General features: G+C 36.4%; 50 protein-coding genes and 1 tRNA gene (1 of these 51 running past the window's edge). 39 read left to right on the top strand and 12 right to left on the bottom strand.

The window, feature by feature from the left end; translation table 11 throughout:
• The 12 genes from ACWPWS_RS24605 to ACWPWS_RS24550 form a co-directional block, all read left to right on the top strand.
• Positions 1-717, top strand: partial view of a 3-hydroxyacyl-CoA dehydrogenase NAD-binding domain-containing protein gene (locus ACWPWS_RS24605; protein ID WP_454048240.1) — the 3' portion only. The gene continues 417 nt to the left of window position 1, outside the view; only the last 717 of its 1,134 coding nucleotides appear in the window; its start codon lies beyond the left edge, outside the window; the stop codon is at positions 715-717.
• 84 nt (positions 718-801) lie between these two features.
• Positions 802-1,110: a hypothetical protein gene (locus ACWPWS_RS24600; RefSeq protein ID WP_454048239.1), complete on the top strand. Its 309-nt coding sequence runs from the start codon at positions 802-804 to the stop codon at positions 1,108-1,110.
• Positions 1,111-1,119: 9 nt separating this feature from the next.
• Positions 1,120-1,533 carry a PaaI family thioesterase gene (locus ACWPWS_RS24595; protein ID WP_209786066.1) on the top strand — a complete coding sequence of 138 codons (414 nt, stop codon included), beginning with the start codon at positions 1,120-1,122 and terminating at the stop codon, positions 1,531-1,533.
• 88 nt (positions 1,534-1,621) lie between these two features.
• Positions 1,622-2,827: a 3-oxoadipyl-CoA thiolase gene (pcaF, locus tag ACWPWS_RS24590; protein ID WP_454048238.1), complete on the top strand. Its 1,206-nt coding sequence runs from the start codon at positions 1,622-1,624 to the stop codon at positions 2,825-2,827.
• Between the two features lie 145 nt (positions 2,828-2,972).
• Positions 2,973-3,566, top strand: coding sequence for an acyltransferase (locus ACWPWS_RS24585; RefSeq protein WP_047429267.1), 594 nt, complete (start codon positions 2,973-2,975; stop codon positions 3,564-3,566).
• 18 nt (positions 3,567-3,584) lie between these two features.
• Positions 3,585-4,412 (top strand): alpha/beta hydrolase, encoded by an 828-nt coding sequence (locus ACWPWS_RS24580; RefSeq protein WP_454048237.1) that lies wholly within the window; start codon positions 3,585-3,587, stop codon positions 4,410-4,412.
• A 65-nt stretch (positions 4,413-4,477) separates the two neighbouring features.
• Positions 4,478-4,699: a hypothetical protein gene (locus tag ACWPWS_RS24575; protein ID WP_105684625.1), complete on the top strand. Its 222-nt coding sequence runs from the start codon at positions 4,478-4,480 to the stop codon at positions 4,697-4,699.
• Between the two features lie 8 nt (positions 4,700-4,707).
• Positions 4,708-7,203 (top strand): phenylacetic acid degradation bifunctional protein PaaZ, encoded by a 2,496-nt coding sequence (gene paaZ / locus ACWPWS_RS24570; protein ID WP_454048236.1) that lies wholly within the window; start codon positions 4,708-4,710, stop codon positions 7,201-7,203.
• 102 nt (positions 7,204-7,305) lie between these two features.
• Positions 7,306-8,019, top strand: coding sequence for an XAC2610-related protein (locus ACWPWS_RS24565; RefSeq protein WP_454048235.1), 714 nt, complete (start codon positions 7,306-7,308; stop codon positions 8,017-8,019).
• A gap of 155 nt (positions 8,020-8,174) precedes the next feature.
• Positions 8,175-8,936: a DUF4241 domain-containing protein gene (locus tag ACWPWS_RS24560; protein ID WP_454048234.1), complete on the top strand. Its 762-nt coding sequence runs from the start codon at positions 8,175-8,177 to the stop codon at positions 8,934-8,936.
• 2 nt (positions 8,937-8,938) lie between these two features.
• The gene (locus tag ACWPWS_RS24555) at positions 8,939-9,625 is read left to right on the top strand and encodes an SMUG2 DNA glycosylase family protein (protein WP_454048233.1); all 687 of its coding nucleotides are present in this window, start codon (positions 8,939-8,941) and stop codon (positions 9,623-9,625) included.
• A 45-nt stretch (positions 9,626-9,670) separates the two neighbouring features.
• Positions 9,671-12,355 carry a DEAD/DEAH box helicase family protein gene (locus tag ACWPWS_RS24550; protein ID WP_454048232.1) on the top strand — a complete coding sequence of 895 codons (2,685 nt, stop codon included), beginning with the start codon at positions 9,671-9,673 and terminating at the stop codon, positions 12,353-12,355.
• An 89-nt stretch (positions 12,356-12,444) separates the two neighbouring features.
• On the opposite strand, the gene ACWPWS_RS24545 is transcribed toward ACWPWS_RS24550, so the two are convergent.
• Together ACWPWS_RS24545 and ACWPWS_RS24540 are read right to left on the bottom strand one after the other, a co-directional pair.
• Entirely contained in the window at positions 12,445-13,266 is an 822-nt protein-coding gene (locus tag ACWPWS_RS24545) for a T9SS type A sorting domain-containing protein (protein ID WP_454048231.1), read from the bottom strand.
• Between the two features lie 36 nt (positions 13,267-13,302).
• A complete protein-coding gene (locus tag ACWPWS_RS24540; RefSeq protein WP_454048230.1) occupies positions 13,303-13,854 on the bottom strand; it encodes a phage tail protein in 552 nt (183 codons plus the stop codon).
• Positions 13,855-14,109: 255 nt separating this feature from the next.
• Between ACWPWS_RS24540 and ACWPWS_RS24535 the strand changes: the two genes are divergently transcribed.
• The 13 genes from ACWPWS_RS24535 to ACWPWS_RS24475 all read left to right on the top strand — a co-directional run bounded on the left by ACWPWS_RS24535 (position 14,110) and on the right by ACWPWS_RS24475 (position 25,716).
• Positions 14,110-14,874 (top strand): enoyl-CoA hydratase/isomerase family protein, encoded by a 765-nt coding sequence (locus ACWPWS_RS24535; protein ID WP_454048229.1) that lies wholly within the window; start codon positions 14,110-14,112, stop codon positions 14,872-14,874.
• Positions 14,875-15,253: 379 nt separating this feature from the next.
• On the top strand, positions 15,254-18,199 hold the full coding sequence (locus ACWPWS_RS24530; RefSeq protein ID WP_454048228.1) for a SusC/RagA family TonB-linked outer membrane protein: 2,946 nt from the start codon (positions 15,254-15,256) through the stop codon (positions 18,197-18,199).
• Positions 18,200-18,209: 10 nt separating this feature from the next.
• On the top strand, positions 18,210-19,730 hold the full coding sequence (locus ACWPWS_RS24525; protein WP_454048227.1) for a RagB/SusD family nutrient uptake outer membrane protein: 1,521 nt from the start codon (positions 18,210-18,212) through the stop codon (positions 19,728-19,730).
• 160 nt (positions 19,731-19,890) lie between these two features.
• Positions 19,891-20,508, top strand: a complete 618-nt coding sequence (locus tag ACWPWS_RS24520) for a hypothetical protein (RefSeq protein WP_309513595.1) — start codon at positions 19,891-19,893, stop codon at positions 20,506-20,508.
• Positions 20,509-20,597: 89 nt separating this feature from the next.
• Positions 20,598-20,888, top strand: a complete 291-nt coding sequence (locus ACWPWS_RS24515; protein ID WP_105684635.1) for a winged helix-turn-helix domain-containing protein — start codon at positions 20,598-20,600, stop codon at positions 20,886-20,888.
• 63 nt (positions 20,889-20,951) lie between these two features.
• Positions 20,952-21,242: a hypothetical protein gene (locus tag ACWPWS_RS24510; protein WP_454048226.1), complete on the top strand. Its 291-nt coding sequence runs from the start codon at positions 20,952-20,954 to the stop codon at positions 21,240-21,242.
• A 367-nt stretch (positions 21,243-21,609) separates the two neighbouring features.
• Positions 21,610-22,095, top strand: a complete 486-nt coding sequence (locus tag ACWPWS_RS24505) for a Coq4 family protein (protein ID WP_105684638.1) — start codon at positions 21,610-21,612, stop codon at positions 22,093-22,095.
• 10 nt (positions 22,096-22,105) lie between these two features.
• Positions 22,106-22,423 carry a hypothetical protein gene (locus ACWPWS_RS24500; protein ID WP_454048225.1) on the top strand — a complete coding sequence of 106 codons (318 nt, stop codon included), beginning with the start codon at positions 22,106-22,108 and terminating at the stop codon, positions 22,421-22,423.
• Between the two features lie 44 nt (positions 22,424-22,467).
• Positions 22,468-23,274 (top strand): hypothetical protein, encoded by an 807-nt coding sequence (locus ACWPWS_RS24495; protein WP_454048224.1) that lies wholly within the window; start codon positions 22,468-22,470, stop codon positions 23,272-23,274.
• On the top strand, positions 23,228-23,839 hold the full coding sequence (locus tag ACWPWS_RS24490) for a DUF4153 domain-containing protein (protein WP_454048223.1): 612 nt from the start codon (positions 23,228-23,230) through the stop codon (positions 23,837-23,839). The genes ACWPWS_RS24495 and ACWPWS_RS24490 overlap by 47 nt, the downstream gene beginning before the upstream one ends.
• 6 nt (positions 23,840-23,845) lie before the next feature.
• Positions 23,846-24,550, top strand: a complete 705-nt coding sequence (locus ACWPWS_RS24485) for a DUF1361 domain-containing protein (RefSeq protein ID WP_454048222.1) — start codon at positions 23,846-23,848, stop codon at positions 24,548-24,550.
• 53 nt (positions 24,551-24,603) lie between these two features.
• Positions 24,604-25,143 carry a hypothetical protein gene (locus ACWPWS_RS24480; RefSeq protein WP_209786048.1) on the top strand — a complete coding sequence of 180 codons (540 nt, stop codon included), beginning with the start codon at positions 24,604-24,606 and terminating at the stop codon, positions 25,141-25,143.
• A gap of 60 nt (positions 25,144-25,203) precedes the next feature.
• Entirely contained in the window at positions 25,204-25,716 is a 513-nt protein-coding gene (locus tag ACWPWS_RS24475; protein WP_047383035.1) for a hypothetical protein, read from the top strand.
• A gap of 85 nt (positions 25,717-25,801) precedes the next feature.
• Here the strand turns inward: ACWPWS_RS24475 and ACWPWS_RS24470 are convergent, their stop codons facing one another.
• From ACWPWS_RS24470 to ACWPWS_RS24460, 3 genes are all read right to left on the bottom strand, one after another.
• Positions 25,802-27,460 (bottom strand): S8/S53 family peptidase, encoded by a 1,659-nt coding sequence (locus ACWPWS_RS24470; protein WP_454048221.1) that lies wholly within the window; start codon positions 27,458-27,460, stop codon positions 25,802-25,804.
• 265 nt (positions 27,461-27,725) lie between these two features.
• Positions 27,726-28,175 carry a D-aminoacyl-tRNA deacylase gene (gene dtd / locus ACWPWS_RS24465; protein WP_454048220.1) on the bottom strand — a complete coding sequence of 150 codons (450 nt, stop codon included), beginning with the start codon at positions 28,173-28,175 and terminating at the stop codon, positions 27,726-27,728.
• Between the two features lie 5 nt (positions 28,176-28,180).
• Positions 28,181-28,636, bottom strand: coding sequence for a hypothetical protein (locus tag ACWPWS_RS24460; RefSeq protein WP_105684645.1), 456 nt, complete (start codon positions 28,634-28,636; stop codon positions 28,181-28,183).
• Positions 28,637-28,745: 109 nt separating this feature from the next.
• Here ACWPWS_RS24460 and greA point away from each other — a divergent pair, with 109 nt between their 5' ends.
• The 7 genes from greA (at position 28,746) to ACWPWS_RS24425 (ending at position 34,692) form a co-directional block, all read left to right on the top strand.
• Positions 28,746-29,216 (top strand): transcription elongation factor GreA, encoded by a 471-nt coding sequence (gene greA / locus ACWPWS_RS24455; protein ID WP_047373880.1) that lies wholly within the window; start codon positions 28,746-28,748, stop codon positions 29,214-29,216.
• Positions 29,217-29,271: 55 nt separating this feature from the next.
• Positions 29,272-29,661: an HIT family protein gene (locus ACWPWS_RS24450; protein ID WP_047098137.1), complete on the top strand. Its 390-nt coding sequence runs from the start codon at positions 29,272-29,274 to the stop codon at positions 29,659-29,661.
• Between the two features lie 69 nt (positions 29,662-29,730).
• Positions 29,731-30,918, top strand: a complete 1,188-nt coding sequence (gene clpX / locus ACWPWS_RS24445; RefSeq protein WP_454048219.1) for an ATP-dependent Clp protease ATP-binding subunit ClpX — start codon at positions 29,731-29,733, stop codon at positions 30,916-30,918.
• A 74-nt stretch (positions 30,919-30,992) separates the two neighbouring features.
• A complete protein-coding gene (locus tag ACWPWS_RS24440) occupies positions 30,993-32,996 on the top strand; it encodes a T9SS type A sorting domain-containing protein (protein WP_454048218.1) in 2,004 nt (667 codons plus the stop codon).
• A 5-nt stretch (positions 32,997-33,001) separates the two neighbouring features.
• Positions 33,002-33,220 (top strand): signal peptidase, encoded by a 219-nt coding sequence (locus ACWPWS_RS24435; RefSeq protein WP_209786042.1) that lies wholly within the window; start codon positions 33,002-33,004, stop codon positions 33,218-33,220.
• 61 nt (positions 33,221-33,281) lie between these two features.
• Positions 33,282-34,574, top strand: coding sequence for a TlpA family protein disulfide reductase (locus ACWPWS_RS24430; protein WP_454048217.1), 1,293 nt, complete (start codon positions 33,282-33,284; stop codon positions 34,572-34,574).
• A 44-nt stretch (positions 34,575-34,618) separates the two neighbouring features.
• Positions 34,619-34,692, top strand: a tRNA-Met gene (locus tag ACWPWS_RS24425).
• Between the two features lie 432 nt (positions 34,693-35,124).
• On the opposite strand, the gene ACWPWS_RS24420 is transcribed toward ACWPWS_RS24425, so the two are convergent.
• The 7 genes from ACWPWS_RS24420 to ACWPWS_RS24390 all read right to left on the bottom strand — a co-directional run bounded on the left by ACWPWS_RS24420 (position 35,125) and on the right by ACWPWS_RS24390 (position 44,973).
• Entirely contained in the window at positions 35,125-36,423 is a 1,299-nt protein-coding gene (locus ACWPWS_RS24420; RefSeq protein ID WP_454048216.1) for an HlyD family secretion protein, read from the bottom strand.
• A 143-nt stretch (positions 36,424-36,566) separates the two neighbouring features.
• Entirely contained in the window at positions 36,567-38,762 is a 2,196-nt protein-coding gene (locus ACWPWS_RS24415; protein WP_209786039.1) for a peptidase domain-containing ABC transporter, read from the bottom strand.
• Between the two features lie 189 nt (positions 38,763-38,951).
• Positions 38,952-40,466, bottom strand: a complete 1,515-nt coding sequence (locus ACWPWS_RS24410) for a thioredoxin domain-containing protein (protein WP_454048215.1) — start codon at positions 40,464-40,466, stop codon at positions 38,952-38,954.
• 777 nt (positions 40,467-41,243) lie between these two features.
• Positions 41,244-42,203, bottom strand: coding sequence for a DUF3810 domain-containing protein (locus ACWPWS_RS24405; protein WP_454048214.1), 960 nt, complete (start codon positions 42,201-42,203; stop codon positions 41,244-41,246).
• A gap of 94 nt (positions 42,204-42,297) precedes the next feature.
• The gene (locus ACWPWS_RS24400) at positions 42,298-43,743 is read right to left on the bottom strand and encodes an MFS transporter (protein ID WP_454048213.1); all 1,446 of its coding nucleotides are present in this window, start codon (positions 43,741-43,743) and stop codon (positions 42,298-42,300) included.
• A 30-nt stretch (positions 43,744-43,773) separates the two neighbouring features.
• Positions 43,774-44,511, bottom strand: coding sequence for a lysophospholipid acyltransferase family protein (locus tag ACWPWS_RS24395; protein WP_209786035.1), 738 nt, complete (start codon positions 44,509-44,511; stop codon positions 43,774-43,776).
• 3 nt (positions 44,512-44,514) lie between these two features.
• Positions 44,515-44,973, bottom strand: a complete 459-nt coding sequence (locus ACWPWS_RS24390) for a GtrA family protein (protein ID WP_105684656.1) — start codon at positions 44,971-44,973, stop codon at positions 44,515-44,517.
• Between the two features lie 364 nt (positions 44,974-45,337).
• On the opposite strand from ACWPWS_RS24390, the gene ACWPWS_RS24385 reads away from it, so the two are divergent.
• From ACWPWS_RS24385 to ACWPWS_RS24355, 7 genes are all read left to right on the top strand, one after another.
• The gene (locus ACWPWS_RS24385; RefSeq protein WP_105684657.1) at positions 45,338-45,601 is read left to right on the top strand and encodes a hypothetical protein; all 264 of its coding nucleotides are present in this window, start codon (positions 45,338-45,340) and stop codon (positions 45,599-45,601) included.
• Positions 45,602-45,686: 85 nt separating this feature from the next.
• Positions 45,687-46,538, top strand: a complete 852-nt coding sequence (locus tag ACWPWS_RS24380) for a BadF/BadG/BcrA/BcrD ATPase family protein (protein ID WP_209786034.1) — start codon at positions 45,687-45,689, stop codon at positions 46,536-46,538.
• A gap of 16 nt (positions 46,539-46,554) precedes the next feature.
• Positions 46,555-48,840: an NADP-dependent malic enzyme gene (locus ACWPWS_RS24375; protein ID WP_209786033.1), complete on the top strand. Its 2,286-nt coding sequence runs from the start codon at positions 46,555-46,557 to the stop codon at positions 48,838-48,840.
• A 227-nt stretch (positions 48,841-49,067) separates the two neighbouring features.
• Positions 49,068-49,652, top strand: coding sequence for a Holliday junction branch migration protein RuvA (gene ruvA, locus ACWPWS_RS24370; RefSeq protein ID WP_454048212.1), 585 nt, complete (start codon positions 49,068-49,070; stop codon positions 49,650-49,652).
• 57 nt (positions 49,653-49,709) lie between these two features.
• Entirely contained in the window at positions 49,710-56,744 is a 7,035-nt protein-coding gene (gene sov, locus ACWPWS_RS24365; RefSeq protein ID WP_454048272.1) for a T9SS outer membrane translocon Sov/SprA, read from the top strand.
• Between the two features lie 107 nt (positions 56,745-56,851).
• On the top strand, positions 56,852-57,229 hold the full coding sequence (gene gcvH / locus ACWPWS_RS24360; RefSeq protein ID WP_105684663.1) for a glycine cleavage system protein GcvH: 378 nt from the start codon (positions 56,852-56,854) through the stop codon (positions 57,227-57,229).
• A 25-nt stretch (positions 57,230-57,254) separates the two neighbouring features.
• On the top strand, positions 57,255-57,581 hold the full coding sequence (locus ACWPWS_RS24355; RefSeq protein WP_348635074.1) for a VanZ family protein: 327 nt from the start codon (positions 57,255-57,257) through the stop codon (positions 57,579-57,581).
• Positions 57,582-57,671 lie beyond the last annotated feature (90 nt).

The raw sequence follows: 57,671 nt of genomic DNA, 5'->3' as shown, positions 1-57,671 counted from the left end.
TTCAATCCGGCTCCGTTGATGCCTTTAGTGGAAGTTATTCCTTCCTTATTAACAGAAAAAACATTAGCAGAAAAACTCTATAACCTCATGAAAGAATGGGGGAAAATTCCTGTTATTGCCAAAGATATTCCTGGATTTATCGTCAACAGAATTGCCAGACCTTATTATGGAGAAGCCCTAAGAATTGTTGAAGAAAATATTGCTACCCCGGAACAGGTAGATGATGCTATGAAAACGTTAGGGAACTTCAAAATGGGTCCTTTCGAATTGATGGATCTTATCGGAGTGGATGTGAACTTTGCCGTAACAACAACGGTTTACAAAGATTATTTCTACGATCCGAAATATAAACCATCATTACTTCAGCAAAGAATGTCTGAAGCAAAACTTCATGGGAGAAAAACAGGAAAAGGTTTCTACGATTATAACGAAGGAGCAGAAAAACCTGTCGCTCAGAAAGATGATGCTTTGTATCAGCAGATCTTTTTAAGAATCATTTCAATGCTGATCAACGAAGCGGTTGAGGCCAAAAGATTAGGCGTTGCCAATGATGAAGATATTGAACTGGCAATGCAGAAAGGTGTAAACTATCCAAAAGGATTATTAGGCTGGGGTAAAGAAATCGGGTATGCAAAAATCTCCGAAACCTTACAGAGCCTTTACGGAGAATATCAGGAAGAAAGATACAGACAAAGTCCTTTGCTTCGTAAATTATAAAAATGTACCAATCTACCAGTTTACCAATGTTTACAAAATGATTGGTAAACTGGTAGATTGTTAAATTGTTACGTTAAATAAATAATGAATATAGAAGAATTCAGAGCAGAGCTGGAGACAAGGCTTTTAATTGAGAAACAATACTTAACTCATGAAGCTTCCTCTGTTGATGAGCAGGAAAGACTTGAGCTTTTAGGAAAGTTTAATGAAAAATATAAAGAGTTGATCAAAAGATTAGCCATTGAAAATGGAATTGATTTAGACGAATCCTATCCCTCTGAAAATTCATCAGACTCAGAAAATCTTTCATACGGACAAATCATTCTGGGAAAAACAATGAATGTTTACGACAGATTATCTGATGAACTGTATGAAGAAATAACAAACATATAATTAATAGAAATGAACCCAAGACAAGTAGCAGATTATATGTTCAATCAGGATTATTTTTCCCAGTGGATGAATATTAAAATGATTGAAGTAAAAGAAAATTACTGTTTAATAGAAATGCCAATTAAGAAAGATATGATTAATGGGCTTAAAACAGTTCATGGCGGAGTTACGTTTGCTTTTGCAGACTCAGCGCTGGCATTTTCTTCCAACAATACCGGAGATGCTGCTGTAGCATTGAACTGTATCATCAACTTTACCAAAGCAGGAAAAGAAGGTGATATTTTCAGAGCAGAAAGTATTTTGGTAAATGATACCAGAAAAACAGCGGTGTATGATATTCAGATTACCAATCAAAATAAAGAACTGATTGCAAAATTTGTAGGAACAGTCTACAAAATCGGAAAAAAAGTAACAGAATTATAATAAGCAGTAAGCTTGAAGCAATAGGCAGTAAGCTTTTTTGAAGCTGATAGAGCCTACTGCATATAGCTTAAAGCCTAAAGCAAAAAAAATGAACAACGTATACATCATAGACTATGTCAGAACTCCCATCTCAAAATTGCAGGGAGGATTATCAGAAGTAAGAGCAGATGATTTAGCAGCTATTGTTATTAAAGAAGTAGTTGCAAGAAATCCTGAAGTTCCTGTGGAGGAAATTGAGGATGTTATTTTCGGATGTGCCAATCAGGCAGGTGAAGATAACAGAAATGTTGCAAGAATGGGACTTTTATTGGCAGGTCTTCCTTATAAAATTGGTGGAGAGACTGTCAACAGACTATGTGCTTCAGGAATGTCTGCGGTAGCGAATGCATTTCGTTCCATTGCTGCAGGAGAAGGAGAAATTTATATTGCAGGAGGAGTAGAGCATATGACGCGTTCTCCTTATGTGATGTCAAAACCTGGCGCTGCTTTCGGAAGAGACAGTCAGATGTTTGATACTACTTTCGGATGGCGTTTCATCAACCCTAAAATGAAAGAATTATATGGGGTTGACGGAATGGGAGAAACAGCAGAAAACTTAGCCGATATGCACCAGATCAACAGAGAAGATCAGGATAAATTTGCCCTTTGGTCTCAGCAAAAAGCAACAAAAGCTCAGGAAAGCGGAAGACTGGCAGAAGAAATTGTAAAAGTTGAAATTCCTCAGAGAAAAGGAGATCCTATTGTTTTCGAAAAAGATGAATTCATTAAGTCTTCTTCTTCTATGGAAGGTCTGGCAAAACTTCGTCCGGCTTTCAGAAAAGAAGGAACAGTAACTGCTGGAAATGCCTCAGGAATGAATGACGGGGCAGCTGCTTTAATTTTAGCAAGTGAAGAAGCCGTAAAAAAATATGGGTTAAAGCCAAAAGCAAAAATCCTGGGATCATCTGTAGCAGGTGTTGAACCAAGAATCATGGGAATTGGCCCGGTAGAAGCTACTCAAAAATTATTAAAGAGATTGAATCTTTCTTTGGAAGATATGGATATCATTGAACTAAACGAAGCGTTTGCAGCACAAGCACTTGCTGTAACGAGAAGCTTAGGCTTAAAAGATGATGACATCAGAATAAACCCAAATGGAGGAGCTATTGCCATTGGTCATCCGCTTGGAGTTTCCGGAGCAAGGATTGTAGGTTCTGCAGCAATGGAACTTCAGAAACAGGATAAAAAATATGCATTGTGTACCCTTTGTATCGGTGTAGGACAGGGATATGCAATGGTGATTGAAAAAGTATAATTTTTTCAATGTAATAATATAACAGTGTACCAGTGTAACAATTATTGTTTTTTGTCATTCTGAACGAAATATAATGTAGTGAAGAATCTCATTGGTAAACTGTTAAATTGATATATTATTATATTAAATTTTTAACGAAAATTTTATGAACATCTACTCATACCACGGGATTCGTCCCATTATAAAACCATCTGCTTACATTCATCCGCAGGCAGTCATTATCGGGAATGTAGAAATAGGTGAAGAAGTATATATCGGTCCCAATGCGGTAATCCGTGGTGACTGGGGGAAAATTATTATTAAAGATGGAGCCAACGTACAGGAAAACTGTACCCTTCATGTTTTCCCTAATATAGAAACCATTTTAGAAGAATCTGCACATATCGGGCATGGAGCAATCATTCATTCAGGTCACATTGGAAAAAACTGTCTGATCGGAATGAATTCCGTTGTGATGGATAAAGCTTATATCGGTGATGAAAGTATTGTCGGAGCATTGGCTTTTGTTCCTGCTAATTTCAGATGTGAACCAAGAAAATTAGTGGTGGGAAGTCCTGCAAAAATTATCCGTGATGTTTCTGACGAAATGATCCACTGGAAAACAGAAGGAACAAAACTATATCAGGAACTGGCAAGAGAAGGAAAAGAAGCTATTCTGCCTTGTGAACCTTTTACAGAATATGTCCAGCAGATCCCAACCAAAATTGTGGATTACAGTATCTGGGATGATATCAAATAATGACCATTAAAATTAAATATGATTAAAAAAATTGCACTTGTGTGCAGCATGATGCTGGCGATGAATGGTGTAGTATCAGCACAGACTGTTACTTCAAAACCATTGACAATCGGAGAAGTAAGGACCATTAAGTCCAAAACGTTAAATGAAGACAGAACGTTGAATATTTATCTTCCACAGGGATTTGATAAAACAAAATCATATCCTGTAATCTATCTGTTGGATGGAAGTATGAATGAAGATTTTATTCACGTGACAGGATTAGTACAATTCTTTAATCAGATGTATTCCATGCCGGAAACCATTGTGGTAGGAGTTGCTAATGTAGACAGAAAAAGGGATTTTACTTTTCATACGGATTTGAAAGACTTACAGAAAGATTATCCTACAACAGGACACTCGGATAAGTTTATTGCATTTGTTGAAAAAGAATTAAAACCTTATGTGGAAAGTCAGTTCAAAACTACAGAAAAATACCTTTTTGGCCAGTCTTTAGGAGGGCTTTTGGCCACAGAAATCCTTTTGAAAAAACCGGAAATGTTCAACAACTACTTTATCATTAGCCCAAGTTTGTGGTGGGATGACGAAAGCCTTTTAAAACAAGCTCCACAATTACTTTCAAAATCTCCGGATACTAAAAAGTTTGTCTATGTGTCTGTAGGGAAAGGAGAACATCCGGTGATGGTAAAAGATGCCGAAGCTTTCTACGATGTTTTGAAAAAAGCAGGAAAGAAAAACTGGACATTAGAATATAAAATGATGGAAACAGACAATCACGCTACTATTCTTCATAGAAGTTTATATGAAGGACTGTTAAAGATGTTTCCTTATCAGGAACCGAAATAAATTAGTTCTCATTGATCAACTTTCTGAAGAAATATTGGATCCTAATATTGATTTTTATAATCATTATGAATATTCTAGGGCTTTATCTAATAAAAGAGTCAATAGGAATTTCAGATGCTTTGGAGCATGTTGAGTCAGATGAGGTAATTGCCAATCTAAAACAGAAAGACAATTTCTATACTTTGTTTGTTGAAATTGTCATCATTTTAGACTGTTGGATGGTACTTTTTATTCCTTATCTGGTTATTAGAAACTTTATTAAAAAGATTAATCTAAGCAAAAAGTAAAAAACTATATGGAAAAGTTAAAAAACTATATCTACGGACAATGGGTAGAAGGTACCGGAAACGGAATCCCTTTGTACAATGCCGTTACAGGAGAACAGGTAGCTGTTTCCGACACAGAAGGGCTCAATTTTGAACAGGCTCTTGACTATGGAAGAACAGTAGGATATAAAAACCTTTCTTCAATGACTTTCTACGACCGTGGAGAAATGTTGAAAAAAGTAGCACTTTACCTCCTGGAAAGAAAGAAAAAATACTACGACTTATCATACAAAACAGGCGCTACCCACGTTGATTCATGGGTGGATATTGAAGGAGGTTTCGGAACTTTCTTTACCTATTCCGGATTGGCAAAAAGAATGCTTCCTAATACTTCATTTTGGGTAGACGGAGACACTCAGAAGATTTCTGCTAACGGAACCTTTTTAGGAACTCATATCTTAACACCCAGTGAAGGAGTTTCTGTACAGATCAATGCTTACAACTTTCCGGTTTGGGGAATGTTGGAAAAATTGTCCACTTCCCTATTAGCGGGTGTTCCTTCTATTGTAAAACCATCACCTTTCGGATCTTACCTTACCAACGCCGTATTCCAGGATATGATTGAAAGTGGAGTACTGCCTGAAGGTGCTGTACAGTTAGTCTGCGGAGAACCGGGAAATATTTTAGATTACGTAAAGGATGGCGACTCTGTTTTATTCACAGGTTCAGCAAATACCGGAAGAAAATTAAAATCACTTCCTTCTGTTGCAGGAAATGCTGTTCGTTTCAACATGGAAGCCGATTCATTGAACTGTTCAATTCTTGGATTGGAAGCAAAACCGGGAACTCCGGAATTTGACTTATTCATCAAAGAGGTTCGTAATGAAATGACCACAAAAGCAGGACAGAAATGTACGGCAATCAGAAGAATTATCGTTCCTGAGCACTTAATTGGTGACGTTCAGAATGCTTTGTCTAAAGCTTTGGATCAAACAAAAATCGGAAACCCATTAAGCAGAGAAACCAAAATGGGATCTCTGGTGGGAAGACAGCAGTATGAAGAAGTTCTAAGAAAAGTAAACATTCTAAAATCAGAAACAGAACTTGTCTATGACGGAAAACACGAACTGGTAGATGCCAACTATGAAAATGGAGCATTTATGAGTCCGAAACTATTCCTGAATGATAAACCTTTCGAAAAAAATATCTCTCACGATGTAGAAGCTTTCGGGCCGGTATCTACGTTAATGCCATATAAAGATGCTGAAGAAGCAGCGGCACTGGCAAAAAGAGGAAAAGGAAGTTTAGTAGGATCTATCGTTTCTCATGATGAGAACTTTATTGCCGAAACTTCATGGAAAATGGCTTCCCAACACGGAAGAATCTTTGTTCTGAACAGAGATAACGCTAAGGAAAGTACTGGTCATGGTTCTCCACTTCCGACATTAATGCACGGAGGACCTGGTAGAGCTGGTGGTGGTGAGGAAATGGGTGGACTAAGCGGTCTTCATTTCTTTTTACAGAAAACAGCCATTCAGGGATCACCGGATGTGCTTAAAGCCATTACTAAAATCTATCAGCAGGGAGCAGAGAAAAAATTCTCAGACAAACATCCTTTCCAGAAATATTTTGAAGAAGTGGAAGTAGGAGACTCTTTAGAAACAGCAGGAAGAACAGTTACTGATGCAGATATCGTAAACTTCTCCAATGTTTCATGGGATCACTTCTATGCACATACGGATGCGACAAGTTTAACAGGAACAATCTTTGATAAAACAGTAGCTCACGGATATTTCATTCTTTCAGCAGCGGCAGGATTATTCGTTTCAGGTAAAAAAGGACCTGTAATTGCTAATTACGGATTGGAAGAATGTAGTTTCTTCAAGCCTGTATATGCCGGAGATACCATCACGGTTTATTTAACAGCAAAAGAAAAAATCAACAGAGGGGTAAAAGGAAGAAACATTCCTTCCGGTGTTGTAAAATGGTTGGTGGAAGTAGTGAACCAAAGAGATGAGGTAGTGTGTGTGGCAACAATCTTAACATTGGTCGCAAAACAATCACCTTTCATTGATCTGAATGTGAAGAATGTTCAGAAAATACTGAATGGATTAGCGGAAAGTACTCCTTCTCTTTGGGGAAAAATGTCAGCACAGCAGATGATAGAACACCTTGAACAGGCTGTATTGGTAAGCTTTGGAGAACCTGAAGCCGAAAAATGTTTCACTCCGGAGGAAAATCTTGAAAAATGGCAGGATTCTCTTTACAATCACAGAGCAATGCCAAAAGAGTTTACAGCTCCGTTCCTTCCTCAGGATGGTTCGCTTCCGGAACTGACGCACAAAAATCTGGAAGCAGCAAAGCTGTCATTCATGGATAACCTGAAGAAATTTGTAATCTATTACAAAGAAAATCCACAGGCAGAACACATGAATTTTGTATTCGGAAAACTGAATAAAGAAATGTGGGAACTGATGCACAAAAAGCATTTTACCCACCACTTCCAGCAATTTGGATTGATTTAATTCAAAATAATGATAAAAATTTCCTCTTCAGTACTAGCCTGGAGAGGATTTTTATTTTAAAATCTAGTAGAAATTAGTTAAATTTATATATGTTTTTTTATCATGAGATTCTTTAAAAATTTCTTTTTATCTCTATCAGCTTTGCTTCTTTTCTCCTGTTCAGGAAGTCCAAGACCTGATAAAGAAGGCTATTTTTCTGAAGAGAAATTTGTTGACAGTTTACATGCTGGAGTAAAAGGTAAAACTAAAGTTGAATTTGAGAAATTCAGACATACAGGTAACGGAGATGTATTTGTGTCAATTAATTTTTATAAATCGGAAAAGAAATGGGTAAAAGGTGAGAAAACGGATATTGACATCTGGCGACTGACAAACAGTTTCAAATTTGATAAAGATGGAGTGACTGGTTTGGATGTTCAAATTGGTGATTTCAATAACGACGGATTTAATGATATAACCTACCAGAGTGCTATCGCCGGAAGAGGAGGGAATATAGTGATGACTTTATTTGTATATAATCCGGAGAATAAAAATTTTATCCACATTAAAAATTCAGATTATTATCCAAACTTGAGTTTTAATTCAAAATTAAACTGTATCAATTCTGTAATTTTAACAGGTTCAACTACAACGGCATTTTTAAAAATTAAAAAAGATTCTCTGGATGAATTTGCACGAGTGGATGTTTCTGATAAAATAGTTGTGGAAGAAAAAGATTCTGCAGGCAAATTTATAATTATTGAGGAAAAGCCATTCAAAGGAAATGATGAAGATTTTTATAAAACTTTTCGTAACTACAAGCCTTTAGAATACTAATTATCTACAATACTTATGGCAAGGTTTTAAACCAATTCATTGTGATTTGCAGCTTTATTTTTTATAATCTTTTGTTAAAAATTCAGTCTTACTTGACGCCCTTGGATTTATTCATTATTTTCAATCTTAAAATTAATTCAAAAAAATATAATACAATGAATCAGAGCTGGATGCAAAACTGGGAAGAAGTGAAGAATATTTTGGTTTGTCCTACAGATTTGGAAACCTATTTTACTTCGAATGAAATTCTGGGACAGAAAATGGAGACCATGGAAATAGGAAATGTTTCCCTTCCTTCTGGAAAAGTGGTGGTAAGAGATCCGTTGGTTTCCCTAAATGCCAATCAATCCCCTTATTTTATTCAGACACCAATAGGAAATTTTCCGGTGACCATTGCTGTCGTAAAATCCGAAGATTGGGGAGACAGATATGCTGTGGTAAAAGTTGAATTTACTAAAGAAAAACCAGTTATTTACAGAGAGGCCTTAGTCGGGGTTGAGGAATTAGAGGATGTAACTGAAGATGATTTTTTTGGTTTCGGAGTGGATGCTGGTTTAGGTTGTATTACGGATAAAGAAGTACTTCCTTTTGTAGATAAGTTTGTGGATGAAATAGATGTTGACAATGTGTATGATGATTATTTTGCAGCGCTTTTCTCACAAAGCTATCAGGCTAATCCCAACAATCAGAGAGATGCCGGAGACTGGATTAATTGGACAGTTCCAGGTACTAATTATCAGATCCCCATGTTTGCCAGTGGTTTTGGTGATGGTACTTATCCTGTTTACTTTGCTTATGATGGTAACGATGAAATTTGTGGTTTATACATTCAATTTATTGATATTGAATTAGCTTTAAGTGACGAAGATGAAGATGAGGACGATCAACCTGAAAATTTTATTTTTTCTAAAAACTAAATATGAATACAACTTTTGCCGACCATGTCATAGATTTCAACAAAAACCTCAGCTATACGGGAAATCTTCCTGAAGGGTTTGAAGTCCTGAATCCATATCTGGATAATCCTGAAACCTTAATGGTCATGCAGAAGTTTTATCATCAATACTATGATGATTCAGTTCGTAGAAAATTTATAATTGGTATTAATCCAAGTCGCCATGGAGCAGGAGTAACCGGAGTTCCTTTTACCGATACCAAAAGACTTGAAAGCGTTTGCGGGATAACAATGAAATCTGCTCACACCCATGAAGTTTCTTCAGTTTTTATGTATGATATGATTGAAGAATATGGCGGCGCTGATCTTTTCTATAAAGATGTTTATATCAATTCTCCGTTTCCGCTGGCTATCGTAAGAAGAACAAAGAACGGTTGGCTTAATGCCAACTATTACGATGATAAGGAACTCTTCAAATCTGTCAAGGACTTTATGATTGAATCTCTGAAGAAGCATCTCAGTCTTAATCTCGATGCATCAGAAGTTTTTGTCCTTGGTAAAAAGAATGCGGAATTTATTTCAAAACTGAACAAAGAGGCAAAACTGTTCGATACACTGACTGTTCTGGAGCATCCAAGATATATTCAGCAATACAAATCAAAAGAAAAGCGGCTTTATATAGACAAATATATTTTAGCTCTGAAAAAATAGATCAGTGATAGATTATGATATGTCAGTTTTTATTAAATTGTCCACATGAATGTTTTCCCTAAAAACACAACTTTTAAATACAGCTGGCGGACTTATCAGGAAAAAATTTTAAATAATCTTGATAATTATCTTTTTGATGATCATCTGCATATTTCAGCTCCTCCAGGTTCAGGAAAGACAGTTGTGGGATTAGAAATAATGCTTAGACTCGGGAAGCCTGCGTTGATTGTCGTACCTACATTAGCAATAAAAAATCAATGGATTCAAAGGTTTTGTGAGCTCTTTCTGGATACGGGAAGTGTTCCAGATTGGATATCTTCTGATATTAAAAATCCAGGAATTATTACGGTGACTACCTACCAGGGGATTCATTCTGCTTCTGGAATAGATGAAGAATATGAAGGCTTAGCAAAGAAATCATCAAGAGTATCAGTCTCAGGAATCATCAAAAAATTAGAAAAACAAAAAGTAGGAACGCTTATTTTGGATGAAGCCCACCATTTGAAAAATGCCTGGTGGAGAAGTTTAATCGAGCTAAAAAATCAAATTGCCCCTACGGTTGTTGCTCTCACTGCCACGCCGCCTTTTGATGTTTCTGGTTCTGAGTGGCAAAAATATATTCAACTTAATGGTCCTATTGATGTAGAAATTTCTGTTCCAGAGCTGATGATTGAGGGAGATCTCTGTCCCCATCAAGATTTGGTATATTTTACATTACCTTCCTATGAAGAAGAGAAGAAGATTGAATATTATCATGACCAGATTGCCATTTTTTTTGAGGAGATCAAAAATGATAATCACCTTCTTGATGCTATTGCTAATAATCCAGTTTATCTGGATCCTGTTGGACATTTAGATTGGATTTATGAAAACATCTCTTCCTATACCTCAGGACTTGTTTATCTACATTTCAGAGGTAGGAGTTTTTCGGATATTCACTTTGATATTATTGGAGATCAGCAAAAATATGTTCCGGAATTTGATCTTTTTTGGATGGAAGAACTTCTTGACTTTTATCTGTTGCTTGATGAGATTAGTTTAAAAAAATATAATGAGCATAAAGCAGATCTTGAAAATAGATTGAGAAGAAAGGGATTTCTTGAACAAAAAAAAGTCAGTTTTTATAATAACAAAAATTTAAATCAGATTCTCAACTCAAGCATTGGAAAGCTTCAAGGAATAAAAGAGATTGTTGACTTTGAATTTTCCGTTCTCAAAGAAAATCTCAGAATGGTCATTCTCACGGATTTTATAAAAAAGGAATACTTGGTTAATGAAGACCAAAATACTCTGGATCTTGATAAAATGGGAGCTGTTCCAATATTCGAAAAACTTAGAAGGGAGAATTCACAACATAAAAAAATAGGCATTCTCACAGGCAGCCTGGTGATCATTCCAGTAAGTGCAAAAGAGATTTTTGATCAATTTTGCATGATAAAAAATGTGTTTAGGGTTTCTTTTTCTTATCTGAAATATGATCAGGATTATATTGTGATCAACCTTACGGAGCAAATAAAGCATGATGTAGTTCACGTTATTACTGAAGTTTTTCAATCTGGAGCAATTCAGGTTTTAATAGGAACAAAGGCTTTGCTCGGAGAAGGCTGGGATGCTCCCAAAATGAATAGTCTGGTTTTGGCAAGTTTTGTGAGTTCTTTTGTCCTTTCCAATCAAATTAGAGGACGGGTTATAAGAACTGATAAAGATAACGAAGATAAGACTGGAAATATTTGGCATCTTATATGTTTTGACTCTCATGATATCAATGGAGGAGAGGATTTGAATGTTATGAAAAGAAGATTTAAAACTTTTGTCGGAATTTCTTACAAGGATGATCCTTCCATTGAAAATAATTTCGAAAGGCTGAATATTAAAACTATAAAATCTAAAGATGAAATTTCAGACATCAATCAGACGTTTTTTGCATGGGCAAAAGACAGAGCAACTCTTACGAAGCGATGGAAAATAGCTCTTGATAAGGGAAATGTTTTAGTAGAAGAAATAAAAGTTCCTTCAATAAATATGGTTGCTATGAATGAGCTGAGAATGGATTATCTCAGTAAAATGAGCGGAAACTTTATGAAGATAATTGTCTCTTCCATATTCTTATTTTGGCAGGATCTTGTGATGGGTGTTATACGGAATGTTGATAACATCCATTCAATAAAAAGTTTGTCTTTGATTGTCTTTTTGTTTGGTGGTGCTGGCTTTGTTGTATATGGAGGAAAATTATATAGATCCACAAAACAATATATAAGATGTAAAGATATCGGCAGACAGCTGGATTTACTTGCTCAGGTGGTATTACATGGTTTGATTTATGAGAAACTTATCCATACTTCTATTGAGAAACTTAAAATTGTAAGCTCATCTGATAAAAATAAAAATGCATTTTGTTATCTGGAGGGAGGAAGCCAATATGAAAATTCACAGTTTATACAGACGTTACAAGAATTGGTATCACAAATAGACAATCCAAGATATTTACTGAAACAAAAAAGGGATATATTCTTTTTGGAAAAAGATTTGTATTATCCTGTACCTGAAATTTTTGCAAAAAATAAAAAAAGTGCAGAATCTTTCCAAAAATTATGGGATAAAATGATTAGGAAATCTGAGCTGGTTTTTACAAGAACGATTGAAGGACGTAAAATTTTATTAAAACTTAGATTCCAGGCTTTACTTAACAGAAATGGGAGGATAGAACATCTCCACAAATGGATCCGATAAAATGACAAAATCCCTTCGTCGAAAGGGATTTGTCATTCATGAATTAGAATCTTTATGGGAATGTGGAACTTATGTGAAATTTTATGATGTTATTTTTTAATGATTTTGGTAGATTCCGTTGCTGTTTTGATGAGGTAAACTCCTTTTGGAAGTTCTGAAATATTGATTTCGTTATTTCCTTTCTGAGTGTGTATCGTTTTCAGTATTTTTCCATCCAGGCTGTATACTTTAGCTTCACTGGCTTTGTCAGTGGTGATAGAAAGGGGGCCGCTGGTTGGGTTGGGATGAACAGTCAAGTTTTTTTGAATGCTTTTAGCTTCGGAAATACCTAATACCAGATTGCTGTCTTTTACCCAGGTGAAGGCATCTAAACCTACATATCGGAAGGCTCCGTTTGCAGTGATCTGCAACTCGTCAAGCACAATGTTTGAGTAATTTTGACCGTTTAAGTTGGTAAGATCAATTAAGGTATATCCGTTCGTACTGCCTAAGCTTGTTGCAAATCCGGTAGTTTTTGTTTGGGTAAATTTGGTTACTCCACTTAGTTTTCCGGTTACAGTCAGTGTTCCTGCTACATTGAGATCCAGGTTCAATGCAGAAAGATACATCCAGAACCTGTTTACTTTAAACAGATTGGAAGTGGTTTTAATGCTGAATGACGGTGGAGATTGAGTGTCGTTGGAATTATCAATGTATCTGTTGTCATTTGCTGTTCCACTCCAGCCGGTTCCGGGGAAATTTCCTTGAATATCAAAAACGCTTACATGGGAAATGATATTGAAAATGACTCCATTATCGGTAAAGCTTGCACTTCCGTTCGATTCTGTCTCAAATTGTTCTGTACTGGTCTGCCCGAATGAGAAAATTGAAATGAGCAGACTACAGATTGCTAAAAAAGTAGTGCTTTTCATGATTTTTGTTTTAAATGTTAGGTGGTTGTATGGGTATTAATCCCTTGGTGGATAAATCCCTTCAACGCAAATAATATAATTTAAGCCAAGATAAGGCGGCATATTATTCACAGGCAGATTCTGTCCGATGAAGGCAATGCTTTGATTATTAATAACCGTATCAGGGCTGGCGTCGTTCACGAAACTAGGTACTGCATTGAAATCTCTTCCCACTTGTGTTCCTGAGATCGCAATGGTTGAAGTGGCTGTAGGAGTAGATGAATTGGCATTTTTATTAGCTACTTTAAGTTGAAATCCTGCCCCTACACTTGGAAGGTTGGATGCTAAAAGTGTATTTTGTGTAGTACCCGATACTACTCCTAAAGGATAAAACTGATTGGCATTTACATTTCCTGCCCCTAGAGCCATGCGCCCTTTTAAGTTGGGAAGAGCGAAAGTAGTGATCCCGTCTCCACCGTAAGTGGTTCCTAAAATAGAAAATAGGGCAGAATTTCTCGAAATGCTGATTAAGCTTCCATCGCAAAACATCCAGCCTCTAGGTGCGAAATTTCCTGCAAATAATTTTACAATTCCAATGTACTCGTCCATGATAATATGTTTTTAGTGTTAAATTTCCTACTCTTTTTTACAGGCTTTTCAGACTCCGCCTTTTGATTATTATTCTCAGTTCAAAGGAACGATTAATATGAGGCAGGGACTAGAGTAGAAAATACCAAATTAAAAACTCCGTATTTCTACGTAATAATATCTTTAAGTATACAGATCTGAAAAGAAAATATAAACTTTAAGTTTCTCTGAACGAGCTGTATTTCGTATTTTTGTAAGAATCCAATAAAAATAAAAATGAGCGAATTTGTAGCATCAGAAATTAAAAATAATATTGCCGAGATCAGTTTCGGAACACCCAAAAGTAATGCTCTTCCGGGAGCGATTTTAGAAAAACTGGCAGCAACCATCCTTGAAGAAGGAGCTAAAGATGAAGTGAAAGCGATTCTGGTAAAAAGTGCCGGTGAGAAAGCGTTCTGTGCAGGGGCAAGTTTTGATGAGCTTTTGGCAATTGAAGAACTTGAAGCGTCTACCCGATTTTTTGGTGGCTTTGCAAAAGTTTTAAATGCCATGAGAAACTGTGGAAAGATCGTAGTGGTAAGAGTTCAGGGAAAAACAACTGGAGGAGGAGTAGGAATTGCATGTGGAGCAGACTATTGCTTTGCAACAAAAGATTCAGCATTGGCTCTTACTGAAATCAATCTTGGAATCGGACCTTTTGTAATCGGACCTTATGTTGAAAGAAAAATCGGAAAATCCCAATTCTCTGCCATGGCTATTGATGCAGATTTCAGATCAGCAGAATGGGCGGAACAGCATAATATCTACCATTCTGTTTCAGAGAATATTCACGAGATGGATGAAAAATTAGAGCAGTTTTTACAGACTTTAGCGTCAAGAAGCAGCGAGGCTTTAGCCTTAATTAAAAAAGTTTCATGGGAAGGTACAGACCACTTCAATGAGTTGATGCCTGCAAGAATCCATATGAGTGCAAGCCTTATCCTTGAAGATTCTGCAAAGAAAAATATTGAGTCTATTAAAGAAAGGTTGAGAGCCAAATAAGCTGCTGTTAGCTGGTAATCCATAACAGGATTTAATCTACATAGGATCCGGAGAAGCATTTGTTTTTCCGGATTTTTTATTTCCTGTTTTTTAGATTGCGGTATTGATGGTTTATTTTATCTGATTGTTTATTTTCGGCAATGAACTGATTGTTTTTGTTTGATGTTTATATTGTTTTAACATAATTTAAATAAATGTTTAATTTTTTTTAAGCCAATTTAACGCTATTTTGATTTATTTTTTTAATTGATGTTAAATAATTAGTTAAAATTATAAATCAATTGTATTTAATTCATTTAAATATCTTTTTTATTGACTTTTTATCAATTTTAGTTGCATATATTTGCATTAATACTGTTAAAATTTGTTAAATATGAAAATGAAGTTAATATTAACTACTGCTGTGCTATTCTTTGTAGGAGGGCACGTGGTAGAAGCCCAAAAGGCTAAACATGATACGATACCTCAGGATACTAAGATTGATGAAATTGTTGTAGTAGCCTATGGAAGTCAGAAAAGAGAAACCATGGTAGGTTCCAATACCGAAGTGAAAGCAAAACAATTTGCAGATCGTCCCATAACAAGTATCGGGCAGGCGCTGGATGGTGCCAGTGCCGGCGTGAAGGTCAGTACCGGGACAGGTCAGCCGGGAAGTTCACCAAGTATTCAGATTCGGGGAATAGGGTCTTATGGTATTTCAACCTCACCTTTGTACGTGGTGGACGGAACGATATATACCGGATCTCTGGCAGCTATTAATCCTAATGATATTGCATCATTCAATATTCTGAAAGATGCTGCTTCCACCTCATTGTATGGTTCTGCAGCTGCCAATGGTGTTGTTTTGATTACGACAAAATCAGGGAGAAAAGGGAAAGATGCCTTCAACTTTAGTATGAGCACCGGAGCGGTAGGAAGATCAATTCCTGAATACAATAGAGTGGATGTGTATCAATATTATCCTCTTATCTGGGAATCCATAAGAAACGGTAGAATGACTTCGATGCCTGGAACAACAATTGCTGATGCTAATACCTATGCAACAGCACAGCTAATTTCAGGTGTTTTGAAAACCAATGTTTTCGATGTTCCTAATAATCAATTGGTTGTTAATGGAGTTTTAAATCCCGATGCAAAACTTAAATATACAGATTTAGATTGGCAGAAACCTTTGATGAATACAGGTTTCAGACAGAATTATGAATTGAATTACAGTGGAGGAAGCAATACAACAACGTATTTTTCTTCAGTAGGATACACTAATGAAACCGGATATCTTATCAAATCAGATTTTGAAAGATTTACGGCAAGATTAAAAGTAGATTCTCAGGTTAAAAGCTGGTTGAAATTGGGAACAAGCATCAGTGGGGTTTCTTCTAGTGGGAATAATTCCGTAGATGGAGCGGATAATAACTCAGCCTATATCAATCCTTACAGATGGACAAGAACAATGGCTCCAATTTATAGCCCATATGCACATGATCCTATTACATTTGCAACCCTTTATGATAATGATGGAAATGTAATATATGACGCTGGAAGCGCCAGGGGAGCCGATGCAGCGGCCGGAAGAAATGTAATTCAGGAAACTCTTTTAAATAAAGATCTTTCTAAAAATTATTATATCATATCAAGAGCTTATGCTGAAATTAAGGTAGATCCTTATCTTACTTTATCCACCAATGCAGGATTTGATATCAGAAATAACAGAAGGAGTACCTATGGAAATAAAATTATAGGAGACGCTGCTCCGGGAGGTTCTGCAGAGAAATACAGTTTTACAGAACAAACATTTACCTGGAACCAACTCCTGAATTATAAAAGAAGATTTGGAGATCATAATTTTGAATTCCTTTTAGGGCATGAAAATTATAAATATACGTATGAGTATTTGTATGGATATAAAAAAGGGCAGATTGTTGATGATAATGATGAACTGATCAATTTTGTGACTCCGGCATCACTTACTTCCCGCAAGGATAACTATAGAAAAGAAGGAGTGTTCTCAAGGTTAAATTATGATTATAAATCAAAATACTTACTTTCAGGATCTATCCGCTGGGATGGTTCATCAAGATTCGCAAAAGATGTAAGATGGGATTCATTCTGGTCAATTGGTGCGGGATGGAGGCTGAAAGGAGAAGAGTTCTTAAGTAATTCTAATCTTATCAGTGAATTAAAACTGAGAGGTTCTTACGGAGAAGTTGGAAATGATGGAACGAATAGTTATTTTATGTACAAGAGTACTTATACTTTAGGGTATAATAACGCCCAGGAGCCAGGGATTTTATTTGGCTTTTTAGCAGATCCTTCAATTACCTGGGAAGCGAACAAGCAAACTGATGTAGGTGTAGATTTTGGATTTTTAAATAACAGAATTACAGGCTCTGTAGAATATTATAACAGGGTAACTGAAGATCTGATCTTCCCTGTTCCTCTTCCTGTTTCTGCAGGTGTTCCAGACAATACAATCAGCAGGAATGTTGGAACAATGTATAACCGCGGATTTGAATTCACTATTAATGCTGATGTTATTAAAACCCAAAATTTCACTTGGAATATCACTGCGAATGCATCTACACTTAAAAATCAAATAACAGAACTTTCAAATGGGATCACGGAAATTATCAACGGAACCAAGAAAATTTCGGTAGGACACTCAATATATGATTACTGGTTAAGACAATGGTATGGTGTAGATCCTGCAGACGGTTCTCCTTTATTTCTGGTAGCTGATACGTATGCCAATACAACAGCTGCTGATATCAGAACAGTAAATGGTATCAAAGTGACAACCAATTCCAGTAAGGCCAAATTCGATTATTCAGGAACGGCAATTCCTGATTTATTTGGAAGCTTTGGAACATCTGTTACTTATAAGCAATGGTCATTATCAGCATTGTTTACTTATCAGTTAGGGGGAAAAACATATGATTCCAATTATGCAGCATTAATGTCCAGTTACTCACAGGGAGGAGCTTTAAGTACAGATATTTTGGACAGATGGACCACTCCGGGGCAGATCACTGATGTTCCCGCTTTGAATTCTATAACCTATACGAGCTCCAATATTGGTAACTCTTCAAGATGGCTGGTAAGTTCCGATTTTATTACATTCAGACAGGCTACTTTAAGTTATAGCTTCAACTCGGAAACCTTATCTCAGCTTGGTGTATCAGGATTAAGAATTCTTGTTTCAGGAGAGAATTTATGGAGCAAAACGGCAAGAAAGGGGCTGGAGCCATCACAGGCTTTTAACGGTACCGCATCAAACAGATATACTCCGGCAAGAGTAGTGACTATTGGATTTAATGTATCTTTTTAAATAATTAATTATGAAAAATATCGCAAAGCAATATATAAAGTGGGCTGTTGTTCTTTCAGTCTTTACAGGAATGGCTTCATGCCAGAGTGATTATCTGGAGACAGATCCTACTACTGCAGCCTCAGAAGAAGCCGCTTATTCCAGTGCATCCAATCTGATGGCAATCATCAACGGAATGCATAGAGATATGTATTCCAGACAGAATGACAGCCAGGGGCAGAATGGTCAGGGTGGGATTATGATAATGATGGATGCCTTGGCAGATGATCTTGTTTTTCCATCCACAGGAAATGGATGGTATATATCTACAGTAAGATGGCAGGATCAGGTAAATGACAGTGCGTCTAATACCTTTTACCCCTATCAGTTTTACTATGCATTAATCAGAAATGCAAATTTGGTTATTGCGAACGGTCCCTCAGTTCCTGCGCCTACTGCAGCTGATGCTACTACCATCAAAGCAGCTATTGGTGAAGCGTATGCCTTCAGGGCTTTCTGCTATTATATGTTGGTTCAGATTTATGGTAAACGATATGTTCCGGGTGCAAATAACACTCAACTTGGTGTTCCGATCAGATTGGAGGCCAATGAAATTCCTTTAGCAAGAAATACGGTAGAAGAAGTGTATACGCAGATCGGAAAAGACCTTAACGAAGCAGCAACCAGACTTGCCGGAATTGCCAGAGCTACAAAATCGCACTTTAATGATAAAGTAATTTTAGGATTAAAAGCCAGAATTGCATTGACGCAGGGGAATTATGCTGCGGCTGTAACGGCTGCCCAGTCTGCCCGCGCAGGATTCGATTTGATGGATAAAACTGCTTATACTGCAGGATTCAACAATCTGGCAGGAAACAGTGAGTGGATGTGGGGCGCTACAATAATAGCAGATCAGGGAGATTCATTCTCTAACTTTGGTGCTTATATGTCGAGAAACTTTAATTCAACTAATATTCGTCAGGCTCCAAAGGCGATCAATAGTAAATTGTACCAATTATTTCTCAATAAAAAAGATGTTAGAATTGATAATTTTGACCCAACGGGAGCACACACCGCTCTTGCTTTGCCTTCAACATATTCTAAATTTCCGTATACAAGTCAGAAATTTTTAGCTGCAAGTCAGGCCGACAGTCGGGTAGATGTACCTTATATGAGATCTGCAGAAATGTATCTTATAGAAGCAGAGGCTTTAGCAAAATTAGGTGATGAGGCAGGATCAAAAGCAGCATTGAATACATTAGGTAAAAAAAGATTTACTGATCCTGAGGTTAATTATGTAGGGACTTCAGCTACCGGAGCTGCCTATCTTACAGAAGTACTTAATACCAGAAGGCTTGAGCTATGGGGTGAAGGTTTCAGATTCTTAGATCTTAAGAGATTAAATCAAGGGCTTGATAGAACGGGTGCGAATCATCAGTCGATAGTGACCAATAATGTAATGACAGTTGCAAATACAGATTTACGTTGGGAATTCCTGATTCCAAGAACTGAGATCAATGCCAATCCATTGATTGTTCAGAACCCGTTATAAAATGTACAGATTTTAATATATGATAGAGGACCTTGCTTATAGCGGGGTTCTCTTTTTATATAGAAGATGAGGTTTTCAATGAAAAATTATTTTCAAAATTGAGAATAAATAATTGGTGGATTAAAAATAAATTATAACTTTGTAATTCAAAGTTCTTTTTATGGATTCAAAAAACTATCACGAAGACTTATCTCATATCCGTTCTATGATGGAACGATCTTCCCGATTTATTTCTTTAAGCGGTTTATCCGGGGTTGTTGCAGGTTTGACAGCAATTATTGGAGCAATATATGTGTATTTTGTTTTTCAGAGGGAGGGAATAAGCTATCTTGATGGAGAGAGAAACATATTGGGTCCTGCCTTGGTTAAAGAACTTGTCCTGATTGGAACTATTATTTTAGTAGTTGCTGTCCTTAGTGGTTATATTTTTACTGCTCATAAAAGTAAAAAGAAAGGTTTGAAGATCTGGGATGCCACTACAAAGCGACTTTTGATTACCTTTGCAGTGCCTTTGGTTGCAGGCGGAATCTTTTGCCTTGCGCTTCTTTATCATCATCTTTTTGTTTTCATTGCTCCGGCCACTTTGATTTTTTATGGATTGGCTTTGGTGGCTGCAGAACGCTATACATTAACGGATGTAAAATATTTAGGATATCTTGAAATTATTTTAGGTCTTATTTCATTATTCGTTTTGGGCTGGGGATTATTATTCTGGGCAATAGGTTTCGGAGTTTTGCATATTGTGTATGGATTGATCATGCATAAGAAGTATAAGTAATGAGGACAGGCAGGCTTTTTCTGTTGAAAAGTCTGGTCAGGAGAAGCAGCGATAGATATTGTCTTGGGCAAAATAAATAATATAAAGAAATGATCAAAATAAATCAACTCAATAAAGAATTTGAAAGCCGTGTAAGACTGGGCATCATGTCCGTTCTTATGGTCAACGATTGGGTTGATTTTTCAGAAATGAAAGCACTGCTCGAAATTACAGACGGAAATCTGGCGAGCCATAGTAATGCACTGGAAAAAGCTGGTTATATCGAAGTTAAAAAAGAATTTGTAGGGAAAAAACCTAAAACTTCTTACCGTGTAACCCAGAATGGTAGACAGGCATTTAACGAACATTTAGATGCTCTTGAAAAATTATTGGGGCGATAGTCCTATATTTTTTTGAAAATTAACTTTGAAACGCAAAGTACTTTATAATTTAAATTTAAAAAAATGATCACACACAAACAAAAAACAGTCACAATTTTTGCTCTTCCACTGGTTTTACTGTGTATTCCATTGCTTGGAGGACTATTTTCTAAGGAAATAAACTGGTCAACTTCAGATTTTCTGATTGCAGCAATCTTACTCTTTGAAACAGCCTTTCTTATAAATCTGGTCAGAAACAAAATCAAAAACCAAAGTCAGAAAGTCCTGTTCTGCATTTTCATATTACTGGCTCTTGTACTGATCTGGTTAGAGTTGGCCGTGGGAATATTCGGAAGTCCGTTTGCAGGAAGCTAAACATTGGGTTGGTTCATTAATCCTAAATAACTATGAAAAATTCAGAAATAATAAATTTAAGTAAAGCTGTATTCGGAGTTTTCCTCTCATTAGGAACCCTTATTCTCCTGGCAGCACTCATATCCAAAAATAATGAATTTGCTGGTGCTGGGTATCTGCTAATCGTTTTCGGAGTGCCAGTCAACTTATTATGCATACTTGGGTTTTTTATATATGGTTTAGTTTATAGATCAAAATTCAAAGAGTGTATGATTGCCATCCTCATTTTGACGATCAATATTCCCATCGCATATATTTATATCATTATAGGTCTTAGTTTTTTTAATCATTAATATCCATAGATATCTATTTTTCAAATCATTACAGTATGAAAAAAATACGCGTTCAGTTTCTGCTTTTTGTGTATGATAAAACACAAAAACTATATAGAAAATACTTTAAAAAGAAAAAAAGACAATGGCAGTTCAACGAAAAACAGCTATTGGAATTTCAGGAAGATTCTTTGGGAAGGAAACTGGGAGAATTTTACCGGAAACATGGTTTTTCGATGATACCCAAAATGGAAAACCATGATGTACACCATCTGATTACCGGCTGTGGAACTAATTTCGAAGATGAAATTGCCATGCAGTACCTGCTTCTCGGAAATGGTAAGCTCAATGCCCATCTTTTGGCGGCAATCGTTTTAGGAACAATGATCCTGCCTGAATATGTGAAAATTTATATCAAGGCTTACAAAAAAGGTCAGAACATGAGAGCTTTTCATCATTGGGATTTTGAAGAACTGCTCTGGCAGAATTATGAACATGTGAAAGATTTTATTCAGCAGAAAGAAACCGTAGTTCTTCATTAAACTAGTGGCCATGAGAAACATAAAATTCAGTCCGCTGGGGAAAAGATCGTTTATGATTTCTTTTCTGTTGGGAACCTTTTTATTGATTGCATTTTGGTTGATAAGAGCTGAATTTTTCATTGAGCTTGGCTTTTATTATGTACTTGTAACAGCGGTCATTAATATGTTTATTCTTCTGCATGAGCTGATCATTTATCTTACAGATGTTACCGGTCAGAAACCTTCCGGTAATTCCGTACTGCTCTTGCTTGTTAATATCCCGGTTACAGTATTATACCTTTATATCATGACACAGTTTCCCTGGCTGGAAGCGGTTCTCAAAATTTAAATCTTTCAATCCTTTCAATTTTAAATATTTAAATAATTAACCTCATGAAAACACATCATTATATATTTCTTACAGCCATTCTGTTTGTCATTGTATTCTACGATCAGGATGTTGGGCTAAATCTTGGAATTCTGGGAATGATTTACGCTGTATTAACCCTAATCAGAACGCCTGAAAAAAATAAAACCAGAACCCTGTACGCTCTTTTTGTAACAAGCATTCTGTCCAGTGCAGCATTTGCATGGTATGGTGATTTTCCATCCTTTATTGCCGTGGCAAGTTCACTGCTTTTGCTGGGATATAAATCGAAGAACAGAAGATTGAAAATTCTCTTTTTAATTCCGGTTTTTATTGTGAATTGCTGTACTTCATTCTGTCGCTTTTTCAGTTTTGATGAATGGCTGCCTAAGAAAAATGTTTCCGGATTGTGGCAGAAGACCTTTGCTTTTATTTTGATTCCGCTGGTACTGGTTTCTGTTTTCTTTGGGATTTATTCTGCCGGAAGTGAGCACTTTGCCGCTCTTTTCACAAATTACGAACTTGATCTTAATATTTGGCAGGTGTTCTGTTTATCAGTCTTAGGATTCTTTATTGCTTTTAATTACTGGAACTATGCAGTGGAAAAACTCATCTATAAAAATAATCATGTTCTGGACAATGAGTTTAGCAAAGATACCCGGATTCCCAAGGCTACTTATTCTTTCCTTGACCTGGATGCTGAAAGAACAAGTGGCGTAATATCTTTTGTCTTGCTGAATATTTTACTGATCTTCTTCATTATTACGTACAATTATGAACAGTTTTATGAAGCTGGAAAAAACTCCGATTCAGCTTTCCGAAGAAACCCATGAAAGAGTGAATGCCGTAATCATGTCTATCGTGATGGCTATTCTAGTGATTATGTTCTACTTTAAATCCGGATTTAATTTTGATCCAAAAGCGGGTTTATTGAAAATATTAGCTAAACTATGGATTTTCCTCAATGCTATTCTTGTTGTTTCCGCAGCCCTTAAAAACTATGAGTATATTGTTAATTATGCATTTACCTATAAAAGATTGGGTGTATTTGCTTTCCTTCTTTTATCACTGATTGGTCTGGCTTTGACTTACATAAAAATTCAGAAGCAAAAAAGAAACATATTCCTTGTCAATACAATGATCTGGTATTTCTATGGAACCGTGTTAGTATGCAGCTATTTTAATTGGGGAGGCTTTATTACTTCCCAGAATATGAAACGAAAGGACTTTGCGGTCAATTATCATGTAACATCCATTAGTTTTAGTGAGAAAGCTCTGCTGGAATACGCGGATAATAAAAATGATCAGAAGCTTAAAAAGAGATTACACGATAAAATGAAAAGTGAAACCTCCAAAACTTTCCTATCAAAGATTATTTATTATCAAACCTTAAAATAAACGATCATGAAAACCTTTGTTGAATCATCTCGATTTAAAATCAGCGTGCTTCTTATATTGATGACCGTATTCTGTTTCAGCCTTTCAGCTTTCAGATATTACATCAGTGATACGAAAGTGTTTTTGTTTCTCAACTGGAATCTTTTTCTGGCGTGGATTCCTTTATTATTAAGTTCTTTCATTATTACCTTTAATATCAGAAGTAAAATTTCCCTGTTTGCCATTATAATAGTCTGGATACTGTTCCTTCCCAATTCTCCCTACATTCTTACAGATCTTTTTCATCTGAGAGCCAGAAATGCTGTGCCGATCTGGTATGATCTGATTGTCATTCTCTCTTATGCATGGACGGGATTGATCTGTGGTTTTATGAGTCTTAATGATATTGAAAAACGCCTTTCTGATTATGGCAACAAAAATATCATCATTGGAGTGATTGTACTCTTTCTTTTCATGAGCAGCTTTGGAGTTTACCTTGGCCGATTTCTGAGATGGAACAGCTGGGATGTACTCAATAATCCTTTTGGTCTCTTCTCCGATATTGTGGTACGCCTGATTTATCCTATGGAATATACCAAAACATGGGGTGTTACAGTTTTAATGGGAATAATGCTCAACTTTATGTACTTTACATTTAAATGGGCAGGAACAAATGATGCAAAAGAATTGCAGCAGGAAAATAAATCATTAAACGGATTGGAACAGTTTTAGCATTTCAATAAGCCCAACAGAATAAATGTTGATCCATTCTTAAATTAATTATTATGAAAAAAAGCTTATTGTTAATTCCTTTGATTATTGTGGCCTGTAAAAAAGAACCAGCCGTAACGAACGTTCCGGATAAAGATTCTACAGTGGCGACAGAAATGCCGGACTCCGTTGTAAAAGCAGATTCTGCAGCATTAAGAAAAAAAGACTCAATTATTAACAATGCTCCGGCCACTAAAGAAGTTTTGCGTAAAGGAGTCATGAGAAGTGAAAAAGAAGGCCAGATCATAAGAACTGCTGATGCAAGTCAGCTTCCTTTCACACTGGGAGAAGAATTTACCAAAGATGATCAGGATTTGATTTTAAAACTGACCCATTACGACCGCCCAACGATCAAAGCGAAAATTTCAACAAAAGACAAAGATTTTAATATTCGTTTCAATCAGATCAGACTTCCTGACGGGAACTATGACGGACCCTTCGGAAGAGAAATTACGTATGAAACTCCCGGAAAAGGTGAAGTATGGCTGATTATCGGGAAAAGTAACATGGCTTCCGGAAATACCAAGGGAAGTTTTACGGTAAGCCTGGAATAAGATCAAATCAATTTGGTACAATTTCTGCAAACTAAACTCTGAAGTTTAAAATTTAAAATTATGAAAAATATAGTTCTAACAGCAATGGCCGCTTCAGCTGTACTCGTAAGTTGCGGAACCGTACAGTCGCTGGTTCAGAATACATTTCCATACACAACGAACGTATTAGTCTCTACGGGAGTTCCGGCAGATAAAGAAGTTTCTTCCACTGCAACAGCTACCAATGTACAGACTTGGTTCGGAGGAAATAACAATGCAAAGATTAAAGATGTAAGAATTTCAGATGCGAAAATTTCTGTAGCCTCTCCTTCAGGAGGAAATCTGAGTGCTTTCAAAACCGTTAAAATATACGTGTCATCCAACGGAACAGGAGAAAGATTGATCGCTTCCCGTTCTAATATCTCCACCAATTCTTCCAGCTTAAATCTGGATCTGAACGATACAGGATTTTTGGATGAAATTGTAAAAAGTTCAGGATTGACGGTAAGAACAGTATATGAGCTGAAGAATCAGACTTCTTCAGATATGAATATTAAAGTAGCTCTTAATTTCAGCAGCGTTCCCGCAAAATAATTCTATAAAAACTTATCATAAAAAACCCTCTTTCAAAAATGAAAGAGGGTTTGGTGTGAAGTAAAATGTATAAAAATCTATTATTTTAAAGTTTTGTCAGTTTCTCAACCACTCTTCTTTGGCCTTCATTGATATTGATAATATACTGACCCGTTGGCAGCTGGGAAATGTCAATTTTTTCATTAGGTAAAACCGAATTTTTCATTACGGTACGCCCCTGAAGGTTGATAATCTCAACATCTAATTTCTTATTTTCACTGCTTTGAATAGCAATAGAAGTGCTGGATGGATTAGGATAAATTTTAACCTCTAATGCAGGTAAAGTCTTAATAGGTGCTGCGAAGTTACCCTCCAGTTGAAGAATAGCATTCTTCACATTAGGAAGAGGCCCGATCTTTTGACCAGTCACAGTTCCTCCTTGGGGAATTCCTGTTGAAATTAATAAGTTTTTCATCGCTGAAGGTGTTAAATATTGACCTGTAGTTTGACGATAGAAAGACTGTATCAAAATTGCTGCAGAAGATACTACCGGAGTAGCGGAACTGGTACCGCTGAAATAATTATAGGTTCTGTTGTTATCATTATCATATTTTGCATACGATCCATACCCTGCCGCCATCACGCTGCTTCCCCATCCCTGAACATCCACTCTGTTTCCGTAAGTACTGAAACTTAACTTTGAATGGGTGGTATTGGGAGATCCCGCTCCTACAATAATTGCACCGCTGTTTCCTCTTGCAAGATAGGTGGCGTAAAACGGATCATCCAGATTCTGATTGCCATTCCCTGCTGCTGCAATGATAATGATTCCCGAATCAGTAGCCGCTTTTGTAAGATCCCATATTATTTTATCATACTCAGCAGGACAATACTGTCCGTCTTTTCCGCCAGTCTGCATTTCATATAAAATGATATCTCCGGCCTGAGATGCATTAATAGATCGGCTTACCGCAGAAGCTCGGTTGTATCCCACAGTGGTCCATTCCATATATCCTTTTATTTCAGATGCACTGTAAGCAGCACCTGTAAGTCCGATATTATCTTTTATGGAACCTAAAATACTCACAACTGCAGTTCCGTGGTCGCGGTAATTATTATTTGCTAATCCAGCATTCGGTGAATATCCGGGTTCAAGTTGTATAGAGTTTTGATTGGAAAGCATTTCATGAGTTTTGTAAAAACCATATTCCACATCCCTTACACGAATATTCTGTCCTGTAATGCCTCTTGACCATGCGTATTTGGCATTGATTCCCGGATTGTCATTCAGGTAAGTCTGTAAGCTTTCCAGATCCGGAGTAGCCACAAAGGTATTTACCAAAGGAGGTTCTATAGGCTCGGCACTCATTACAGATACATATTCTATTTCAGGAAATCTCTCAAGAGTATGGATGATTTTCTCTGAAGCTTCTTTGTTTTGAAGGGGAATATCAGCCTTATAAATTCTTTTCAGCTTTTCTACAGACTCTGTTGAATTTCCAATAGCTTTACTGTTTCTGGCCATCTCGTCAAGTTTGTTGTCTGTGAAATCCAGATCATACTTAAACGAAATGTGGTTTTCTCTTGAAAATCTTTCCAGATCAGCGTTTCTGCTGAAAGCTGTTTTTTCTGAATTGATGCCTTTTGAAAAGCATACATAAATAACTGAATTTTTATCATTGGCCATTTTAGGCTGGCTGTCCTGACCAAAAGACAGCGTAGAACAGAACGCAAATAATGCGAAAAGGTTGATTTTTGTTTTCATACTATTTTGTTAAATGGTTGTAAATCAGTTTTGATTTACGTCAAAAATAGTAATAAAATAAAAACAAATCACATTTTTGTGAATTTATTTTCACTTTTTCATTTTTCCTTATATATTGGGGATTCCATCGTTTATGGATGGTAAAGCTTACCGGTTTTTAATACTTTCGAGGGGTAAAACACGTGAGTTTTATGCTTACTAAATCAAAAAAAACGTTTCAGATGAAACGTTTTGGATATGTATTTTATGTATTTATCTCTGTTAGTTAACTTTTGGTCATCGAATCCATTACAATGGTAACAGGTCCGTCATTGATGAGAGAAACCTTCATATCTGCTCCGAAGATTCCGCTTTCAGTTTTTAATCCGGATTGGGCCATTTCTTCCTTAAAATAATCAAAAAGAGGGATGGCTTTATCTGGTTTTGCCGCTTTTATAAAAGAAGGGCGATTGCCTTTTTTATAATCTGCAATCAATGTAAACTGACTGATGCAAAGGATTTCTCCTGAAATATCCTTCACAGAAAGATTGAGCTTATCATCTTCATCCCCAAAGATTCTTAGATTTAAAGCCTTTTGTACAAGCCAGTCTGCATCTGTTTTTTCATCATTTTCATCCACACCCACCAACAGCATTAATCCCTTTCCGATTTCACCAACAATTTTTCCGTCTACTTTTACGCTGGCTTCAGAAACTCTTTGTATAACGATCTTCATATATTCTAATAATAAACATTTAAAGTTTTGCTTGGGGCATCGTAGCTGTAAGGATAAGTTTTAGGAGGAAGAGATGTTTTAGCTCCCGACTCCGGCTGTCCCGTACTTAAGATCCATCTTGTATTATCCTGAGGACATATAATGGCAATATTGTCTTTTACCTCAAGAGTCGTGTTGTTATCAGGACATATATGAGGAGCGTTCCTGTCATACACTTTAAAGCCGTTGGCTGTTCGGACAATAATAAGTCCTCTGGTTCCGGACTGTTGCTCGTTCACATAAATCCAGCCGTTGATGTTGTTTAAAGCATAGTAAGCAGGCAGATTTAGATTCAGTGATACATTAATAGGAACATTGGGAAAGCAGCTCACAGTATCTTCTCTGCTTCCACATGAGTTTATGGTTAAATTACTGATAATCAATAAAATGAAAATAGATAAGATTGAAAAAGTTTTTTTCATTTCAATTTAAATTTTTATATATTTGTAGAAATTAAACGATTACAACACGAAAACATTGTCCGGCAAATGTCGGATTATTTTTTTATACTAAAACTAAATTTTGAAAATTATGGCAAGCTATGTAACTAAGGAGGGCCTAGAGAAAATGAAAGCTGAGCTGGAACAGTTGGAAACTGTGGAGAGACCAAAAATTACTCAGCAGATCGCAGAAGCTAGAGATAAAGGAGATTTATCGGAAAATGCAGAATACGATGCGGCTAAAGAGGCTCAGGGGATGCTGGAAATGAGAATTTCTAAGCTGAAAGATGTTATCTCTACTTCTAAAATTATAGACGAAAGCCAATTAGATACTTCAAAAGTTTCAATCTTAACGACAGTGAAACTTAAAAATAATGCTACCAAGCAAGAGCAGGTATTTACATTGGTACCGGATAATGAAAGTGACCTGAAGACAGGAAGAATTTCTGTGAACACACCTATCGCAAAAGGTTTGTTAGGAAAAGCTATTGGCGAAACTGCTGAAATTACTTTACCTAACGGAAACAAACTGTCTTTTGAAGTATTAGATATCTCTTTATAGTCTGATACCCTTTCTATTTCTAAACTTCTAAATACTAACCCAAACTTCTGATAAAATGAGCACTATATTCACAAAAATCATCAATGGCGAAATTCCCTCTTATAAGATTGCAGAAAATGAAGACTTTATTGCATTCTTAGACGCAATGCCTTTGGTGAAGGGACATACTTTAGTAGTACCTAAAAAAGAAGTGGATTTGATTTTTGATCTTGAAAGTGAAGAATACAAAAACCTTTGGGGATTTGCCCAAGAGGTAGCCAAGAAGATCAAAACTGCAATTCCATGTGTAAGAGTAGGAGTAGCGGTGGTAGGACTTGAAGTTCCTCATGCACACATTCATCTGATTCCTTTAAATAAGATGGAAGACATGAATTTCAGAAATGAAAGATTAAAATTAACGAACGAAGAATATACAGAGATTCAAAACTCAATTATTAATTCTTAACAAACCAGAAAATCGTAAAAAAGTAATTTTTTACGATTTTCTTTAACATATACATATATATTATATCATATGAACTCAAACCAATGTTCTTTCTGTGGCAGAAAAAGAAATGAAGTACAGATGCTGATTTCTGGCCAGAATGGTTTTATTTGTGAAAATTGTATAGAGCAGGCACATGCTATCGTAAAAGACGGTGTATCAAAAGCAGGGTATTCACCTGCAGACAGCATGGAGGAGCTTAAAAAACCAAAAGAGATCAAAGAATTCCTGGATCAGTATGTGATTGGTCAGGATCAAGCGAAAAAGCAGCTTTCCATTGCTGTATATAACCACTATAAAAGATTGCTTCACGCTCAGGATGAAAACAGAGAAGTAGAGCTTGAAAAATCGAACATTATCATGATAGGGGAGACGGGAACAGGTAAAACTCTTTTGGCAAAAACAATTGCCAGAGAACTTAATGTTCCTTTCTGTATTGTGGATGCTACTATTTTAACAGAAGCTGGATATGTGGGAGAAGATGTTGAAAGTATTCTTTCAAGACTTCTGATGGTAGCAGATTATGATGTGGAAAAAGCTGAAAAAGGAATTGTTTTCATCGATGAAATTGATAAGATTGCCAGAAAATCAGATAATCCAAGCATTACAAGAGACGTTTCAGGAGAAGGAGTACAGCAGGGATTATTAAAACTATTGGAAGGAAGTATCGTAAATGTTCCGCCACAAGGAGGAAGAAAACATCCGGATCAGAAATATATCCAGGTAAATACCCAGAACATCCTGTTTATTGCAGGAGGAGCTTTTGACGGGATCAAAGAGATCATCGAAAGAAGAATGAACAAACAGGCAATCGGCTTCAGCTCTGAAAAAATTAATAAAACTGGCGAAGACGAATATATATTAACAAATATTAATGCAATTGATCTTCGTACTTTCGGATTAATTCCGGAACTTTTAGGAAGATTTCCAATCATCACTTACCTTGATAAACTCACGAAAGAGACGTTGGTAAGAATCATGAAGGAGCCTAAAAATTCTATTGTGAATCAATTTGTGGAACTTTTTAAAATGGATGGCACAAATTTGGTAATCACAGACGGAGCAATTGAAAAAATCGTAGAGGAAACTATTGAAAAAGGATTAGGGGCAAGAGGGCTTAGAGGGACCACCGAAAAAGTTCTAGAAGACTATATGTTTTCAATAGGAGAGGAGAAAGAGATCGTCTTAACCGAAGATAATGTTTTGATTAATAGATAAAATATTTTTTTTTTAAGAAAAATAATAATACCTTTGCGGGTGAAGATTGTATTAACACACAAATAATTTATACAATGAGAAAAAGTTTATTTGCTATAGGTCTTTTAGCAATTAGTTATTCTGTTCAGGCGCAGATACTATGTCATGTTGACACTAATGCTAATATGTATGTGAGCGAAGGCACCCTAGTTTATAGCGGTGGAGGTGTACAAACAAAGGGTAATGGCCTTTTGGACGTGCATGGAAATATCATGGTTGTAGGATCTGCTACAGATGGTTTTAAGACAATTGATGCTGGCGGTGCTGATAAGACTGACGGCGGAAATATTATCTTAAGACTTAACACTCCTGCTTCTTTTGCTACTTCCACGTATGGACAGTTGTACATCGATGGACTATCCCAGTCCAATATTACAGGTATTGTAACTAAAGAATACAGAACTACAAGTCATGGTACCGGTAATTATTTTCAACAAGTTGCATTACCTTTCTCAGGTAAAGCTTTCAATTCATTATCTACTGAACTTGGTAAAACGTTCAATACCACAAGACACGGAGCTAACGCTAACGCGATTCTGAAATGGGATAATATGAATGCTGTTGCTATTACTACGTTGAATTTAGCGCCTACCTCAACCACTTGGGATGCTACAGGTTATTATATGCTAAAGGTTAACAATAATGACTGGAATCCAGGTGCTCCTATAAATACCCCTCCAGGTGCGGCTGGTCCTGTATTTAATATTAATGGAAAACCATATGCTCCTTATGCCAGTGCTCTAACATTACAGAACGCTGGGAAATCTAATTTAGGTACTTCTAACGTAGTATTTGGAACCAACGGTAATGCTGTAAACCAGTACAATGAAAAGTACAATACTTATCTTGATGATAGTTTTGAGTTTACTACAACTCCGTGGGCAGGAACATTTGGACAAAACTGGTATCAATTCGGAAACCCTTTCCTTACCAATATAGATTTAGCTAGTATTGGATATACTGAAAGTGGTACTATAACTGACGGAAATGCCGTGAAAAATATCTGGGGTGTTGAATATAACCCAGGTACAGTTGTTACTCTTTCAAATGGTTCTACTTACGCTACAGGAAATAAGGTAGTTACTTACGTTCCAACAGGTGATGGAGTAGCTCCACTTGTTGGTGACGTAGATTTGGTAGTGGTAAAACCTATGCAGTCGTTTAAAATAAAGTTAAGAGATAATACACTTCAGACTTTAAATTTTAATACACTAAGAAGATTTAAGTCAACAGCAAGAACTTCAGGTACTGATTATAATGTGAATGCTGCTAAAATGGCTAATGGCAAGACAGTAAGCAATTCAATAAAACAGTTGGGGGTAATTGGTCTTGATGCCAATGGAAAAGAACTTTCCAGAACATATTTTGTTGTTTCTCCAGCATTAACAACAGGACACCAGATTTCTGCTGCAACTTCAGTTCAGGCTTCAGCCGGTATCAATCTTATTGGTACTTATGAAGAGGCCTTGAATGGTGGGTATGATACTAATAATCAAAACTATTGGTTATATATCAACGAAGCTAATGAAAATAACTTCCTGGGTAAGAATGTTAAGTTAATGAGCTATTACGACCAGGTAAAGTCTTATAAATTCGAGATCAGAGAAAATGCTGAGTTAATTCCAGCTGGCGCACACCAGTTATCTTCAGGAATTGGTTTCTACTATAAAGCAGAAAATGGTAATGTAATAGAAGCAAAACAAGGAGATGTTGTAGCTGTAACGAATGCAGAAGCTAACTTGTATTATGGAGAACCAAGTAATCTTACTCTAGGTACAGGTAAAACAACTCAAGGTATTTCTAAAACACTTGTGGTTTACGATCCATCAATTACAAATTATATTGTTAGATTTGATCCAAACTGGAAAAAAGCAGACATTCAAGTTTATGATATGAGTGGTAAACTGGTAATCTCTAAAAAAGCGGTTGAAACTTCCAGAGATTTTGTAATCGAGCTAGATGGCTCAGTTAAAAATTCATATGTTGTAAAAATCGTTTCTGATAAGGGAGAAACTGTTAACACTAAAATCTTAAAATAAACCACATGAAAACTATTAATAAACTAGTACTGGCAATTTTCCTATGTGTTGTATCTCTAGCAAACGCTGGTCCACCATCGCCACCGCCATCAGGAGGTGGAGGAGGAGGAAATGGATCAGGATCACTTGCCTCACCCATTGATATGTATGTATATGTACTGGGTATCGTAGCAATAGGATTTATTGTTTACTTTACAAAAAAGTACAAGAGCGTAAAAGCATAAAATTTTATTAAAATAATATTAAACTCTCCGATTAGTCAGGGAGTTTTTTTATTTTTACTCTATGAAAAAGATTTACACGCTATCTGCGGTTTTGACTGCATTTGCTTTGCAGGCTCAATTTACTGTTACCATTCAGGCTCCTACAGATTTTAAAGATCAGGATGCCATCTTATATACATTAAACGGATCAAAAGATATTATTGTTACCAAAGAACAGAGTAAGAATAGTACATGGACTTTTAAATACCCAAGCAACTATATGGGGATGATGAAAGTTTACTTCCCGGGTTCTAACAACACGGTGAGTTTTATTTCTGAAAATAAGAATGTGAATTTTAAACTGGATATCCAGAATAATAAAGTCAAAGATGTTATTTATCTGGATGAAGCAAATAATCTGATGAGTAAGCAGCAGGAAGGCTCACAAAAAAAAGAGCTTATTTTGCCGGCTTTAGCACAGATCAAAGAATATTACAAAGACAATACGGATTTTGGAAAAGCTCTGAAAACAGAAATTGACAGACTTTCCGGAGGTTCAAGTTCTATTGATGCTACACAACATCCATTTATAGCTTATTATAATACGAATTACAGCAAGTTCCTTTCCAACTCACCTGATTCTGTTAAAAAAGTAGACCAGGAAGAAATAGTTAACTTTCTGGACAAATCCGGAGATATGCTTGAAAGCTCATCTTTATTGAGACCAGTATTGGTAGCTTATCTGAATTCAGGAGGAAATACCAATGTGGCGGCTTCTGTGGATAAACTATTAGACCGTTTAAAAGTAGAGACTCCAAGAGGGCAGACGGTATTATCAGAATTGATTGATATTTTTGATGTATATCAGATGGAGGAATACAAGAGCAAATATCTGTCTCTTGCCAAAAATCTTAAGTGTACAATCACTGATAGACTTGCTTCTACATTGAAATCAAATGCGAACATTGAAATGGGAGCTGTTTTTCCTAATTATAAGTTCCAGTCACCGGTTAATACCACTGCGAAATCATTACACGATATAAAGGCTGATAAGAAGGTGGTTGTATTCTGGTCATCTACATGCTCACACTGTGAAAGTGAACTTCCAAAACTGTTGGAAAAATATAATGATCTTAAATCAAAAAATATTCAGATTGTAGGGCTGTCTTTAGATGTGGATAAGAATTCATATACTAAAAAAATTGCTGCATTTCCTTGGGTGAATGATTCAGAATTGAGAGGTTGGAACAGCAGTTACACTGATTTGTATAATATTCATGCAACTCCGACGTATTTTATTTTAGATGCTAACAATAAGATAATCAGTAAACCAGATCATGTTGGAGATGTTTTGGAATATTTTAAGGTAAAATAATTTTGGAGGTAAAGAAATATTTTCTATATTTGCACCACCAAAACGGCGAGGTAGCTCAGTTGGTTAGAGCGCAGGATTCATAACCCTGAGGTCACGGGTTCAATTCCCGTCTTCGCTACAAAAAACCGCAATCATTGATTTAATGATTGCGGTTTTTACTTTTAAAAGATTCATAACTTCACCTTTGAATTCTCTCAAAAGATTTTCCTTTGTAAGGATTTTTGTCTTTCTATAAAACATTCAGGGAAAATAATGATACTGCTTCAAATTTATTATAGTTTTTATCAGAGTTTTCTTTTTTAAGGCAGACTCATGGTTTTATAGTTCTCGTATTCGTCTTATTGTTGCCCTTTTTTGAAAGATCTTGTTTTTTATACCCAAACCCTTTACTTAATTAAATAGTGCTTGTAATCTACTGTTTTAAACGAAGAAATAGGATAGGGATTTTCTGCAAACCATTACTAGTATTGTAATTTTAAAATATACCATAAAAATAAAACCCGCCTTACAATCTGTAAAGCGGGTTTTATTTTTTGTTCAGGTGGTTTTATCATACCTGATATCCCAATAGCTTTCTGATCTGATAAAAGAATCTTTCAATCAGTCGCAGATCCTGTGTTACAATCTCTGCACTTCCTCTAAGCTCTTTATCAAATGTAAGCGTTTTGTTGTAGCTTGTTTTTAATCCTTTTGGTAAAATCACATCTACATAGTAATTTCCTTTTTCATCAGGAATGAGAGATATGTTCTGCACCTTTCCTTCGATGATACCATATTCCTGGAATCGGTAGTTGTCTAGTTTTATTAATACCTTCTCACCTGGGGTAATTTTTCCTGAGTTGGTTGTAGGAACAGACATTCTGCCTACTAACTGTTCTTTATTTTTAGGAAGAATAGAAATGATGGGTTCACCTACTTTTACAAACTGATTCTCTCCAAAAAACTGTTGGAAACTGGCAACGCCGTCAGTGGATGAAATTACAAGATAGTTCAGCTCCCACTGTTTTAACGATTTTCGCAGCTGCTCAAGAAGCTGTAAGGTTTGTGAAGAATAGGTAATTCTATCTTTTTCTGTATTAATGGCAGTTCCGCTTTTGGTTTTATTTAGATTGGAAACTCCTTCATCCATTTGTGATATGGAGATTTTAATATTCTCAAGGTTTTGCTGGGCCTGAAGATATTTGATCTTCTCGTTTTCAAGTTCCATCGCTGAGATAACTCCTTGGTTGAATAATTCCTGAGATCTGCTGAAGTTTTTCTTAGTCAGATCATATTTTATGGACTCCAGGTTTTTCTGTTGCTTTAACGTTGCAATTCTTATTTTATATTCAGAAATACTCTGATTGGCAGCAAGATTTTCAGGTGCATAAGGTTGTAATCTTGTAAAAAGCGCTTCATCCTGAAATGCTTTCGCAAAGCTGTTGTATTCTCCTTGTAATTCTCCCAGTTTGAATCTCGATGCCTTAGCAATAGGGAAGCTATATAATTTATCAGGTGTAATAGAGTCTACCAGGTTTTTCAATTCTAAAATATCCTTGTAGTTTGCAGTAGACTGCATCACCATCAGAACATCATTCTTTTTAACTTCCTGATGGTCTTTTATGAAAATTTTTTCAATTTTGGAGCTGGTTCTTGCTTCTATTTTCTCCGGCGGATTCTGAGAAGTCACAATAATAGGTGCCGGTACAAATTCCGGATATTTTATGATGTAGCTCATTAAGAGAATAAGCAGGAGGATAATGAATATAACGGTATTTCCCCAGCGGATCATCCAATGTGGCGGCTGGGTAAGAATATCCTGTACGCTCTCAGAGCGGAGTTCTATATTGTCTAAAACGTCTTCTTTCATTGTTCTGAGGTAAAATTTCCCATCATTTTAAAGGGGAATATAATTTAAATAATTGGGCAGATTCTATCACACTAAGATGGTGGAGGAATATCTGCCGGATATCAAAATGTTTTTATATTAAGCTTTTCGGATTCTATTATGACTTAGCTTCCTAGTTCAAGCTGGTTTCTTACAAGTCTGTAATATTCGCCTCTTAAATCTACCAATTCAGCATGGCTTCCTTCTTCTACCACCTTTCCCTGATCCAGTACAATGATTTTATCGGCATGTCTTACTGTGGAAAGTCTGTGGGCAATGACAACAGCTGTCTTGCCTTTGAAGAACTGCTCAAGATTTTCCATAATCACTTTCTCGTTATTGGCATCCAGTGCAGATGTTGCTTCATCAAATAAAATATATTCCGGAGATTTATAAACAGCTCTTGCGATAAATAGTCTCTGCTTCTGACCTCCACTGACTCCAACTCCTTCATTTCCGATTTTCGTGTTATAACTTAACGGAAGACTTTCTATGAATTCTTTGATATTGGCAATGTCTACAGCACGTCTTAGCTTTTGTTTGTCAATATGATCTTCACCAACAGCAATGTTATTGGCAATGGTATCATTGAATACATAACCTTCCTGCATTACCACTCCGCAATGATCTCTCCAATACCTGGGAGAAATATTTTTCATATTGGTATTCCCGATTTTAATCTCACCTTTATCCGGATCATAAAACTTCATCAGCAGTTTCAGCAGTGTTGTTTTTCCGCTTCCGCTGGCTCCTACAATAGCTGTTGTCTGCTGATATGGAATGGTAAGGCTTAAGTTTTCAAAAACCGGAACATCGGAACCAATATATCTGAATGACATATCTCTGATCTCGATATCTTTTTTGGGAAGATCTGTAACATAATGCTCATTTTTATCTTCTTCATCATCTTTATCGTGAATTTCTCCTAGTCTTTCAAGAGAAATTTTAGCATCCTGAGTCTGCTTGATAAAATCGATAAGCTGTAGAAGCGGGCTGTTTAGCTGGCCAATGATGTATTGAACAGAAAGCATCATCCCCAACGTAAGATTTCCACTTAAAACGAGCTTTGCAGAAAGGAAACTCACCAGAATATCTTTCATCTGATTGATAAAGTTACCTCCAACAGATTGCCACTGCTCTAATGAGAGTGATTTTATTCGGATTTTAAATAGTTTTACCTGAAGAAATTCCCAGTCCCATCTTTTTTGTTTCTCAGCATTATGCATTTTAATTTCCTGCATACCGTTGATAAGCTCGATTACTTTACTCTGTTCCTGAGATACCTGAGAGAATCTCTTATAGTCAAGTTCTTTTCTCTTTTTCAGGAAGAAAGTGATCCAGCCAACATATAATACAGCTCCTACAAGATAAACGATGAAAAGCCTGTAATCATAAAATAATAATACAATACTGAAGATAATAAGATTGACCAATGAGAATAATGTATTCAGTGAAGAGCTTGTTAAAAGCTGTTCAATTCTGTGGTGGTCATTAATCCTCTGCATAATATCTCCGGTCATTCTTGTATCGAAGAAACTTATAGGAAGCTTCATTAATTTAATAAAGAAATCGGAGATGATGGATATATTAATTCTTGCTGAAAGATGGAGAAGGATCCAGCTTCTGATAGTCTCAATTCCCATTCTTCCCAGGAAAAGCATAATCTGTGCAAGTAACACCACATAGATAAAATTAATATCCTGGTTCTGTATCCCGACGTCTACAATACTCTGGGTAAGAAACGGGAATATCAGAGAAAGTAAACTTCCTCCTAAAAGCCCTATGGCTAGCTGTACAACAAGTGTTTTATACTTAAGAAGATATTTGGAAAGGAATGTAAAGCTTGCCTTACTTTCTTCAGCATCAAATTCTGTCTGAAAGAATGCCGGCGTAGTTTCAAGAATCAGGACAATTCCTTCTTCTGTATTTTCGTTGGCATTTTCTCCAATCCAGGATTTGATGAATTCTTCCCTGGTATAAGTGATGAGCCCATAACTGGGATCTGAAATATATACTTTATTGTTTTTGTCAATTTTGTATACCACCACAAAATGGTTTTTATTCCAGTGTGCTATACAAGGGAAAGAAACCTCTTCTGTGAGGGTGTTGAAATCAATCTGGACACCCATTGAACGGAATCCGAGGTTTTCTGCAGCATCGCTAAGCCCAAGAAGGCTGCTTCCTTCACGTGTTGTTTCGGAAAGGTTACGAATCTGTTGCAGGGATATACTTTTACCATAATACTTACTTACGATCCTGAGACATGTAGGACCGCAGTCTTTAGTATCTGGTTGCTTATAAAAAGGAAATTTTTTTTTCAAAACTACTACTCATTATAAAATGCCGTCAATGAATGACGACATTTTTACTTTAATTCAATTATAATTCAATGAAATGGTAAACGGGAAATCGTCCCATTGGTCACCGTTTTCTACTCTTTTACATCTTTTCAGATGGTTATTTTGTTTTTCCTAAGATAGTGAAATTTTTAAATGGATGAGATTTATTTATTATATCTCATCATCCTCTATTAATTCATCAATAAAGAATAAAATATCTTCACGATCATATTTGTCAGGGAACTGATATCCGTTGATGATAAAGATCGGAGTAAAGTTTAATCCTGCATTACTGTTTTCATTAGTCATCTCCACCATTGGGTTAAGGTTTTCTGATGTTACAGTTCCTCCGGAAAGAGCATTGATTTTGCTTTCATCCTTGGTTTCGAACCATTCTTCTACTGCATGTAAAAACTCTTTTTCGGGTTTATTATGGTAAATATGAGTTAAGTCTGAAAGAAGCTGTGTGTATTTTTCAGGAGCTCTGTCCGGGGTATAATTAAATCTCATCTGCAAAGAAAGAGTATCCGGATATTTCTCCAAAAGACCTTCCACCAGTTTATGAGCATCTTTACAGAAACCACAATATGGATTAGAAACGATAGAAATACGAAGTTTAGCATCTCTTTTTCCAACAGCAAAAGTTTCAGTATCCTGAAATTCTATTTTGGGATTCTGTTCCATCTGGTTTTTGAACAGCTCATAATTTCTTTTGAATCTAAGGTTTTTTGCATTCGATTTTTGAAGTGTTTCCTTTTGCTCAAGTAGCGTGTTGAAATAGATCACTGCAGAGAATACAAGAGCCCACAGAATGACAGTCAATAAAAGCGTTCCCACACTGAATGACAGATTCTCGAAAAATAAGCTGCTTATTACAATTTGGCCTGCCAGGATTGAAATAATTAAAAGACATACTCTACAGAATGTTTTTTCTACAAATGCCTGAATGTATAGAGAGTATCCGATGGCAAGTACAGAAACGAATGTAAATCCTTTTACGATATAAGCTGTGGCAGGTAAGAACAGACCCAATACGGCAAGTCCTGCAAAATAGATAAGAGAAAAATCTGCAAATTTTAACCCTAAAATACTGGTTTTATCCTGTTTGATAATCTTATCACATGAGTTGGCTGTCTGGGTTGCTGCAGCCCCTCCGCCTCCGCATATACTTCCGATGACAGTAGAGGTATTTCCGAATTTCTGGTTGAAAATTTCCAGAGAAATATAAACTCCTGCTAACGAAAGAACATTAAAGAGGGCTTCATAAATGGTTTGGCTTATAAAAGAATAAGCAAGAACAGCAGCAAAAATGAGGTAAAGAACCGGTTTGAAATTGAAGGTCAGTTTGCTTTCTGCATTTTCAGTTTTTTCAAAAAGGAGTACGAAATCTGTTGATTTAGTATAAAGTTCTTCTTTACCTAAGGTCTTTGCTTTTTCTGAATATACTGAATAATTACTTCCTGACTTCTTTACCAAAGAAAATGAATTCTCAACAATGGCAATAAATTCTTCCGGAAGTTCATCCCAATATTCTTTGTCAAGTTCGTAAGCATCATTTTTAACTCCCATAAAGTTCAGAGTATCGCTGAATGCCAGTGCAGATGGGTAATTAGGATGGGAGTTGAACTGAAAAATAAATTCCTGTTTATCGAGTTTTAGATGGTTAATTAGTTTGTCAAAAATCATATTAATATTTTTATCTAAAATACACAGATGTTTTAAATATACAAAAAAAAATTTCCTTTATTAGTGAGATATAAGTGGGTATTGATAGATTTTATTTGATCCTCAGTATTTTATTCTATAGGATTGTAAGCTAAAAACCCGTTTTACAACACAAAATTGTACTCCTAAACAAGAGATGGATCTCTTTCTAGAAATCCTGTAGTATTCGGTGTTTTGATATCTGTAGCAGGTTTTGTTTTAAGAGAAATAAATGATATTCTTACAGGTTGTATTTTGAAATTTTCAGGATGAAGTTTACAATAAACTTTACTTATGTGAGTGAAATGCTCTTTTATTTAGGTAAAAACAGAATTAATAATAGCCTAAAAATGATTCAGATATTTCGCAATTTTTGAGGTGAAAATTTTAGAAATATCACATCAAATACTATAGATAACTCCAATTTTTAAAATAGCAAAAACAGGATAGAAATGGAATGCTTTTTATCTAAGTAAATGTTTTATTTTTTGAATTTTTCTTAGCTTATATGGATTTAAACCTTGTTTTGGATGTTGTATGTCGTTGTTTTGTGTGATTTGTGACAAGATGGAATGAACTCAAAAAAACTTAAAAAATCATAAATTTTTCATAAAGTTTTAAAAAAGGATGGAAATGTTTTTGTATTTATAAAATATGTCGTACTTTTACATCGCCTTGAATGAGGGAACAAGTCAAGGTAATAAATTTTTTTTCATCATTTGTGTTTTTAGAATCGTATCGCCTGATACGATTCTTTTTTTATGTTCTCTCATAATTTAGAAGAAGATCTATAAAGTAAGAATACGTGACTGAACCTTCCTGCTGATTGCTTTTCAGAAACAGATTATTGGTAAATCCAAAGAAATCATCCAGCCAACCCTGGTGACGGAAAATGAAGCTTTTTTCATAAGCACGATCTCTTTTCATTGCTGGAGAATAATGATGAAGAATATTCTTTACAAATTCAGGATCTTCCTCTGCAATGAATCTCAAAAGACTTTTTAAAGTGAATAACTCTGTACTGTATTTTAACTCCGGATTGCCGGAATGAATCCCTATCAAATATCCCACAAAATTAGCCTCCTGTTCTCTTGCGAAGCCTAATTGATGAGAGCTTTCGTGGGCGGTTGTGAAGGGAATGAAAGTATGAGGTAATTCAGAGTTATACTGAGCTTCTGCGGTAAAGGGATTATAGTATCCGAGAATGCCTGTAAAATTCATTACATTCTTGAATAAACTGGGTTTGATATCCAGTATCTGAGGAGCTCTTTTATCCGAAATATAAGAAGGTAATGTTGTCTGCTGATTCAGGATTTCCTTTTGGATAGAAGTTAGGTCAGTGATGATAAAAACGCCCTTATTGTCCTCATGAACAGACTGTCGGGTTTGTCTGCATTTTTCAAGATAGATAAGAGCCAGTTTTTTTGCCTTATTCACATTGGGTTCTTCCTGGCTTGAAAGTTTTTGAATAATAGGAGTCTGGAAATACAACATTCCCCAAAACATCTGATAAATGAAATAAAACAGATTCATGATGATCAGTATCTTTATCATCGAATTATTTCTTCGTTGCTTTTTGAATAAAGTAATGAAATAATATAAAAGAAAAGCTGCGAGAATAATATAAATCAAATCTCCAACAGAAAACGGAGCCCAACTGAACAGTATCTGGTGAGCTCTTTTCTGAAATTCAAAAAAGCTTTCAAAAAAAGAAATCATCACTTTGGATTTTGAGAATCCATAGAACAAAAGAAATTGGGCAAGTAATACACCTGCCCAAAATCTCTTTTTCTTATATATTTTTGTCGTTATATTAATGACCATTACCTTTAGATACTTTATCCAGATCAATACCCTGAGCCTTCAGGATTCCACTTACACGGATTGCATAGAATGCAAGATAAGCAAAACAAATAACCCCTACGATATAACTGAAATGGATATTCGTTAGATCGGCAATATACCCTTGTATAAAGCTTACGATACCTCCACCCATAATCATCATAATAAGATATCCTGAACCTTGATTGGTGTGTTTTCCAAGTCCGTTAATTGCCAATGCGAAAATACATGGCCATAGAGTAGAGCAGAAAAGACCTACACTGGTGAATGCATATACAGATACCATTCCGGTAGTAAACATACCAACAAGTAAAGCTGTGATCCCTGCTAAAGAGAAGATCAGAAGCATTCTTGCCGGGTTTCCTTTACTTAAAATATCACAGATAATCATCGCAATAATGATAAATCCATATACATAGAACGGAGAAAGATCATGATGAGCAAGTGCATTTACAAATAAAAATACCCCAAATGCAAGATAAGGTGCTAAGAACCTTAAGACCTTTTTGAATCCTGCGTTTACGTCAAATGCTTCTACAGCACCTGTCCAACGGCCAATCATTAATGATGCCCAGTATAGAGAGATGTAAGGAGCTACATCTTTTGTTTCAAATCCTAGATTTTTTTCCATATAGGCAGGAAGATTACTTGCCGTAGAAACTTCTACTCCTACATAGACGAAGATGGCGATCATTCCCATGACCAATTGAGGATACTGGAATGCTGATTTTCTGTGCTCTCCCGGAGTTGTGTCATCTGTATCCTTAGTGTTAGTAGGAGTTACAGCAGGAAGAGAAGAAAATTTAAGCATTAAAGCTACAAGCGCAAAGGCTGCTCCCAATATCAGGTAAGGTATTTTTACACTTTCTATACTTGCTTCTGTATTGGCAGCACTTGCAGAACCAAAAATGGCAAATGCAACGATAAGCGGCCCGATGGTTGTTCCTAGGTTGTTGATTCCCCCGGCCATTGTTAATCTCTGAGATCCTGTTTCTGTAGGGCCTACCTCAATCGCAAGCGGATTGGCAACAATCTGTTGAAGAGAGAATCCTAAACCTACAATAAATAATCCGGAGATCATTAAAGGGAAAGAATGCATATTGGCGGCAGGGTAGAACAGTAGAGTTCCCAATGCGGAAATCAAAAGTCCTACAATAAGGCCGTTTTTGTACCCGATTTTGTTGATCAAATCCTGTTTCAGACTCTTTGATACAATCATATAAATTAAAGAACCTACAGTATACGCTACATAAAAGCATATCTGCACCAGCATACTTTCAGTTTGAGATAGATTGAAGGCTTTTTGAAAAACTGGGATCAGAATATCATTACTGGCTGCTACAAATCCCCAAAAGAAGAATACAGTAACCAACGGAATGAATTGTGCCCAATTGGTTTGTTTAGAATAATTTGACATATTTATTATAGATTTCACAAACAAATATAACTATTTCCTTTCAACGGAATACCTGATTAAGGTTTTTTTTATTGTCTCATAAGCCTCTGCCTTTAAGTCTTTTGGCGAATCTGTAGGCTCCATGATTCCATTGAAATACACTTTTACTCTTCCAGGATAGCCTTTTGAGTTTTCAAACGGGAACATTTCCTTGAGTCCCACAAAGGTATAAACAGCTATAGGAGATTGATGTTTTGAAGACAGCATGAAGGCACCGTCCTTAAAATCATCGAGGATAACAGAAGTGTCGTCAGGTACACCACCTTCAGGAAAAATAGCAATACTGTTGCCTTCCTCCATCTTCTCTGCGCATCTGCGGTATACATCGGCTCGGCTTTTTGCACTGGCCCTGTCTACCATGACACAAATCCTTTTATATATGGTTCCAAAAATAGGAATCTTTACCAGTTCTTTTTTTCCTACAAAACAAATCGGATGATCCGGAAACAGGATGCAGACAAGCATAATATCCATAATGGACGTATGGTTGGAGATAAAGACATAAGGGATGTTCTTATCTTTTACCTGTTCCGAAAGGTTCGTCAGATCATATCTGAAGCCCATTCCGTAAAACATGCCGAAACACCATAGTCTGACAAGTTTATAGCCGTATTTATAATGCTTTTTATTAAAGGATAAAATATAAACCGGGATTCCAATAATGACTGTCAGAAAAAATGCCAACAGTAGCAGCCAGAATCTCCAGAGATAATTTAAAATTTTTGTCACAGCTTAACCGTTAAAAATTACTTTCTTCTTTATCGAATAATTCAGAATGGAAACCAGCAATATTGCTGCAATTTTGCTGATCATTTCCGGGCTCAAGGTATAAAAAAATAAATTGATATTATCCTTAAAAATGAAACTGTAGAATATTTGGAAAAAACCTAAGCTTAGTAATGTTGAAAAGAAAGAAACAACCATGAAATAAGCAAACTCTTTTCTCTTCGAATGCTTTCCCCTTTCAAATACAAACCAGATACTCAGGAAGTAGTTGGTAATAATCCCGCAGCTGGTAGAAAAAATATTACTTAAAGGATAATGTATCCCATAGAAGTTGGTTTCCTTTACAAAGAAGTGCGGAAGATAGGTGCTGAAAATCTTAAAGCTGCCTATTTCTATAATGGCACTCAGTCCTCCTGCAATGATGAAGAACAAAACCTGTTTCTGGCGTAAGAGTATTTCTTTCATGTAATGAGTATAAAACTAAACATCTTTGTCCATACCGGATAGTGTACTGAAGTGATCTATATCCCAGCAGATAAACACCTTAGTGAATTCCTCTTCATAATAATGGTTTTAAAATACCAATAATTACATAGCTTCACAATATGGATATGCAAATTTATAACTATATGTTAAACACTGAAAAAAGTTGTTAAAATATTTTTTTTAATAAAAATTATTTCTAATTTTAATATTCAGAATGATGTAATAATGACCTGATAATAAATTCATTTTCAACTCCTTGTGTTGATGGTTTTTTCTATCTTGTAGTGCACGGTTAAGCGCATATACTCCAACATTTTATGACCCAATTATTAATAATATTTGTATGAAAAGTCAAAACAAATACAGAAAATTCCAGCTTCAACAGAAAAATATTGAGGCTCTTGAGAAAGAAAATTCCCGCTTCAAAAGAGTGTATTCTGAATATGAAAATATGTCAAATGAATTGTGGAATCTTGAAAACTCCAACGGAGAACCAGTGCCTGATGATTTTATCAATGCAATGGTATTACAGACTTCCTATCTGGAAGATGAAATAGAAGACTGGCTCTTACAATTCAACGAAAAAAAAACACAAATCAAACATTAATGATTTTAGACAGCTTCCAGGTTGTTTTTAAACGCTAATTGAAGATAAATTCCTAATTTAGCACCCTTAAATTAAAATCTAAAATATGGTTGCTATTGTAGATAGTGGTTCTACTAAATCGGATTGGGTAATACTTGATGACTTTAAGAAGGTTTTTCTGAAAACAGAAACAATCGGTTTCAATCCGAATTTTATCAACAGAGAACTTATCGCTCCTGAGGTGCAGAAAAATAGCAATCTGATGTCCCTTAAAAATTCAATTACCAAGGTCTATTTTTATGGTTCCGGATGTGGTGTGAAAAAAAACTGCGAAACCATAGAGGAAGAGCTGAAGAAGGTTTTTGTAAAAGCAGAATTTATTGTGAAGGAAGATCTGATGGCTGCGGCCTATGCAGCATACAGCGGAAAACCTGCTATCGTGTGCATTCTTGGCACAGGATCAAATTCTTGTTATTTCGACGGTGAAAATGTAAAAATAGAATTACCTTCATTAGGATTTATTATTGGAGATGAAGGAAGCGGCAGTGCGATAGGAAAACAATTGCTGCGCAGATATTTCATGAAAAAACTGCCTTCAGACCTTCGTGCCGAATTTGAAGCCAATTATCTGCTTACCGTAGAGGATGCATTGCAAAATATGTATCATACGACAAGACCAAATGCTTATTTGGCAGACTTTACCAAATTTGTGATCGAAAGAAAAGATCATCCTTATTTCAGGGATATGGTTTTTGAGGAAATGAAAAACTTCTTTGAATACCAGGTAATCCCCTATGAAGAAGCTAAAGACGTTGAAATCAATTTTATCGGATCTATCGCTTATTATTATGAAAATATACTACGTTCTGTAGCTACAGAACTTAATTTAAATGTGGGACATGTTGTGCAGAAACCAATAGAAAGCTTAGTAGATTACCACATTAAATATATACTTTAACAAAAAACCAAATTTTATGTCAAGTAACAACAATCGTGACGAAAAGAACTTTAGCCAGGCAGCGCTAGATTATCATAAAGCAGAACCCAAAGGAAAAATTGAAGTAATCCCATCAAAGCCACACTCTTCTCAAAGAGACTTGTCATTGGCTTATTCTCCGGGAGTAGCTGTTCCTTGTATGGAAATTCATGATAAACCGGAAACTGTGTATGATTATACAGGAAAAGGAAACCTGGTAGCAGTAATTTCTAACGGTACTGCCGTACTTGGACTGGGAGATATCGGTGCTGAAGCTTCAAAGCCGGTAATGGAGGGGAAAGGGCTTTTATTCAAGATCTTTGCAGATATCAACGTATTTGATATTGAGATCGATGAAAAAGATCCGGATAAATTTATTGAAATCGTAAAAGGTATCGCTCCTACTTTCGGAGGGATTAACCTGGAAGATATTAAAGCTCCTGAAGCTTTTTATATAGAACAAAGGTTAAAAGAGGAGTTAAATATTCCTTTGATGCATGATGACCAGCACGGAACCGCAATTATCTCTGCTGCTGCATTGATCAACTCTTTGCAAATTGCGAATAAAGATATTGATAAAGTGAAAATGGTGGTGAATGGTGCGGGAGCTGCAGCTATTGCATGTACCAAGCTTTATATTTCATTAGGACTGAAAAAAGAAAACGTCCTGATGTGTGACAGTAAGGGGGTAATCAATCATAAGAGAGAGAACCTTACTCCTGAAAAATTAGATTTCATTGCTCAGACGGATATCGAAACATTAGAAGATGCTGTAAAAGGGTCTGATGTTTTTGTGGGATTATCAAAAGGAAACGTAATGACTCCTGAAATGTTGTTGAGCATGAGCGAAAATCCTATTGTATTCGCTTTAGCTAACCCTGATCCGGAAATTGCTTATGATCTTGCCCTTGACACTCGTAAAGATGTAATCATGGCAACAGGAAGAAGTGATTATCCTAACCAGGTAAACAATGTACTGGGATTCCCTTACATTTTCCGTGGAGCATTAGATGTACAGGCTACAGGAATTAATGAAGACATGAAACTGGCTGCTGTACATGCCATTGCCGATCTTGCAAAAGAACCGGTACCGGAAGCTGTAATTTTAGCATACAACGTTCAGAACTTACAGTTCGGAAGAGAATATTTCATTCCAAAACCTTTTGATAACAGACTGATCACAAAAGTATCAAGTGCTGTAGCAAAAGCGGCTATTGAAAGTGGTGTTGCCAGAAAAACCATTACGGATTTTGAAGAATACGAGCACCAGCTTTTAGACAGAATGGGAAGAGATGAGAGATTGGTAAGAATGATGCAGAGCCGTGCAAAATCCAATCCGAAAAGAATCACCCTTGGAAATGCTGAAGAATACAATGTATTGAAAGCTGCCCAGATTCTTTATGAAGAAGGAATTGCTTATCCAAGTCTTTTAGGAGATAAAAAATACATCAAGGAGCAGATGGAGCGTTACGGAATTACCCTGGATGTTCCGATCATTGATCCAAGTGATGACGATCAGAAAGAAAACAGAAAAAAATACAGAGAAACCCTTTGGAAACTTCGTCAGAGAAAAGGAATGAACGAGTACAAAGCAAAGAGATATGTACGTCAGAGAGATTATTTCGGACCTCTTATGCTTAGACATGGAGATACTGATGGTCTTATCGTAGGATTCTCTAAAAACTATACATCAGTTTTACGTCCTGTTTTGGAAGTTATTGAAAAAGATAAAGGAGTAGACAAAGTAGCGGCCATGATGATGATCCTGTCTGAAAAGAAACCTATTTTCTTCGCAGATACTTCTATCAACCAAAATCCTACTTCGGAAGATCTTGTGAATATTGCTAAAATGGCAGAATTTACAGTGAAATCTTTTGCTATCGAACCAAGGATTGCCATGCTTGGATTTGAAAACTTTGCTGCCATCTCTGAAACCTCTAAAAAAGTAGCAAAAGCAGTAAGTATTCTCCACGAGAAATTCCCTAAAATGGTTGTAGATGGTGAAATTCAACCGGATTTCGCTATGAATGCAGACCACCTGAGTGATTACCCATTCTCAAAATTAGGTACTACACCAGCGAACACCTTCATCTTCCCTAACCTTGAAAGTGCTAATCTTTCTTACAAAATTATAAGAGGGATGAAAGTAGCACAGGTTATCGGGCCCATCTTAATGGGATTAAAGCAGCCTGTTCACGTACTTCAGATGCGTTCAAGCGTAGATGAGATTGTAAACCTTGCTACCATTGCTGTTCTTGATGCGCAAAGAAGAGAGAAAAAATAATACAGAATGGATGGCATTACCGAAAATAAGTAATCCATCTCTCTTATTTAAAAAATGACACTTTAAACCGTGTTCAGATAGTAAAAAGACTCCATATTTTGGAGTCTTTTGTTTTTATGTTAATTCCTTGAATTCTTATTTGAAATTTAAGTTAAAAATCATTCGTACATCAAATGAAAACATTAATTAGTTTAAATTGCTATATTTGGGAGTTTTAAAAATTAATAATGATATTTTCTTTACAAGGCACTGTTCAAGAACTTACGCCTACCTACGCTGTCATTAATGTACAAGGAGTTGGTTACTATGTGGGAATCAGTTTGATGACCTCACAAACGCTGGTTTTGAATCAGCAGACCTTTTTATTTATCCAGCAGATCATCCGTGAAGATGCCCATCTTCTCTTTGGGTTTAACACACGTTCAGAAAAAGAAATGTTCAATCTGTTAATAAGCGTTAATGGAGTAGGAGCTGTTTCAGCACTTATTCTGTTGTCAACATTAAGCCTTGATGAGATTGCTTCTGCCATACTTTCCGGAAACAGTGCATTGATCCAAAAAGCAAAAGGAATTGGTGCAAAAACTGCTGAAAGAATTATTGTGGATCTTAAAGATAAAGTACAGAAATACAGTGATCCGAATGCGAACATTTCTGTAATGGCGGATAATAAAATTAAGGAAGAATCGTTATCTGCATTAGAAGTTTTAGGCATTCCTAAACGAACGAGCGAGAAGATTGCGGATAAATTTATAAAACAAAATCCAAGCATCTCGGTAGAAGAATTGGTTAAACAAATCTTAAAAAACATTTAACATTTGGTGGCGAATATTAAGCATCTTAACATATTTTTGTTCCTGTCGTTCCTGTGTATGTCTGTCAGTGCTTTTGCACAGGCACAGAAAGATACAGCGATCATAAGAAAACAATATGAAGTGGCAGACCCTACGAGGTACGAAGCCTATTACGACATAAAAACCGGGATGTACTATGTGTATCCCAAAATTGGAAATACCATTACAGGTCCTCCTACAGCCATGTCTCCGGAAGAGTATAAAGAATATATGCTTGCCAGCCAGACAAAAGCTTATTACAAGGAGAAATCTGATAAATATAACCTTCTTTTCAGAAAAGACAGATCCGATGCAAGAAAGCAGGGGCTAATTCCTTCATTGTTAATTAATAACAGGCTTTTTGAAACAATTTTCGGAGGTAACAAAATTGAAATCATTCCTTCCGGGTATGCATCCCTTGATTTTGCAGGACTTTACCAGAAAATAGATAACCCGATGATCCTGCCGCAAAACAGGACCAGTTTTACCTTTGATATCGATCAGAGAATTCAGCTGGGATTATTGGGGAAAGTAGGGGAAAACCTTCAGTTAAAGGCCAATTATGATACCCAGAGTGGTTTTGCTTTTGAAAACAGAATGAATCTTGTTTGGCAGGCAAAAGGAAGCTGGAAAGATCTTCAAAGTAAAGGTCTTGGAAATGTAGATAAACCCAACGAAGGAGGAGAAGATAAAATCATCAAAAGAGTTGAGTTTGGTAACGTAAATATGCCGCTTTCAACCAGCCTTATCCGTGGTTCACAATCATTGTTTGGGGTGAAAACAGAGTTTCAGTTAGGAAAAACATTTGGAACGGTTGTTCTTTCCCAGCAACAGGGAGAGGCTCGTAATATTGTAGTTCAGGGTGGTGGTGTGATGAACAACTTTAAAGTCAATGCGATTGACTATGAAGAAAACCAGCATTTCTTTTTAGGGCACTATTTCCTGAACAAATATGATGATGCCTTACTTAATTACCCACAGATCAATTCAACAATCAATATTACCAGAATGGAAGTCTGGGTACTTGATCAGGGGAACAGTAATCTCGCGTATCAAAAAAGTATTATCGGGATCAGAGACCTTGGAGAAGGACCTGGAGGAGTTACTCTGCCGGATAACTCGTTGAACGGTTTGTATGATGAGGTATCTGCAGTAGCCGGAACAAGAGAAGCAGGGAAAAATTACAATGCTCTTTTTCAAGGGCATGTCTTCCCGGGAACACCTACTCCCTATAGTAACGGAGAAGAATTTCTTCTTGCTACAAAAGCGAGGAAACTGAATGCTAATGAATTTACCTACCAACCTCAGTTAGGATATATTTCATTAAATCAAAAGCTTAATGACCAGCAGCTTTTAGCCGTTTCCTACTCATATACGGTTAACGGAAGCAATAAAGTATATAAAGTAGGAGAGTTCTCTGAAGAAAGCCCGGTGTTGATCACCAAAGTATTGAGAGTAAACAATAAAGTGAACACTCAATCTCCGATGTGGGACCTGATGATGAAGAATGTTTATTCCATGGATGCAGGACAGGTATCTCCAGATGGTTTTATTCTGAATGTTTATTACAGAGATCCAAAAACAGGAGGTAAAGTAAACTATCTTCCAGACACTCCTGTAAAAGATCAGAACTTATTGAAGTTATTCAACTGGGACCGTCTTAATATGAACGGCGATATCCAGAACAATAAAGACGGAAGTAAAGGAGACGGTATTTTCGACTTTGTCAATGGGATTACCATCAGACCGGAAACAGGAAGAGTGATTTTTACCAAAGTACAGCCTTTCGGTAAATTTCTGGAAGCAAAATTAGGTACAAGTGATCCTCAATATGTATTTCAGGATCTTTATACCAAACAAAAACAACAAGCGTCCGCCAGTAACCTTTCACAGAGGTATACAATGGAAGGCCGTTATAAAGGTGTTCAGGGGCAGGGTATATCTTTAGGTGCAGTAAACGTTCCTCAGGGATCAGTAAAAGTGGCTGCAAATGGAGTACAGCTTACAGAAGGTGTAGACTATACCGTAGATTATATGCTTGGTACGGTTACAATCATTAATGAAAATGTAAAACAGTCCGGACAGGCAATCAATATTTCACTTGAAAACCAATTGACATTTAATACCCAAAGAAAAAGATTCTTAGGATTAAATTTAGAAAGAAGATTTAGTGAAAACTTTATCTTAGGAGGAACGGTGATCAATTACTCTGAGTCTCCACTAACCCAGAAAGTAAATTTCGGACAGGAAGCGGTAAACAATACCATGGCAGGAATCAACTTGATGTACAACAATCAGGCTCCTTACCTTACAAGATTGACCAACAAACTTCCAATGGTGAAAACCGAAGCTCCATCTAACTTAAACTTCAAGATGGAAGCGGCGTACTTGTTACCTGGATTGAATAAAGGCACAAATAATCAGTCTTACATTGATGATTTTGAACAAACAACTTCTAAAATATCATTAAAAGAACCGGCAGCATGGAGCCTTGCTTCAAAACCGGAAAAAAATACACTGCCGCCATTTAATACAGTACCAGGAGATGACGATATAACGAGTGGATATGGAAGAGGACTATTAACATGGTATAATATCGACCCTAGATTCTGGGGCGTTGGAGGAAAAGCACCGGCAGGAGTTACCCCACAGTCTGTATCTAATCACGCTTCCAGAAGAGTACAATATTCGGAGATTTATAATAACAGAGATTTCGTAGCAGGAGAACAAACCTTTACGAATACTTTCGATATTTCTTACTTCCCTAAAGAAAAAGGACCATACAACGTAAACCCGTTAACGGAACAGGCACAAAGCAGATGGGCGGGGATCATGAGATCGATCAGCGTCCCGAACTTTGTTACTTCAAACATTGAATACGTTGAATTCTGGATGATGGATCCATACGCAGATGGTAAAACACTGGGTACTGATCCAAAACTTTTACTTCACTTAGGAAACGTTTCTGAAGATGTATTGAAGGATGGAAAAATGCAGTATGAAAATGGATTGCCAACTCCAGGTACACCATCTTCTACAACGAATTCAAACTGGGGAATACAGCCAAAACAACCACCAATTTTATATGCCTTCTCTACAGAAGGAGAAGACAGAAAAGTGCAGGATGCAGGATATGACGGTCTTACTTCTGATCAGGAAGCTATGAGATTCGGAAATACATTTGTAAACCCGGTAACCAATATTGCTGACCCTGCAGTGGATGACTTCGTATTCTATCTTTCTGATAAATTTACAGGAAGCCAGGCAGCTTCTGTTGTAGAACGATACAAATATTTCAGAAACCCTGAAGGAAACTCAGAAGCCAACTCTCTGAATGTGGCTTCACAAACTCCGGATGCTGAAGATATCAATAAAGACTATAACCTTGATCAGACTGAAAACTATAATCAGTATGTGATCAAACTTGATAAGCAAAGTTTAGCGCTGGGAGGGAACAATATTGTAGATGTAAAAACAGTAAAAGCAACATTCCAGAACGGACAGTCTTCAGATGTTAAATGGTACCTGTTTAGAATTCCTGTAGCAAATTATGATCCAGCTGAAGGTACACACGAAGATGAAGTATTAAATAACGTAAGATTTGCAAGATTGATGCTTGCAGGATTTGATCAGACCTCTACTCTGAGATTCGGAACAATGGATCTTGTAAGATCAGACTGGAGAAAGTATACAGGTAAAATTGCAAGTTTAAATGTTACTAATCCAGAAGAAGGAACAGGAACTGTGACAGATCCTAATTTTGAAATAGGAAGTGTAAATATTGAAGAAAATGCATTGAATCAGCCTCCATATGTATTGCCTCCGGGAATTGACAGACAGGTCTTGAGTGGAAATGCAGGAGCACAGAGACAGAATGAAGCTTCACTTTACATGAAAGTGAAAGATCTTAAAACTGAGGCAAGAGGAGTATTCAAAAATACAACGTTGGATATGAGAAGATACAAAAAGCTGAAGCTGTTTGTACACGCTCATGATCCATTGAACAGAGTAATTGGACTGGATGAGAATACCAAATTCTTTATCCGTTTCGGAAGCGATGCTACTGATAACTATTACGAGTATGAATCATCTTTAAGAATGACTCCTACAACAGCAACAGCTCCTATGGAGATCTGGCCAATAGAAAATGAAGTTGATTTTGATGTTCAGAACTTTGTAGATGCTAAAATCAGAAGAGACAAATCTGGTGTAGCCATTACGAATAGAACAGTTGATACAGGATATCAGGAACCTTATAAAAATATTTATATCAAAGGTAGACCGAGTTTAGGAAATGTTACCACCATTATGATTGGGGTAAGAAATGCAGATCCAAGAACAAACTCTACTATATCAAGAGTTCTTTGGGTAAACGAAATCCGTCTTTCTGAAATTGAAAATGATGGAGGGTATGCAGGAAATGCCAGCTTAAACTTTAATATGGGAGATCTGGCAACAGTGAATGCCAATGCCTCGTATACCTCAGTTGGTTTCGGGAATATTGATTCAAAACCTGCGGAAAGAACCCAGTCTACTCAATCAGCATTCAGTATTAACACTGCCATTAATGTAGATAAATTCCTTCCTGAAAAAACCGGAGTAAAAATTCCTTTAAACTATTCTTACTCGCAGACTATTGAAGATCCAAAGTACAATCCTCTGGATACCGATGTAGAATTCAGTAAGGCGCCCAACAAGGAGCAGTTGAAAAAAGTAGCGAGAACGTATACTCAGCAGAGAAGTATCGGAGTTGTCAACATGCATAAAGAAAGAGTAAATCCAAATAAAAAGTCTAAGTTTTATGATATTGAAAACGTTTCAGTAACGGCTGTTTATAACGATGACTATTTCAGAGATATCTATACCAAGAGAAATTATAGACAGTATCTGAGAGGATATATTGATTATAACTACACGTTTAAACCGTGGGTATTGAAGCCTTTCAACAAGATAATCAGTGATACCGCAAAGTCTACAAAATATCTGAGATGGGTGAAGGAATTCAATATTAACCCAATTCCTACAAGAATATCTTTCAGAACTGAAATCGACAGAAATTACAACGAGCTTGAGTTCAGAAATGTAGAAGCTATCCTGAATGGTGACATGAACAATAATTTTGATGCTATCAGAAACAGAAACTTCTTCTTTGGATGGCAGTATGGATTAGGATTCAATTTCACAAAATCATTAAAACTGGAAATCAACTCTGCCACCAGAACGCTGAATGATAATCTGGATGTGAATTCGATGGACAGCAAGTCAATCTTCGGAAATGTATTCAGAGCCGGAAGACCGGTATTGTATAACCACAGAGCACAGTTAAACTATAAATTACCATTCCAGTATCTGCCTTATCTGGACTTTATTGATGCGGAAGTAGGATACGGATTTACCTATAACTGGGCGGCAAGATCTACTTCGTTGACTGGATTTGTGGATCCTAACAACAATAATAAAACAACAAGTTTAGGATCTATAGGCCAGAATACGAATGTGATTCAGGCAACAGCTTCTGCGGATCTTCCGAAGTTCTTTGGCCAGTTTAATTATTTCAAAAATATTAATGCCAAACTTCAGAAACGCAGACAGGAAATGGACTCTCTGAATAATGTGTATGCGAAACAGTGGGAGAAAAACAGATACAGATATAAGAAATATAAATTTAAGAATAAGCTTACTCCACTTCAAAGTGCAGCATTCTTATTGACTTCTTTCAAACAGTTAAACGTAAGTTATAACGAAACGAATGGAACAGTACTTCCGGGACTAATATCAGCTCCAAACTGGTATGGATCTGGACAGACACTGGGTGGACCAACTCTAGGATTCCTTTTAGGATCACAGGCTGATATCAGAAGAACAGTAATGGAAAACGGATGGGTGAGTGATTCCAATTATATGACGGATCCATACGTAAGAATGTCGACCAAAGAATTGAGAGCAGACCTACAGGTGATGCCGATGAATGATTTAAGAGTTGACCTTAATGTGTTGCATACTTTTAACAGTAACTTCTCACATACAGGATTTAACTATATCAATGGTGGGGTTTCTGATCCGGACTTTACATTTGCCAGCGAGATGACCACCTATTCCAATACGACAATGCTTCTTAGTACATCATTTAAAGATGGGCAGGCAGTTTATCAGGCAATCAGAGAAAATGCAAGAGCCCTTTCTCAGCAGTTGGGAGGTCCTGGAGCGGTATTGGATAACAATGGATTTGCTAAGCACTACAGTATTGGAAATGCCTATGTATTGATTCCTGCCTTTAGAGCAGCGATGGAAGGGAAATCCGTGACGCCTATGGGCAATCCTAAAAAATCAGGATTCCCGTTACCAAACTGGAGAATTACCTATTCCGGATTGAAAAACATCCCAATGATCAGTGGGCAGTTTACGAAGTTTGATATCTTACATGCCTATACCGCTACCTACACTGCAACAGGTATTCAAAGCAATGTAGATTATCACGGTAATCCGGACGGATACTATCAGACAGTAAATGATGCAGGAACTGTAGTCAAAAACGATGGCGATAAGATCAATCCATATACATTTGCACAGGTTGGATATGTAGAATCTTTCTCACCGCTTATCGGAGTAGATGTTACCATGAGAAACAATATGCAGTTTGGGATACAGTACAACAGAACCAGAATGATGGTACTGGGGTTAGTTAACCAGACGCTTACCGAAGATGCCAATACAGAATATGTTGTAAGACTTGGGTATATCATCAGAAACTTCAGATTAGGAACAGCCAATATCAGGGGAAGAGGAACAAGAGGAAAAGGTAGTGATCTTAACATCAGAGGAGATATTTCATTAAGAGACAGTAAAACATCCATTATGAATATTCTGCTAAATGATGCACAGGTTACTGGAGGACAGAGATTGATGAATATCAAACTTTCCGCAGACTATAACGTTTCCGAAAACCTGAACCTGAGAGTATTCTATGAACAAATGACCTCGAAGTATAAGATCTCCACAGCATTCCCGCTGTCTACAGTGAGAGCAGGTATTTCTGCCACATTTACATTCGGAGATTCCGGAGGTGGATTCTAAAAATAATACAAACATAAAAGTCCTTCAGTTTTGAAGGACTTTTTTTATATCCAATATTTGAAGCTACTATATTTTTGAATACATTTGTACAAAATAAAAATTAAAAAATGAACACACCATCAGAATTAAAGTACACGAAAGATCACGAATGGATCAAGATCGAAGGTAACGTTGCTACAATTGGTATTACAGACTTCGCTCAGGGAGAACTTGGAGATATCGTTTACGTTGACGTAGATACTGTAGATGATGATCTTAATGGAGGAGATGTTTTCGGAAGTGTAGAAGCAGTAAAAACGGTTTCAGATCTATTCTTACCTATCGCTGGAAAGGTTATTGAGTTCAATTCAGAATTAGAAGCTCAGCCTGAACTGTTAAATACAGATCCTTATGGAGACGGATGGATCATCAAATTGGAAATTGCTGATGGGGCAGATCAGTCAGAGTTACTTTCTGCAGATGATTACAAAGCTATCATTGGATAAGATTTCAAAAATATTTAGTAAGATATTGCCCATTTATTGGGCATTTCTTACTTATATGCTTCTCAAACCCGGAGAAGAAAACCATGAATATTGGTTTATGTTCAGCGGTATAGACAAAGTATTGCATCTCAGTATATTTGCTGCCTTGGGGTTCTCTTTTATTGCCGCATTCCCAAAAATAAAATTCTCATACTTTTTTCAGATCATTCTTATCTATGCATTCCTTACAGAAATCCTGCAGGAAGAAATGGGATTAGGGAGATCTATGGAAACATTGGATATCGTAGCAGATACTATTGGATGTCTGCTAGGATACTTTACCTATAAGTTATTAGTCAAACGTTTTTTCTGATTATTCCTTTGGAAGAGCTAATCGATTCATATTCCTATCCTTCAAACTTGACATTCTAACTCTCCAATCCTCAAACTCTGCAACTTATTC

Source organism: Chryseobacterium sp. Marseille-Q8038 (genome assembly GCF_965111995.1).
Note: the sequence above shows the minus strand (reverse complement) of the source record. Positions and strands in the feature narration are given on the sequence as shown.

Coding starts and splice junctions, on each gene's coding strand:
- ACWPWS_RS24600 (WP_454048239.1), top strand. CDS start 802: ATGAATATAGAAGAATTCAGAGCAGAGCTGGAGACAAGGCTTTTAATT.
- ACWPWS_RS24595 (WP_209786066.1), top strand. CDS start 1,120: ATGAACCCAAGACAAGTAGCAGATTATATGTTCAATCAGGATTATTTT.
- pcaF (WP_454048238.1), top strand. CDS start 1,622: ATGAACAACGTATACATCATAGACTATGTCAGAACTCCCATCTCAAAA.
- ACWPWS_RS24585 (WP_047429267.1), top strand. CDS start 2,973: ATGAACATCTACTCATACCACGGGATTCGTCCCATTATAAAACCATCT.
- ACWPWS_RS24580 (WP_454048237.1), top strand. CDS start 3,585: ATGATTAAAAAAATTGCACTTGTGTGCAGCATGATGCTGGCGATGAAT.
- ACWPWS_RS24575 (WP_105684625.1), top strand. CDS start 4,478: ATGAATATTCTAGGGCTTTATCTAATAAAAGAGTCAATAGGAATTTCA.
- paaZ (WP_454048236.1), top strand. CDS start 4,708: ATGGAAAAGTTAAAAAACTATATCTACGGACAATGGGTAGAAGGTACC.
- ACWPWS_RS24565 (WP_454048235.1), top strand. CDS start 7,306: ATGAGATTCTTTAAAAATTTCTTTTTATCTCTATCAGCTTTGCTTCTT.
- ACWPWS_RS24560 (WP_454048234.1), top strand. CDS start 8,175: ATGAATCAGAGCTGGATGCAAAACTGGGAAGAAGTGAAGAATATTTTG.
- ACWPWS_RS24555 (WP_454048233.1), top strand. CDS start 8,939: ATGAATACAACTTTTGCCGACCATGTCATAGATTTCAACAAAAACCTC.
- ACWPWS_RS24550 (WP_454048232.1), top strand. CDS start 9,671: ATGAATGTTTTCCCTAAAAACACAACTTTTAAATACAGCTGGCGGACT.
- ACWPWS_RS24545 (WP_454048231.1), bottom strand. CDS start 13,266: ATGAAAAGCACTACTTTTTTAGCAATCTGTAGTCTGCTCATTTCAATT.
- ACWPWS_RS24540 (WP_454048230.1), bottom strand. CDS start 13,854: ATGGACGAGTACATTGGAATTGTAAAATTATTTGCAGGAAATTTCGCA.
- ACWPWS_RS24535 (WP_454048229.1), top strand. CDS start 14,110: ATGAGCGAATTTGTAGCATCAGAAATTAAAAATAATATTGCCGAGATC.
- ACWPWS_RS24530 (WP_454048228.1), top strand. CDS start 15,254: ATGAAGTTAATATTAACTACTGCTGTGCTATTCTTTGTAGGAGGGCAC.
- ACWPWS_RS24525 (WP_454048227.1), top strand. CDS start 18,210: ATGAAAAATATCGCAAAGCAATATATAAAGTGGGCTGTTGTTCTTTCA.
- ACWPWS_RS24520 (WP_309513595.1), top strand. CDS start 19,891: ATGGATTCAAAAAACTATCACGAAGACTTATCTCATATCCGTTCTATG.
- ACWPWS_RS24515 (WP_105684635.1), top strand. CDS start 20,598: ATGATCAAAATAAATCAACTCAATAAAGAATTTGAAAGCCGTGTAAGA.
- ACWPWS_RS24510 (WP_454048226.1), top strand. CDS start 20,952: ATGATCACACACAAACAAAAAACAGTCACAATTTTTGCTCTTCCACTG.
- ACWPWS_RS24505 (WP_105684638.1), top strand. CDS start 21,610: ATGAAAAAAATACGCGTTCAGTTTCTGCTTTTTGTGTATGATAAAACA.
- ACWPWS_RS24500 (WP_454048225.1), top strand. CDS start 22,106: ATGAGAAACATAAAATTCAGTCCGCTGGGGAAAAGATCGTTTATGATT.
- ACWPWS_RS24495 (WP_454048224.1), top strand. CDS start 22,468: ATGAAAACACATCATTATATATTTCTTACAGCCATTCTGTTTGTCATT.
- ACWPWS_RS24490 (WP_454048223.1), top strand. CDS start 23,228: ATGAAGCTGGAAAAAACTCCGATTCAGCTTTCCGAAGAAACCCATGAA.
- ACWPWS_RS24485 (WP_454048222.1), top strand. CDS start 23,846: ATGAAAACCTTTGTTGAATCATCTCGATTTAAAATCAGCGTGCTTCTT.
- ACWPWS_RS24480 (WP_209786048.1), top strand. CDS start 24,604: ATGAAAAAAAGCTTATTGTTAATTCCTTTGATTATTGTGGCCTGTAAA.
- ACWPWS_RS24475 (WP_047383035.1), top strand. CDS start 25,204: ATGAAAAATATAGTTCTAACAGCAATGGCCGCTTCAGCTGTACTCGTA.
- ACWPWS_RS24470 (WP_454048221.1), bottom strand. CDS start 27,460: ATGAAAACAAAAATCAACCTTTTCGCATTATTTGCGTTCTGTTCTACG.
- dtd (WP_454048220.1), bottom strand. CDS start 28,175: ATGAAGATCGTTATACAAAGAGTTTCTGAAGCCAGCGTAAAAGTAGAC.
- ACWPWS_RS24460 (WP_105684645.1), bottom strand. CDS start 28,636: ATGAAAAAAACTTTTTCAATCTTATCTATTTTCATTTTATTGATTATC.
- greA (WP_047373880.1), top strand. CDS start 28,746: ATGGCAAGCTATGTAACTAAGGAGGGCCTAGAGAAAATGAAAGCTGAG.
- ACWPWS_RS24450 (WP_047098137.1), top strand. CDS start 29,272: ATGAGCACTATATTCACAAAAATCATCAATGGCGAAATTCCCTCTTAT.
- clpX (WP_454048219.1), top strand. CDS start 29,731: ATGAACTCAAACCAATGTTCTTTCTGTGGCAGAAAAAGAAATGAAGTA.
- ACWPWS_RS24440 (WP_454048218.1), top strand. CDS start 30,993: ATGAGAAAAAGTTTATTTGCTATAGGTCTTTTAGCAATTAGTTATTCT.
- ACWPWS_RS24435 (WP_209786042.1), top strand. CDS start 33,002: ATGAAAACTATTAATAAACTAGTACTGGCAATTTTCCTATGTGTTGTA.
- ACWPWS_RS24430 (WP_454048217.1), top strand. CDS start 33,282: ATGAAAAAGATTTACACGCTATCTGCGGTTTTGACTGCATTTGCTTTG.
- ACWPWS_RS24420 (WP_454048216.1), bottom strand. CDS start 36,423: ATGAAAGAAGACGTTTTAGACAATATAGAACTCCGCTCTGAGAGCGTA.
- ACWPWS_RS24410 (WP_454048215.1), bottom strand. CDS start 40,466: ATGATTTTTGACAAACTAATTAACCATCTAAAACTCGATAAACAGGAA.
- ACWPWS_RS24405 (WP_454048214.1), bottom strand. CDS start 42,203: ATGATTTCTTTTTTTGAAAGCTTTTTTGAATTTCAGAAAAGAGCTCAC.
- ACWPWS_RS24400 (WP_454048213.1), bottom strand. CDS start 43,743: ATGTCAAATTATTCTAAACAAACCAATTGGGCACAATTCATTCCGTTG.
- ACWPWS_RS24390 (WP_105684656.1), bottom strand. CDS start 44,973: ATGAAAGAAATACTCTTACGCCAGAAACAGGTTTTGTTCTTCATCATT.
- ACWPWS_RS24385 (WP_105684657.1), top strand. CDS start 45,338: ATGAAAAGTCAAAACAAATACAGAAAATTCCAGCTTCAACAGAAAAAT.
- ACWPWS_RS24380 (WP_209786034.1), top strand. CDS start 45,687: ATGGTTGCTATTGTAGATAGTGGTTCTACTAAATCGGATTGGGTAATA.
- ACWPWS_RS24375 (WP_209786033.1), top strand. CDS start 46,555: ATGTCAAGTAACAACAATCGTGACGAAAAGAACTTTAGCCAGGCAGCG.
- ruvA (WP_454048212.1), top strand. CDS start 49,068: ATGATATTTTCTTTACAAGGCACTGTTCAAGAACTTACGCCTACCTAC.
- sov (WP_454048272.1), top strand. CDS start 49,710: ATGTCTGTCAGTGCTTTTGCACAGGCACAGAAAGATACAGCGATCATA.
- gcvH (WP_105684663.1), top strand. CDS start 56,852: ATGAACACACCATCAGAATTAAAGTACACGAAAGATCACGAATGGATC.